Source organism: Stutzerimonas sp. NM35, assembly GCF_054604355.1.
In genome coordinates this window covers 4,099,727-4,155,225 of sequence record NZ_CM137728.1, presented here as the reverse complement: position 1 = coordinate 4,155,225, position 55,499 = coordinate 4,099,727, and the positions used below count along the sequence as shown (strand labels likewise).

General features: G+C 63.2%; 56 protein-coding genes (2 of these 56 running past the window's edge). 40 read left to right on the top strand and 16 right to left on the bottom strand.

Going from position 1 to position 55,499, the window contains the following annotated elements; translation table 11 throughout:
• From ACYCFC_RS19200 to ACYCFC_RS19180, 5 genes are all read left to right on the top strand, one after another.
• Window positions 1-2,234 carry the 3' portion of a toprim domain-containing protein gene (locus ACYCFC_RS19200; protein WP_459652615.1) on the top strand. The gene continues 421 nt to the left of window position 1, outside the view, so only the last 2,234 of its 2,655 coding nucleotides appear in the window; its start codon lies beyond the left edge, outside the window; it ends in the stop codon at window positions 2,232-2,234.
• Between the two features lie 238 nt (window positions 2,235-2,472).
• Window positions 2,473-2,742 (top strand): hypothetical protein, encoded by a 270-nt coding sequence (locus tag ACYCFC_RS19195; protein ID WP_459652614.1) that lies wholly within the window; start codon window positions 2,473-2,475, stop codon window positions 2,740-2,742.
• 12 nt (window positions 2,743-2,754) lie between these two features.
• Window positions 2,755-3,108: a DUF7673 family protein gene (locus tag ACYCFC_RS19190; protein WP_459652613.1), complete on the top strand. Its 354-nt coding sequence runs from the start codon at window positions 2,755-2,757 to the stop codon at window positions 3,106-3,108.
• Window positions 3,105-3,362 carry a hypothetical protein gene (locus ACYCFC_RS19185; RefSeq protein ID WP_459652612.1) on the top strand — a complete coding sequence of 86 codons (258 nt, stop codon included), beginning with the start codon at window positions 3,105-3,107 and terminating at the stop codon, window positions 3,360-3,362. The genes ACYCFC_RS19190 and ACYCFC_RS19185 overlap by 4 nt, the downstream gene beginning before the upstream one ends.
• A gap of 60 nt (window positions 3,363-3,422) precedes the next feature.
• Window positions 3,423-3,668 carry a hypothetical protein gene (locus ACYCFC_RS19180; protein ID WP_459652611.1) on the top strand — a complete coding sequence of 82 codons (246 nt, stop codon included), beginning with the start codon at window positions 3,423-3,425 and terminating at the stop codon, window positions 3,666-3,668.
• Between the two features lie 45 nt (window positions 3,669-3,713).
• Here ACYCFC_RS19180 and ACYCFC_RS19175 read toward each other — a convergent pair whose 3' ends face one another.
• Window positions 3,714-4,157 (bottom strand): hypothetical protein, encoded by a 444-nt coding sequence (locus ACYCFC_RS19175; protein WP_459652610.1) that lies wholly within the window; start codon window positions 4,155-4,157, stop codon window positions 3,714-3,716.
• Between the two features lie 82 nt (window positions 4,158-4,239).
• Here ACYCFC_RS19175 and ACYCFC_RS19170 point away from each other — a divergent pair, with 82 nt between their 5' ends.
• Entirely contained in the window at window positions 4,240-4,467 is a 228-nt protein-coding gene (locus tag ACYCFC_RS19170) for an Arc family DNA-binding protein (RefSeq protein ID WP_459652609.1), read from the top strand.
• A gap of 39 nt (window positions 4,468-4,506) precedes the next feature.
• On the opposite strand, the gene ACYCFC_RS19165 is transcribed toward ACYCFC_RS19170, so the two are convergent.
• The gene (locus ACYCFC_RS19165; protein ID WP_459652377.1) at window positions 4,507-5,838 is read right to left on the bottom strand and encodes an IS4 family transposase; all 1,332 of its coding nucleotides are present in this window, start codon (window positions 5,836-5,838) and stop codon (window positions 4,507-4,509) included.
• Between the two features lie 690 nt (window positions 5,839-6,528).
• Entirely contained in the window at window positions 6,529-6,792 is a 264-nt protein-coding gene (locus ACYCFC_RS19160; protein WP_459652608.1) for an ogr/Delta-like zinc finger family protein, read from the bottom strand.
• Between the two features lie 291 nt (window positions 6,793-7,083).
• Between ACYCFC_RS19160 and ACYCFC_RS19155 the strand changes: the two genes are divergently transcribed.
• Both ACYCFC_RS19155 and ACYCFC_RS19150 read left to right on the top strand, forming a co-directional pair.
• Entirely contained in the window at window positions 7,084-7,257 is a 174-nt protein-coding gene (locus ACYCFC_RS19155) for a hypothetical protein (RefSeq protein ID WP_459652607.1), read from the top strand.
• 14 nt (window positions 7,258-7,271) lie between these two features.
• Window positions 7,272-7,901: a GNAT family N-acetyltransferase gene (locus ACYCFC_RS19150; protein ID WP_459652606.1), complete on the top strand. Its 630-nt coding sequence runs from the start codon at window positions 7,272-7,274 to the stop codon at window positions 7,899-7,901.
• 5 nt (window positions 7,902-7,906) lie between these two features.
• On the opposite strand, the gene ACYCFC_RS19145 is transcribed toward ACYCFC_RS19150, so the two are convergent.
• Together ACYCFC_RS19145 and ACYCFC_RS19140 are read right to left on the bottom strand one after the other, a co-directional pair.
• Entirely contained in the window at window positions 7,907-8,767 is an 861-nt protein-coding gene (locus ACYCFC_RS19145; RefSeq protein ID WP_459652605.1) for a phage portal protein, read from the bottom strand.
• Complete coding sequence (locus ACYCFC_RS19140; RefSeq protein WP_459654031.1) at window positions 8,679-10,067, bottom strand: phage terminase large subunit family protein; 1,389 nt, start codon at window positions 10,065-10,067, stop codon at window positions 8,679-8,681. The genes ACYCFC_RS19145 and ACYCFC_RS19140 overlap by 89 nt, the downstream gene beginning before the upstream one ends.
• A 57-nt stretch (window positions 10,068-10,124) precedes the next feature.
• On the opposite strand from ACYCFC_RS19140, the gene ACYCFC_RS19135 reads away from it, so the two are divergent.
• The 10 genes from ACYCFC_RS19135 to ACYCFC_RS19090 all read left to right on the top strand — a co-directional run bounded on the left by ACYCFC_RS19135 (window position 10,125) and on the right by ACYCFC_RS19090 (window position 19,253).
• Window positions 10,125-11,792 (top strand): phage tail tape measure protein, encoded by a 1,668-nt coding sequence (locus ACYCFC_RS19135; protein ID WP_459652604.1) that lies wholly within the window; start codon window positions 10,125-10,127, stop codon window positions 11,790-11,792.
• Window positions 11,789-12,106 carry a DUF2590 family protein gene (locus ACYCFC_RS19130; protein WP_459652603.1) on the top strand — a complete coding sequence of 106 codons (318 nt, stop codon included), beginning with the start codon at window positions 11,789-11,791 and terminating at the stop codon, window positions 12,104-12,106. The genes ACYCFC_RS19135 and ACYCFC_RS19130 overlap by 4 nt, the downstream gene beginning before the upstream one ends.
• Window positions 12,103-13,275, top strand: coding sequence for a baseplate J/gp47 family protein (locus ACYCFC_RS19125; RefSeq protein ID WP_459652602.1), 1,173 nt, complete (start codon window positions 12,103-12,105; stop codon window positions 13,273-13,275). Before ACYCFC_RS19130 ends, ACYCFC_RS19125 begins: the two co-directional genes overlap by 4 nt.
• 111 nt (window positions 13,276-13,386) lie before the next feature.
• Window positions 13,387-13,914: a phage tail protein gene (locus tag ACYCFC_RS19120; protein WP_459652601.1), complete on the top strand. Its 528-nt coding sequence runs from the start codon at window positions 13,387-13,389 to the stop codon at window positions 13,912-13,914.
• A 9-nt stretch (window positions 13,915-13,923) separates the two neighbouring features.
• On the top strand, window positions 13,924-15,462 hold the full coding sequence (locus ACYCFC_RS19115) for a phage tail-collar fiber domain-containing protein (protein WP_459652600.1): 1,539 nt from the start codon (window positions 13,924-13,926) through the stop codon (window positions 15,460-15,462).
• Window positions 15,463-15,471: 9 nt separating this feature from the next.
• Window positions 15,472-16,182, top strand: coding sequence for a DUF4376 domain-containing protein (locus ACYCFC_RS19110; RefSeq protein ID WP_459652599.1), 711 nt, complete (start codon window positions 15,472-15,474; stop codon window positions 16,180-16,182).
• The gene (locus tag ACYCFC_RS19105; RefSeq protein ID WP_459652598.1) at window positions 16,179-17,102 is read left to right on the top strand and encodes a hypothetical protein; all 924 of its coding nucleotides are present in this window, start codon (window positions 16,179-16,181) and stop codon (window positions 17,100-17,102) included. The genes ACYCFC_RS19110 and ACYCFC_RS19105 overlap by 4 nt, the downstream gene beginning before the upstream one ends.
• Entirely contained in the window at window positions 17,099-17,617 is a 519-nt protein-coding gene (locus tag ACYCFC_RS19100) for a baseplate complex protein (protein ID WP_459652597.1), read from the top strand. Before ACYCFC_RS19105 ends, ACYCFC_RS19100 begins: the two co-directional genes overlap by 4 nt.
• Window positions 17,617-18,327 (top strand): hypothetical protein, encoded by a 711-nt coding sequence (locus tag ACYCFC_RS19095; RefSeq protein ID WP_459652596.1) that lies wholly within the window; start codon window positions 17,617-17,619, stop codon window positions 18,325-18,327. Before ACYCFC_RS19100 ends, ACYCFC_RS19095 begins: the two co-directional genes overlap by 1 nt.
• Window positions 18,300-19,253: a hypothetical protein gene (locus tag ACYCFC_RS19090; RefSeq protein ID WP_459652595.1), complete on the top strand. Its 954-nt coding sequence runs from the start codon at window positions 18,300-18,302 to the stop codon at window positions 19,251-19,253. The genes ACYCFC_RS19095 and ACYCFC_RS19090 overlap by 28 nt, the downstream gene beginning before the upstream one ends.
• Before the next feature lie 37 nt (window positions 19,254-19,290).
• Here ACYCFC_RS19090 and ACYCFC_RS19085 read toward each other — a convergent pair whose 3' ends face one another.
• Window positions 19,291-19,698 (bottom strand): type II toxin-antitoxin system HicB family antitoxin, encoded by a 408-nt coding sequence (locus ACYCFC_RS19085; protein WP_459652594.1) that lies wholly within the window; start codon window positions 19,696-19,698, stop codon window positions 19,291-19,293.
• 33 nt (window positions 19,699-19,731) lie between these two features.
• Window positions 19,732-19,914: a type II toxin-antitoxin system HicA family toxin gene (locus tag ACYCFC_RS19080; protein WP_459652593.1), complete on the bottom strand. Its 183-nt coding sequence runs from the start codon at window positions 19,912-19,914 to the stop codon at window positions 19,732-19,734.
• Window positions 19,915-20,620: 706 nt separating this feature from the next.
• Between ACYCFC_RS19080 and ACYCFC_RS19075 the strand changes: the two genes are divergently transcribed.
• The 22 genes from ACYCFC_RS19075 to ACYCFC_RS18970 all read left to right on the top strand — a co-directional run bounded on the left by ACYCFC_RS19075 (window position 20,621) and on the right by ACYCFC_RS18970 (window position 41,386).
• Window positions 20,621-22,411, top strand: coding sequence for an SLC13 family permease (locus tag ACYCFC_RS19075; protein WP_181082876.1), 1,791 nt, complete (start codon window positions 20,621-20,623; stop codon window positions 22,409-22,411).
• A gap of 83 nt (window positions 22,412-22,494) precedes the next feature.
• Window positions 22,495-23,772, top strand: a complete 1,278-nt coding sequence (locus tag ACYCFC_RS19070) for a bifunctional O-acetylhomoserine aminocarboxypropyltransferase/cysteine synthase (RefSeq protein WP_459652592.1) — start codon at window positions 22,495-22,497, stop codon at window positions 23,770-23,772.
• 129 nt (window positions 23,773-23,901) lie between these two features.
• Entirely contained in the window at window positions 23,902-24,624 is a 723-nt protein-coding gene (locus tag ACYCFC_RS19065) for a beta-ketoacyl synthase chain length factor (protein ID WP_459654030.1), read from the top strand.
• A complete protein-coding gene (locus ACYCFC_RS19060) occupies window positions 24,600-25,409 on the top strand; it encodes a lysophospholipid acyltransferase family protein (RefSeq protein ID WP_459652591.1) in 810 nt (269 codons plus the stop codon). The genes ACYCFC_RS19065 and ACYCFC_RS19060 overlap by 25 nt, the downstream gene beginning before the upstream one ends.
• Window positions 25,390-25,653 (top strand): phosphopantetheine-binding protein, encoded by a 264-nt coding sequence (locus tag ACYCFC_RS19055; RefSeq protein WP_181082873.1) that lies wholly within the window; start codon window positions 25,390-25,392, stop codon window positions 25,651-25,653. Before ACYCFC_RS19060 ends, ACYCFC_RS19055 begins: the two co-directional genes overlap by 20 nt.
• Before the next feature lie 12 nt (window positions 25,654-25,665).
• Entirely contained in the window at window positions 25,666-25,923 is a 258-nt protein-coding gene (locus ACYCFC_RS19050; protein ID WP_459652590.1) for an acyl carrier protein, read from the top strand.
• A gap of 40 nt (window positions 25,924-25,963) precedes the next feature.
• On the top strand, window positions 25,964-26,530 hold the full coding sequence (locus ACYCFC_RS19045; RefSeq protein ID WP_459652589.1) for a COG4648 family protein: 567 nt from the start codon (window positions 25,964-25,966) through the stop codon (window positions 26,528-26,530).
• The gene (locus ACYCFC_RS19040) at window positions 26,527-28,206 is read left to right on the top strand and encodes an AMP-binding protein (RefSeq protein ID WP_459652588.1); all 1,680 of its coding nucleotides are present in this window, start codon (window positions 26,527-26,529) and stop codon (window positions 28,204-28,206) included. Before ACYCFC_RS19045 ends, ACYCFC_RS19040 begins: the two co-directional genes overlap by 4 nt.
• The gene (locus ACYCFC_RS19035; RefSeq protein ID WP_459652587.1) at window positions 28,203-29,009 is read left to right on the top strand and encodes a glycosyltransferase family 2 protein; all 807 of its coding nucleotides are present in this window, start codon (window positions 28,203-28,205) and stop codon (window positions 29,007-29,009) included. The genes ACYCFC_RS19040 and ACYCFC_RS19035 overlap by 4 nt, the downstream gene beginning before the upstream one ends.
• Entirely contained in the window at window positions 29,006-29,959 is a 954-nt protein-coding gene (locus ACYCFC_RS19030; protein ID WP_459652586.1) for an LpxL/LpxP family acyltransferase, read from the top strand. The genes ACYCFC_RS19035 and ACYCFC_RS19030 overlap by 4 nt, the downstream gene beginning before the upstream one ends.
• Entirely contained in the window at window positions 29,940-31,487 is a 1,548-nt protein-coding gene (locus ACYCFC_RS19025) for an HAL/PAL/TAL family ammonia-lyase (protein WP_459652585.1), read from the top strand. Before ACYCFC_RS19030 ends, ACYCFC_RS19025 begins: the two co-directional genes overlap by 20 nt.
• A 74-nt stretch (window positions 31,488-31,561) precedes the next feature.
• Entirely contained in the window at window positions 31,562-31,987 is a 426-nt protein-coding gene (locus tag ACYCFC_RS19020; protein ID WP_181082866.1) for an acyl-CoA thioesterase, read from the top strand.
• The gene (locus ACYCFC_RS19015) at window positions 31,984-32,577 is read left to right on the top strand and encodes an outer membrane lipoprotein carrier protein LolA (protein ID WP_459652584.1); all 594 of its coding nucleotides are present in this window, start codon (window positions 31,984-31,986) and stop codon (window positions 32,575-32,577) included. The genes ACYCFC_RS19020 and ACYCFC_RS19015 overlap by 4 nt, the downstream gene beginning before the upstream one ends.
• Window positions 32,561-34,921 carry an MMPL family transporter gene (locus tag ACYCFC_RS19010; RefSeq protein WP_459652583.1) on the top strand — a complete coding sequence of 787 codons (2,361 nt, stop codon included), beginning with the start codon at window positions 32,561-32,563 and terminating at the stop codon, window positions 34,919-34,921. The genes ACYCFC_RS19015 and ACYCFC_RS19010 overlap by 17 nt, the downstream gene beginning before the upstream one ends.
• Window positions 34,908-36,152, top strand: coding sequence for an NAD(P)/FAD-dependent oxidoreductase (locus ACYCFC_RS19005; RefSeq protein WP_459652582.1), 1,245 nt, complete (start codon window positions 34,908-34,910; stop codon window positions 36,150-36,152). The genes ACYCFC_RS19010 and ACYCFC_RS19005 overlap by 14 nt, the downstream gene beginning before the upstream one ends.
• The gene (locus ACYCFC_RS19000) at window positions 36,139-36,645 is read left to right on the top strand and encodes a hypothetical protein (protein ID WP_459652581.1); all 507 of its coding nucleotides are present in this window, start codon (window positions 36,139-36,141) and stop codon (window positions 36,643-36,645) included. Before ACYCFC_RS19005 ends, ACYCFC_RS19000 begins: the two co-directional genes overlap by 14 nt.
• Window positions 36,642-37,829: a beta-ketoacyl-[acyl-carrier-protein] synthase family protein gene (locus tag ACYCFC_RS18995; RefSeq protein ID WP_459652580.1), complete on the top strand. Its 1,188-nt coding sequence runs from the start codon at window positions 36,642-36,644 to the stop codon at window positions 37,827-37,829. The genes ACYCFC_RS19000 and ACYCFC_RS18995 overlap by 4 nt, the downstream gene beginning before the upstream one ends.
• Window positions 37,826-38,275, top strand: coding sequence for an ApeP family dehydratase (locus tag ACYCFC_RS18990; RefSeq protein WP_181082861.1), 450 nt, complete (start codon window positions 37,826-37,828; stop codon window positions 38,273-38,275). Before ACYCFC_RS18995 ends, ACYCFC_RS18990 begins: the two co-directional genes overlap by 4 nt.
• Window positions 38,272-39,000, top strand: coding sequence for a 3-oxoacyl-ACP reductase FabG (fabG, locus tag ACYCFC_RS18985; RefSeq protein ID WP_459652579.1), 729 nt, complete (start codon window positions 38,272-38,274; stop codon window positions 38,998-39,000). Before ACYCFC_RS18990 ends, fabG begins: the two co-directional genes overlap by 4 nt.
• Window positions 39,000-40,226 carry a beta-ketoacyl-ACP synthase gene (locus ACYCFC_RS18980; RefSeq protein ID WP_459652578.1) on the top strand — a complete coding sequence of 409 codons (1,227 nt, stop codon included), beginning with the start codon at window positions 39,000-39,002 and terminating at the stop codon, window positions 40,224-40,226. The genes fabG and ACYCFC_RS18980 overlap by 1 nt, the downstream gene beginning before the upstream one ends.
• A 199-nt stretch (window positions 40,227-40,425) precedes the next feature.
• Entirely contained in the window at window positions 40,426-40,863 is a 438-nt protein-coding gene (locus ACYCFC_RS18975; RefSeq protein WP_181082858.1) for an excinuclease, read from the top strand.
• A gap of 226 nt (window positions 40,864-41,089) precedes the next feature.
• Window positions 41,090-41,386: a hypothetical protein gene (locus ACYCFC_RS18970; protein WP_459652577.1), complete on the top strand. Its 297-nt coding sequence runs from the start codon at window positions 41,090-41,092 to the stop codon at window positions 41,384-41,386.
• 186 nt (window positions 41,387-41,572) lie between these two features.
• On the opposite strand, the gene hemE is transcribed toward ACYCFC_RS18970, so the two are convergent.
• From hemE to pilO, 9 genes are all read right to left on the bottom strand, one after another.
• Window positions 41,573-42,640, bottom strand: a complete 1,068-nt coding sequence (hemE, locus tag ACYCFC_RS18965; RefSeq protein WP_459652576.1) for a uroporphyrinogen decarboxylase — start codon at window positions 42,638-42,640, stop codon at window positions 41,573-41,575.
• 204 nt (window positions 42,641-42,844) lie between these two features.
• The gene (locus ACYCFC_RS18960; RefSeq protein ID WP_459652575.1) at window positions 42,845-44,263 is read right to left on the bottom strand and encodes an FAD-dependent oxidoreductase; all 1,419 of its coding nucleotides are present in this window, start codon (window positions 44,261-44,263) and stop codon (window positions 42,845-42,847) included.
• 136 nt (window positions 44,264-44,399) lie between these two features.
• The gene (gene gltB, locus ACYCFC_RS18955) at window positions 44,400-48,848 is read right to left on the bottom strand and encodes a glutamate synthase large subunit (protein WP_459652574.1); all 4,449 of its coding nucleotides are present in this window, start codon (window positions 48,846-48,848) and stop codon (window positions 44,400-44,402) included.
• A gap of 170 nt (window positions 48,849-49,018) precedes the next feature.
• Window positions 49,019-50,542, bottom strand: a complete 1,524-nt coding sequence (locus ACYCFC_RS18950) for an AAA family ATPase (protein WP_459652573.1) — start codon at window positions 50,540-50,542, stop codon at window positions 49,019-49,021.
• 10 nt (window positions 50,543-50,552) lie between these two features.
• The gene (gene aroB / locus ACYCFC_RS18945) at window positions 50,553-51,656 is read right to left on the bottom strand and encodes a 3-dehydroquinate synthase (RefSeq protein ID WP_181082852.1); all 1,104 of its coding nucleotides are present in this window, start codon (window positions 51,654-51,656) and stop codon (window positions 50,553-50,555) included.
• A 25-nt stretch (window positions 51,657-51,681) separates the two neighbouring features.
• Window positions 51,682-52,227 carry a shikimate kinase AroK gene (gene aroK / locus ACYCFC_RS18940; RefSeq protein WP_181082851.1) on the bottom strand — a complete coding sequence of 182 codons (546 nt, stop codon included), beginning with the start codon at window positions 52,225-52,227 and terminating at the stop codon, window positions 51,682-51,684.
• A gap of 7 nt (window positions 52,228-52,234) precedes the next feature.
• The gene (gene pilQ / locus ACYCFC_RS18935; protein WP_181082850.1) at window positions 52,235-54,385 is read right to left on the bottom strand and encodes a type IV pilus secretin PilQ; all 2,151 of its coding nucleotides are present in this window, start codon (window positions 54,383-54,385) and stop codon (window positions 52,235-52,237) included.
• A 53-nt stretch (window positions 54,386-54,438) separates the two neighbouring features.
• A complete protein-coding gene (gene pilP / locus ACYCFC_RS18930) occupies window positions 54,439-54,966 on the bottom strand; it encodes a type 4a pilus biogenesis lipoprotein PilP (protein ID WP_181082849.1) in 528 nt (175 codons plus the stop codon).
• On the bottom strand, window positions 54,963-55,499 hold the 3' portion of the coding sequence (gene pilO, locus ACYCFC_RS18925; protein ID WP_181082848.1) for a type 4a pilus biogenesis protein PilO. Its footprint extends 87 nt past the window's final position; only the last 537 of its 624 coding nucleotides appear in the window; its start codon lies beyond the right edge, outside the window; it ends in the stop codon at window positions 54,963-54,965. Before pilO ends, pilP begins: the two co-directional genes overlap by 4 nt.

Sequence of the window (55,499 nt, the reverse complement as noted above, 5' to 3'; positions counted from 1 at the left end):
TCATCGACGCCACGGCCGTGGCCGCCAACGAGGGCGACAAGGCTGGCATCAAGTACGGCATGAACTACAAGGGCCAGGGTTGGGTACCGCCGGGCCAGGTCATCAACAAGGGCGACCGGGTATACATCACCGAGGGGATCTTCCACGCCATCGCGCTGCACCTGGCCGGCTACAAGGCGATCGCATCCATCAGCTGCGTCAACTTCCCGTGGGACATCGTCGAGGAGAACCGCAGCAAGCTGATCACCTGGTGCATAGGCCTGGACGATGACCCGGCCGGGCGCAAGTACATCCCCAAGTACCTCAAGCAGTTGAAGGAGCTGAACGAGATCGGCTGGGTGGCGCTCGCCGGTGAGCGTGACTGGGACGACATATACCGAGACGGCGACCTGAACGAGGCCTTTCTTGAGGAGGCCTGCTACCGAGGCAGGCTGTTCACCGCCAAATCACCGATGAAAGTGGCCTACCTGCTCTACATGAAGGGCAAGCGCGGCTTCTTCATGCTGGAGTACAGCAATCGCCTGTACTCGGCCCGCGTGAACGTCGGCGAACTGCAGAAAGATTTGGATGGCGACGAGGTGGACGGGCACTACCCGGACTTCACCAAGCACACCTCTGTAACCCAGGTGGCCAACTGCGTACCGGAGTTCGAGTACATCCAGCGCGACGCCATTACCGGTGATCAGCAGTACTTCTTCCAGTTCCGTTTCCCCAACGCCCAGCAGGATTGCAAGGTCCCGCTGGCCCCAAGCGCCGTGGGCGAGCCACGCTCGTTCGCCAAGGCCATGCTCGAGCGCACGCCAGGTGGCGACTTCCAAGGCGGCGAGCGCGTGCTGGCCATGCTGCGCAGCCGCTGGCTGGAGAACGCCATGACCGTGCGCACCCTGCCCTTCGTCGGCTATGACGAGGAAACCGGCACCTACGTGTTCCAGCAGTTCGGCTATCAGAAGGGGCGCGAGTACCCGGCCAACAAGCATGGCTTCCTGGACGTCGGCCGCGGCGGTCTGAAGACCTCGCTGAACAGCTTCCGCGTGGTACATGGGCAGAACTTCAAGCCGGATTGGTTTGCCGATTTTCTGGCGGTCAACCACCTGAACGGATTGGGTGCGCTGAGCTGGTGGACCGGCTGCCTGTACGTGCAGCAGATCCGGCAGCGCCAGGGCAGCTGGCCATTTTTCGAGTTCACCGGCGAGGCCGGGGCGGGCAAGTCGTTCCTGCTGCGTTTTCTCTGGTGCCTGGTAGGCCGGCCCAACCAAGAAGGCGTGAAGCCCAACAGTGAGGGCTCCACCAGTGTGGGCCTGATCCGAGCGTTCTCCCAGGTGAGCAACCTGCCGGTGGTGTTGATCGAGTCAGACACCCAGACCATCGACGCTCAGGGCCGGGTGGTGGTGAACCAGTACAACTGGGAAAAGGTGAAGCCGTTGTATGACCACAACGCCACGCTGCGCACAGTGGGCGTGAAGTCCTCAAGCAACGACACCGACAGCCTGATTTTCCGCGGTGGCCTGTGCATATCGCAGAACGCCAGCGTCGAGGGGCATGAGGCGATCATGACGCGGATCGTGCACATGCACGCCACCAAGGACCACCACACGCCAGCGCTGAAGGCGGTATCCATCCGACTGAAAGATCGGCCAGTGGAGGAGTTGGCCGGCTACCTGCGCCACTGTCTGGAGAACGAAGCGGCTTGGCTGCAGCGTTATTTCGAGGCATTCCCCATCTACGAGAAGCGCTTGCAGGAGAACAGCGCCATCCGGCACCCACGCATTGCGCATTGCCATGCCCAGATGATGGCTGCCGCCAAGGCTACCCAGTTATTTTTCCCGGACTGGAGCGATCGCACCCTGGACCAGCTACACAAGCACATCGAGGCCAGGGCGGTAGACCGCCAACAGCGCGTGAGCAAAGAAGACACCATCGCCTCACGCTTCTGGCAGATCTTCCACTACCTGAACGAGCGGGTGGTGGTGGAGCAAAAATCCGGCGAGGAGCCGCGCGAGATCATCCAGGAGACGCTGAACCACAGCGGCGACAAAGGGCTGATCGCAGTCAACATCGAGCACTTCCACAACGCCTGCCGCCTCGCCGGGCAAGAGGTGATTCCCGCCGTACAGCTGATGCGCGCCCTGCCGCTCAGTACCACCTACCGCTTCCTGGAGAACCGCAAGGTCCGCTCGGTCATTGAAAGGCGTTCCCTCAACTGCTGGGTGTTTGCTCGGGGGAACTGGTCGTGATCAGTCGTATGCGTCAGGTGGGCGTGTGTGTGCGTATAGGACGGATTGGCTGCCGGTGTGTGTGGCCCTGCTTGGTCCGGAACATCCGGAACAATGAAATTATAGAAAAAGAAACTCTTATAAATCATATAGATAGGACTAAAAACCTGTTCCGCCACAACCGGAACACGGTGGAACACGCCGGAACAACCTGTTCCACCATGTTCCGGAAATGTTCCGGTAACGCGCCGCCGAACTGGTGGAGCTGCCGACCGAAGACACCCCCGGTGAGATGTGCTTGGCCGGCGTTGGCCTGGCCCTGCTGCTCAAGCGCCTGCAGGCGCTGGACCGCCCGTGCCGTGCCCTGCTGCTGGCCATGGCCTGCCTGGCCAACCCGACCCAAGCCCAGTGGCTGCAAGCCGAGATCGGCCTGCACGTTGGCCAACTGACCGCCGCCGACCTTGGGCCTGAAGTGTTCCAGGTACTGGTCGGCCTGCTGGCCACCTTTCACACCAACCCGAGCAACTGAAGGAGCAACACGATGGCGACATCAATCCCCGAAGCGATGACCCAAGCACTGGCCTACCAGCAGCGCCGGCCCGCGATCGAAACCGCTGGCGTGCAGGCGCTGCATCGACTGACCCCAATCGCGCTGGGCTACACCGGCCAGAGCCGGGTAGTCGGGCGCTTCCTGCTGGGCCTGTACAACGGTTACGACTTCCCTTTTGAGCTGCACGACCTGCGCAGCCTGGACCTGCCGGTATTCGAGGACTGCCTGAAGGTGCTGATGATGGATTTCAGCCCCGAGCTGGAAGTGCATGAACGCATCGAGAACGGCGACAGGATCTTCGACCAGTTGATGGCCAAGTGGGCGCCGGAGGTAGCCGTGCAATGAGGCTGACCTACTGCGCCAACGGTGTGAACGGCCACATTGATCTGCCGAGCGTATGCGTCGAGGTGATGACCGCTGAATCGCTGGCCGAGCTGGCCGCAAGCTGCCACTGGCGCGACCTCCACCCGCACGCGCTGCCAGGCGAGCTGACGCGGATTCACCTGCAGGACCTGGACGGAAAGGAGTTGGGGATGTTCGAAGTGCGGCGCGAGATGCGCCCGGTATTCACGGCCAGCGCCCTACCCGGGCGGGGCTGAAAAGAGGGTGTCGAGGAGCTGCAACTCCCCGACACCAACCACCAGCAAAGGAGCAACACGATGCAAGCGACACACCCAAGCGGTAGCGCAACAAAGGCTACCACAGCACCCCGTCACCTGCTGGCGACGGCCATCGTCGGCGAAGCCCTGATCGGCTACCAGGTGCAGAAAACACCCGCCGCCCGTGCGCGGCTGGAAAGCGTCACCGACATGGCCAAGCGCCTCGGTGACCTGACCGAAGCTGACGCCGCCGTGGTGGCCCAGCTGCTCGCCAAACCCTGCGCCGCTGCGCCTACTTTGAACTGAGGTGAATCCATGCACGACATAGCCGCATCGCTCACGCCAGCTGACTCAGTTGTAACCCTTCACAGGCTTCTCAGCCTTGGTCTTGAGCGCTCTGATGGCGGTGAATTCAGCTTTGAAGTGCTCAAGCCTGAGCAGTACTTCGCTGATATCGACATTCACATATCGCTCCCTGAACACGTCATCAGAAACGCGATAAACGATTGCGCCACTCCCGCCAGGGACCTTGCCCTGCAGCGCCTCGCGGAGCGCAAGGTAGTGCTCCTCCAGTTCTGCCAACCGCTTTTCGATCAACAGCTTTTTGTAAATCGCCATCCATACCCCCGAGGTGTTCCTATGTCCGTAAGCACTCAATCTGCCACAAACCAAGCGACCTTCCATGACCAGCTGGAACATCTGTTTGAAGTGGCTGTGGCACTTGATCACCAGCTGATTGATCTGCGCTTCGCCCTGGAAAAAGCATCCGAGAGCGAAAGCCTCGCGATTGTTCATGGCCAGTTGCTAGCAGCGCAAGCAATCCTCAAACAAGCGTGCGCCTCGTTCTCAGACTGTCCCGACCAAGGAGAACGGAACCATGGCTAACTCCCGCACCGCTGACAAATTCGTCGTCCGCCTACCCGATGGCTTGCGTGGTCGCATCTTCGACGTATCTGCCCGCAACAACCGCAGCATGAACAGCGAGATCGTCCACCGCTTGGAGCGCTCGATCGCCGTCGAGGTAGAGCTGGATCACCAGAAGGACCTGGTGCGGATCCTCGCTGCCCGGCTCGACGAGATGGAGGCTGTTCACAAATCGGAGTGAGATTTAGCGGCTAAAGAAAGGGGCTTCGGCTAATGCCAGTCAGTTAAGCTGACTGGCATTTTTATTTCTGGTCGGATACTTGGACGGCTTGGGTTTGACCGCTCGCGGATAACTGCGATCCTCACGACGATGAGGTAGGACGTAGTGCATGGCTGAGGCCTGTAGTTCAGCCAGGTAGCGAGGGATGTTGCCTGGATGATTCAAAGAGACCCCGTTCAAGAAGCCCAGAATCGCCCAGGTGCAAGCGGTGAAACTCATTTCGCAGGGGTAGATGCCAGGGCAGTGGCGACTCATTTCCAGCATTTGATAACGCAGCAGGTTGTACCCCAGTAGTACGCCCCACAGTTCTTGTTCAATCATCTCCGGCGTTTTACTACGCAGTGTGTAGTGACCCGCGAGCATGCCTTGCTTCATTTCTCGATAGCCCAGTTCGATTTCCCAACGCTGGCTGTACAGATCCACGATTTCGTCTGGAGGGAAGCGCAGAGGATCGATCATTGAGGTCAGTACCTGCCGCACTTTGCCCTTGATGGTCTTGCTTAATAACCGAGCCTGTAGCGTGTCTGGCAGGTCGGGCCATTGTTTACGCGCCTGCGGCGAGGTCTTTAGTGAGACGATGGCATCGTGGCGCCCTAACTTACGCAGCACCTCGTATTGAGCATCCTTTCGCAGCGGCAGTAACCAATGGCGCTGAGTGCCTGTCTGTTGCCAGCGATGAAGTAACCCCAGTGAATAGAAGCCACGGTCGAACAAGGTCAGCGAGTGATCGGGTGTGCTGTCGATCAGTTGTTCGGCCAGTTTCATCTCGTTGCTGTGGTAGCCGGCAAAAGCACTATTCACCAGCATGTGGCTGGTCAGCTCCATCTGGCAGACCATGCGAACTTGGGGATAGCCGGTATCGCCATGCTGATTACTGGCGCTGCCATAGTGCTTGCGGTTGTCGGCCGTATCCGGTGTGCGCCAGACCACGCCATCGACACTGAGCAGGCGCAAACCGGCCCAAGTGGGGTGATTGGCGCTGGCATGCCAGCGTTGTTGAGTCAGGGAAAAGACCTCTCGCACCGCAGCGCTGCCCAAACGCTGGCGACCTTGCACGATTGCACTGGGTGCTACCAATGGCTTCTGCCCAGGCAGCATGATGCCCATACGGCTCGCGGCATCCCAGGCCGACATCCGGCGAAACAACGCCATGGCGATCACGCACCAGATCATGGCTTCAAGAGGGAGACGTCGCTTACGCAGGGTCGCCACTCCCGCCGTTTCCAGTGCGGTGCTAACTAGGTCTGGATCAAGCAGCGCCCCTAGTTCGTCAAGGGAGTAAGTAGCAGATGCCACTTCGTGAGTCAGTGCCAAAGCGCGGGAAAGTCGCATAAAAAATCCGATGCTCAAAACAAGCATCGGATTTTCGTTTCAGCGCGCAGAAGGTCAAGCTGTAGCGCTTAACTGACTGGCATTAGGGCTTCGGCCCCTTTTTTATTGCCGGAGAAAAGTTTCTCAAGTCCAACTATCCGAATTCGCATCACTATATCGAAGTTGTGTTATTGCAATTCCGAATGAATAACACCCGCCACAACCACATATATACAAAATCCCAAATGCACTTTTATACATTTGTGCTTTTGTACTCTATCCGCCTGCAGCCCTTGCCATAGCAGGCACTTACAGACTCACTAGCCGAATACCTCTTACAAATCTTGAAAATCAAGCAAGGCCAGTCGTGGCGCTCGTTTCCGAGCTTGGGAAATGAATCACACCGGATTTTCGATATAGTGTTTTTATACCGTTTCAATTCCCAACTGAGGGAATTACAAAGTGCTTGACGCCATGAATTTGATATCAGTAAAGTCCGCCCCGACACCAACAACAGGACGGAGTTTTTTATATGTGCAGCACAACTGATACAGCATGCCCTCTGCGCCAAAGTTTTGAGGACAGCCGTAACTCAAATGCGCTATACGTCGAAATTATTGCGTCCGGAGTGCATTTCTCCGAACGGGCCAGGGCGGGCCTGTTTGAGATGGGAATGGGGCAATTACGGCAGTTTGATACCGCCGCGAAGGTTCAGCTGATCGAGGGCAACGCGCCGAGTTGATCAAACAGCTCCCGCTGCTGGGTACGGGAGAGGTCTCGCAAGCGGTCGAAAAGCAGCCGATCGACCGCTTGAGCCGAGGGGCTGAGAGTGTGGGAAAAGGTGAGATTGGTTACCCAGGTGTGGCCGCAGCGCGGGTCCAGGCAGAGGCAGTAGAGACGGGTGAACTCCTGAGACAGCCGGTCGCTCGAAGCGATACGCCCTTTGCCACTACATTCCTTGCAGATAACCAGCATTCTCCCCTCCCAAGGAACCTGATCAGGAACCAATTCTGCCACAACATGTAGCACCTTGCTCCCCACTCACATACAAGATGTGCTTTCTAGTGGGTAAAATTAAAGCTGCACTGACAGATGCTCTACTCCCCTAAAGTCAAGGAAATATTTGTCCTATATGTACTCAAGGTGATGGTTGCTTGATATCATTCTCCCGAGACGCAATTCTTAGCCTGTGGTGTTCGTTTCGTTTCCCTTGCTCCTCGCGATGAGGTCGTGACACAGGCTCCACCATGGAAAGGGTGTTTTGAAATGGCGATTAAGAGTGAAACCTTCAGCCGCGTACAGCTGACTGAAAAGGACGCTGCGCGTTTCGTCCAGCACATCAAAGAAGATGCGCCCAACCCAAAGGCCAAGGCTTCCTATCGCCGTGGTCGCGATCTTCTTGCCCAAGTGTTCGGCAACCAGCCTGCACGCGCGCACTGAGCCCGCCGTCAGCCATGCAGCACGGCACCGACTATCTCATCGAAAAACTGGATCGCGGCCACCAGCTCAGCCGTTTCTCCCTTGGAGACGAGCCTGAGCTACGCCCGTTGAAGTCTTTTCTTCAGAGGCAGGCTCTGAATTACCAGAACGCAAACGTTGCGGTGACCTATGTGGCTGTCCTGAAGCCTACGGACGAAGCTCCGCAAAGAAAGGTAATCGGGTACGTCACGTTGACGTGCAGCGAGGTTGAACTGGGGGAAACCTACTACCTGGACGACTGTGAGCACGCCAACCGATTCTCTAGCATGCCGGCAATGAAGGTCGCTCGCCTGGCTCGACATGTTAGTTACAAAGGGCACCGCATCGGCGAAACGCTGATGGATTTCGCCATAGCCTTGGCGGCAGATCAGATCGGCCAGAGTGTGGGCTGTCGCTTTCTTGTAACAGATGCTAAGCGCCGCTCGGTCAATTTCTATGAAGGCCTGGGCTTCACGACACTGGCTACTGACGACAACCAAGAGCGCTCGGAGCCAGTGATGTTCTTGGACTTGAATAAGATCCACGGAGACGTGGCTTGTGATGATCTTGACGCAGCACTGAAGAGTACTGCCTTGGACTTCGGTCCGGCACAAGCCGTCTCCTAGCCTGATCACGCCGCTCCGGCCGGCACCTCCCGCCAGGCAATGCGCCGATCCGCTCGCAGCACCTCGTTGATCTGGTCAAACAGCTGGCAGATCGGGCGGATCTCGTTGGCGGTGTAAACGCGATCGATCTTCTCAATGTCGCCGAAGCCCGCGCTGTTTTCGGGGATGATGCCGGCCAGTGCCGGGTTCATGCGCCAGGCGGCGATGACGTCGTTGCGGGTGATGTTCTTCACCTTTTCCAGCTCGTCCTTGGCTTGGAAGTCGCCCACCGGAATGATCTGGATGGCCTTCTCTGCGCCGCCGGGGATGTTGACGAACATCGAGCGGAAGTTGCCCACGCCCTTGCTTGCGCTGATCTGCGCCTGCAGCTCCTCCTCGTCTTCATCGCTCAGGTTCGGGTCGTTGGTGTAGAAAATGTACCCAGCGTGCGCGCCGTTGCTGTAGTAGCGCCGGCGGAACAGGGTCGCGGCCTCGTTGAGCAACAGCGCCTGCAGCCCGCCCAGGTAGTCGGGCACGCCGTAGATGTCCTGTTCGACGTCGTAATCCATCACGTGCTCGATCTCGTCCTGGTCGAACTCGATTTCCTGCCCGTTGGGCTGGAGCATCACGTAGCCGCCGTCGACCTTGATTCGCATGTTGATGGCGGGCAGGTGATCGAGCTGCAGCACCTGCCCCATCAGGTTGAACTGGCGAAGGAAGTACGCCTCGCCAAATACCATGAAGTCGAGCCCGGCCCGGCCCATGGTGCGCGTGCTGCAGCCCTCGGACGGGATGAACTCACGCAGCAGCATGTTGCGTTTGAACTTGGGGATGGCCCCGTGGTGCGCGTTGGCGCGCAACAGCTTGGCCAGGCCAACGCGGGACACGGGCGGCTTGTACAGGCGACCGTCGTCGCTGGCGAACACGCCCAGGTACTGCCCGATGTTGTCGCTGAGCACCGCTTCGGGTGCTCCGAACGTGAAGGCCCGCGTGGGCTGTCGTTCCTGTTGGTGCTGCTTTGCTGGTCGTCGCTTGGCCATGGGTACCCTGCATTGCATAGCGGCTGCGCCGCCGCTTGTTGGTGTTGAGAGGTTCGTGGGCCAGGGCATGCATGATTGCCCAGGCGATGTCGGCGTGGCCGGTGGCATCGGTGCGCGAGGCGCTGTAGGTGATCTGCCCGCTGTTGGTGGTGCCACGCTTGATGGTCAGGAAGGCCGCGGCGATGTCGTTCCAGCCGGCGTCCCACTCGATCCGGCTGCCGGTGATGGTGTCCTGGGCTTTGAGCACCAGGGCGTTCTTCGCCTCGAGGCTGTAGTGAATGGGCGTGGCGCGCGGGTAGAAGTCGCGCACCAGATCGAACACGCCATAGCCGACGCCAGTGATGTCGATGCCGATGTGCTGGACGTTGAAACGTTCGGTGAGCTTTTTGACCTGCGCCGCCTGGTGGGTGAACGAGGTGCCCCGCCAGCTGTGCTTCTCCAGGATGCGGAACTTTCCGCCCTGCTCCAGGGGTGGCGCCACGACAACGCAGGTAGCGTCGTCGCGGGTACGGCTGGGGTCGTAGCCGAGCCAGACGGGGCTGTTGCCGAAGGGGCGATCATCGTCGGGGTCGTAGTCCGTCCACAGGGCGATATCGGAGTAGCAGCGTTCAAGATCGCCCAGGGCGAAGGCACTCATCGTGCTGTCGATGAATTTGCACATGTAGAGCTGTGCGAAGCGCTCTTCGTCGTTTTCCAGCTTGAGGCGATCGATGTCGAACAGGTCGCAGCCGCCGGCCACGGCATCTTCGATGGTGATGACCTTGCGCCACTGACCATCCGGACAGAGCGCGCCGGCGTGGATGGCCGCGTCGCTGGGCCACTGCTGGCCGAGCTTCTTGCCGCGCTTGCTGTTGCGGAACTCCTCGCCAGTCCAGAACGGGTAGGCCTGATGGGTGACGGCGCTGGGCGTGGAAAAGTAGGTTTTGCGCCACTTTTTGTGGGTGGCCATCGCGCCGGCGAGACTGTTCAGCTTCTCGAAGTCGCGGATCCAGAAGTACTCATCGATGTAGACGTGCCCATGGTGGCCTTGGGCGGTACTGCTGTTGGTGCTGAGGAAGCGCAATTCGGCCCATGGCTTGCCGTCGCGGCTGAGCACGATGGGGTTGCCGGTGAGCTGGATGCCGAACCACTCGGCAGCGAAGGCAATGATGTAGCTACGGAAGATCTCCGACTGCGCCCGGCTGGCCGAGAGGAACAGGCCTTCGTGGCGTCTGCGTACAGCATCGAGGGCGCCATCAAGGGCCTGACCGGCTCGCAGCTGGCGACCTTCACCAACACCAGCAACCTGCTGGCCAAGGCCACCAAGGGCGATGCGGCGACGATGAGTGCCTACCTGGGCACCATGTACAACACGTTCAAAGGCCAGGCCGATGCCATGGGCAAAAGCGCATGGGTCGAGCAGCTGGGCGGCCAGACAGCGCTGGCAGTGAAGCTATTCCGCACCAGTGGTGCGCAGATCGGCGAGGCCTTCAAGGGCGCCGGCGGGCTGGCGACCACGGCTGGCGTGGATCTGGCTGAACAGATGGCCATCCTCGGCACGCTGAGCAGCACGATGGATGGCGGCGCTGCCGGCGGGGCCTACAAGGCCTTCTTCGAGAACGTCAGCGGTGCGTCGGAAAAGCTCGGCATGAGCTTCGTGGACCAGCAGGGCAAGCTGCTGCCGATGATGGACATCCTGGACAAGCTCCAGGGCAAGTTCGGTGACCTGTCGATCGAGGCCAACGGCAAGGCGCTGCGCGATGCCTTTGGCGGCGAAGCGGCGCGGCTGATCACCACCCTGATGGGCGATACCGGGCGGTTGGCCAATGGCATGGAGCAGCTGGGCAAGGTGCGCGGCCTGGAGACCGCCGAGCAGATGGCCAAGGCCATGGTGGACCCGTGGCAGCAGTTCGGGGCTGCGGTGCAGGCACTGCGGATTGCCTTCGGGCAGGCACTGATTCCGCTGCTGACGCCTCTGATGGAGCGGATGACGGGCATTGCCAGCACGTTGACGCGCTGGACTACCCTCTTTCCAAACATCACCAGGATAGTAGGCGTTCTGACACTCGTGGTTTTCGGCCTTATTGCGGGCCTGGCCACGCTGACCGCCCTGGTAGCCATGGCCAAGATGGTCTGGTTGCCGCTGATAACCGTCTGGAAGTTGGCGACGCTGATCGGATGGAAGAGCGTCGGCATGTTCCTGATGCACGTGGCCAGCATCGGTGCGTTCGTCATCGGCCTGGCCTCAATGCTGCTGTGGATGGGCCTGGTTAAAGGCGCCATGCTGCTGTGGCAGGCCGCGATCTGGCTTACCAACGGTGCATTGTGGGCCAACCCGGTGACGTGGATCGTGGTCGGCATCATCGCGCTGGTGGCCGCTGTGGCTGCGGCCATCTACTGGTGGGACGACTGGACGGCAGCGCTGATGAACACTGCGGCGTTCCAGTGGATCAGCGAGCAGTTCGCAGCCCTGACCGGCTGGTTCGACTCAATGGGCGGCTGGGCCGGCATGGCCAAGGCGGCATGGGATGGCATCGTCACGATCTTCCACAACGCGATCAACGGCCTGATCGCCATGCTGAACAAGATCCCCGGCATCAACATCGATGCGCAGTTCGGCGCCATGCCGGAGATGCCCGGCACCAGTGCGGCCATGTCCGCCGTGGAGCAAGCGGAACGCGCCCAGAAGGCCCAAGCCACCATCAACAACGCCATCCCCAGCCTTTCGCCGCAGCGAGCCACCGCAGTGCCGCCGGGCGGGCTGCTGACCAGCATTCAGAACACCAATAACCAGAACCGTGGCAACCGCGTGGAAAAGGTCGAGATCCACACGGGCAAGGCCATGAGCCCGCTTGAGCTGGAAAACATGCTGAGCATGGCGGTGGGCGGATGAGCGAGTACATCGACCTGCTGATCGCCGACAACGACCTGGTGCTGGACCTGTCCCGCCAACCGCTGCTGGTGGACGACCGCGCAAGCATCGCCCAGGACATCGCCCACATGATTCGCGACAGCGGCCTGCTGGTGACGCTGGTAGCCGAGCGCGACCGGCTGCGCCAACGCGATTGCATCCAGCAGATGGAGCTGCTGGTGGAGGCCGACGAACGCCTGGTACCCGGTACCGCACTGATCACCCAGGTGGAGCCAGGCCAGTACCTGGTCACCGCCAAGACCCTGAAATTCGGCAGTATCGAGGTGACCCTTTGAGTGACGTGGATTTCAAGCAAGCGCTGATGGATGCGGGCATCCCTACCACCGAGGCGGGCCTGCGCCAAGCGTGGGAAAGTGAGGTAACCGCCCAGGGCAGCAAGCTGAGCAACACCAGCGCCTATTCGCCGTTCTGGCGTGTCATCACCGCTCTGGTGACCAAGCCCGTGCTGTGGCTGATCACCTTTATCAGCGGAACGGTGCTGCCGAACTTCTTTGTAAAAACCGCCGTCGGCGCCTGGCTGGACATGCTGGCCTGGGCCGTGAACGTCGAGCGCAAGGGCGCGACAAAAGCACAGGGCGTGCTGTTGTTCAGTCGCCTGGAAGCAGGCGGCGCGCTGGAGTTGCCCGCCGGCACGGTGGTGCAGTCAGCATCGATCAACGGCCACATCTACCAGTTGGTGACGACCGCAGCCGGCACCTTCACCGATGGGCTGATGCAGCTGGAAATCCCCGTGGAAGCGGTGGACGTGGGCAGCGGCTATAACCTTGCACCGGGCTACTACGCCATCCTGCCGCAGCCAGTACCGGGCATCGCTTCTGTGGTGAACAACGACGGCTGGCTGGCTTCGCCGGGCGCCGATCCGGAACCTGACGACGAGCTGCGCCTGCGGGTGCGTAACCAATTCTCAGCGGTAAACCAGTGGCACACCGATGCGGTGTACCGCGCCATGATCGCCGCCTTCCCGGGCGTGCGGCCCGATGGCGTGTACTTCGAGCACGGCGCCCCGCGCGGCCCAGGCAGCGCCAATGCCTTCGTGCTGTTCGAGGCTGACGTACCGGGCGAGACGTACCTGGAGCAGATCAACGCGCACATTCGCGACAGCGGCAACCATGGCCATGGTGATGACCTGCTGGTGATGGTGATGCCGGAAACCCTGCACGCCATCAGCCTGACGCTCTGGCCCCGTCCAACCCTGACCGCTGAACAGCGCGAGACGCTGCGCGATGAAGTGGAGCTGTTTGTGCGATCGGCGTTTCGCGAGAGCACGCCACGTGATTTCCAGCCGACTTTGACGTACCCACAGTCGCGCTTTTCATTCAGCAGGCTGGGCGAGGAGCTGCATCAGCAGTTCCCTGGCGTCGAGTCGTTGAAGTTTGCCAATGCGGACATTGTGTCCGAGCTGAGCATCCCGCGTATCCAGAGCCTGGAGGTGGTGAATGCTTGAGGTAGGAAAGACGGCGACCGGCGAAAACCAATGGGGAGGGGCGTCCGTCCGGCCGACCGCCACTGGCAATGACCGGCCTGTAGCAGCGAAGTTCCCATGCGAGGCGCGCCCATGATCAAGCTCGACCTGCCCTTCTGGCTCGCCGGTACCGAGCTGACCAAGCTGAAGGCTGCCGCCACATCCTGGTGGGCAAAGGTGGAAGGCTGGCTGCGCTGGCCGCTGCTGCAGATGGACCCGGACACCTGCCATCTGACCATCCTGGATCTGCTGGCGTGGCAGCGGGACATCACCCGCTTCAAGGACGAACCCGAAACGCTGTACCGGCTGCGCGTGAAGCACGCCTTCGTCAATGCGGTGGACGCCGGCACCGTGGCGGGGATGAAGCGGATCCTGCAGCGCCTGGGCGTCGGTTACGTGGAGATCGAGGAGCGTCTGCCTGACCGGGACTGGGACGTGGTGCTGCTGCGCCTGACCGACTCCCAGATGGACAACAACAACAGCGAGCTGATGCGCGTGCTAATCCAGCAGTACGGTCGCACCTGTCGCCGATATGACATCGTAACGATCACAGCCCTGCCCGTGGGCGTGATGACCGTGCATTTCAACGACGACCAGCAAACGCTGGTCGCCAGACTGTAGGAGAACCCCATGGGGGCAACGATCACCATTGCCGGTGAAGACCTGATCGCGCAAAAACAGGCTGCTCAACAACCGCTGAACATCACCCGCTTCATCTTCGCCAATGTGGCCGGCCAAAATCCAAACACGCCGATCGATCGCGCTGCAAAAATGCCGATGTATGCGAATATCGTCCATGAATACACGATTCCGACCGAGAACCGTGGCTATGTTAACCCTAGCCAGGTGGTCTACAGCGCTCAGATCGGCAGCGACGTCGGCGACTGGAATTTCAACTGGATCGGCCTGGTAACCGCCGAGGGCGTGCTGTTCGCCGTGGCCACCATCCCACTACAGCAGAAGCTCCGAAACATCCCACCGCTCCAGGTCGGCAACAACATAACCCGCAACTTTCTAGTGGCATTCGACGGTGCCCAGGCGCTGACTGGGATCACCATCGACGCTAGCACCTGGCAGCACGACTTCACCGTGCGCCTGGCCGGCATCGACGAACGCGAGCGTCTGAGTAATCGCGACATCTACGGTCGCGCCTGCTTCTTCGGCAACTCGCTGCAGTTGGAGAAAGTGGGCTCGGGGTATCAACTCAAGCCGGGCACGGCCTATGTGGAAGGCATGCGCCTGCAGCTGGATGCCGCGCATCCCGTGATGCAGCCGCCATTCCCTTGCCGCGCCATGCTGGATGTGGCCCTAAACCGCGAACTGAACGACGTGGTGGCGTCGTGGCGTCTGGCCTACGTGGCCGAAGAAGCCGGAAATCAGGAATACACCGACGGCGCCGGTTTCCGTCATCACCACATTGCCATCGCGGATCTGCCCAACAGCAGTACTATCATCGACAGGCGCACGGTGGAGCCAGTCAGCAGCCCGCTGGTGGGCATGATCGCCTTCCGCAACGGCGACTATATGGGCCTGCGCGCACGCGCCACAACGAAAGATGATGTCGGCCTGGGCAACCTGCCAAACGCCAAGAGCGATGACCCCGCCAGCAACAGCAGCAATATCCTGGCGACCACCGCCGCGCTCAATTTCGTCATGGGTCAGTCGGTGCGCTCGCTGGAGGGCATGGTAGCGACCTTTGCCCGAAACACTCCGCCGACCGGATGGCTTAAAGCCAACGGCGCGGCAGTCAGCCGCACAACCTACGCTGCGTTGTTCGCAGCGATCGGCACCACCTTCGGCGATGGCGATGGCAGCACGACGTTCACCCTGCCGGACCTGCGCGGCGAGTTCGTCCGCGGCTGGGATGATGCCCGAGGAATCGACGCAGGGCGCGCCTTCGGTACGTTCCAAGAGGGGCAGAACGCCTCCCACAGCCACACGGGACGCGCCAGCACGGGTGGCAGCCACAGCCACTCATACACCGATTACCGGACCGCTCCCTCTACAAGTGGGGCGGGCGCGGGAACAGGCAGCGGCTTCACAACGCAAGCACTGGCTAGCACAACTCAATCAGCCGGCTCGCACTCGCACTCGGTGACTATCGACGAAAGCGGCGGTACTGAAGCGCGTCCGCGCAACATCGCCTTGCTGGCCTGTATCAAATTCTGAGGTTCTATCATGGCAACCAAAACCGTCTACCAGACCGATGCCCTGGGCATCTTCACCGGTACAACAACAGCCGACCCGTGCCCGATCGAACCTGACGTTTGGCTGATCCCGGGCGGCTGCATCGAGGTAGCCCCGCCGGCCCCTGGCGAGCATCAAGTTCCGCGATGGGATGGCCAGCGCTGGCAGTTGATCAGCTGTTACCGGGGACTGACCGCCTACAACACCAGCACCGGCCAGCCGCTGGTGATAGAGCGCACCGGCGCGCTCCCGGCCGGCCACACTCTGAGCGTTCCCGAGCTTGGGCAGGAATGGCGCAACGGCGAATGGGTCGACGAGATCCCTGCCACCCTGGTGCGCAGGCATGCCGAGAAATACCAGGTAATCAACACCGCGTGCGAGGCGGCAATTACCGGCCGCTTCTGGTCGCAGGCCCTGGGCGAGCCCCATCGCTACAGCAGCCAGCTGGACGACCAGCTGAACCTGACCGGCGCGGTGCTTCGCGGCCTCGACATGCCCTACGCCTGCCGCGACGAGCAGGGTGTGAAGGAATTCCGCCCGCACACCGCCGAACAGCTACGCCAGGTGGGCGACGACTTCACGCTTTACAAGCTGCAGCTGCTGCAGCGCGCCGACGCACTGAAAAAGCAGCTGGATGCCGCCCTTGAAGCCGGCGACCTGGCCGCCCTCGAGGCGATCAGCTGGGAGGCGCCGCAGCCGTGACCTGGGCACCCGTGACCATGCGCTGGCCCGAGCAAGCCACCCAGTGGATGGCGGAGCTCGACGCGGCGAAGGATCTGGCCGGCGGCGAGCTGGCCGGCACGGCGCTGCGGCTCGCCGGGCTCGACGGGCTCGCCACCACCAATCCGGGACCAGTCGGAGACGCTGCCGCCGGCGTGATCGCCACTGGTCGCGCCGCGCTGGGCAGCCAACTGGGCGAAGCTCCGGCCTGCCTGACGGTAACGCCGTTCCAGAGCGGCATCGGCCAAGGCCGGGGCCACCAGCGCTTTCTGTCGGCACCGAACCTGCTGCAGCATCTCGCCGCGAAGTTGCTCGACCAATCCGACCAGGGCAAACCCAGCGGCCCCCAGTTCGCCCTGGTGGTGCTGTTCCTGGCCACCCGCTACGACCAACTGGCCGAAACCCTGGCGCGCTTCAATGCGCTGCTGCCGGTACCGGACCTGGTGCGCGCCGAACGGCGTGCGCGGCACCTGTCGCGCCTGGAAAGCGAAAAGTGGGAAATCCCCGCTGCCGGCCCGCTACCCCGCTGGGGCGCCCTGCCCTTGGAGCGCTGCACAATCACCAAGGCCGCCAAACAGTCCATGGCTGGCCAGTTGGCCGTACTGGAGAGCTATGCCGCCGACAGCTCGCCGATGGCCGACCTCGCCGCGCTGGCCGGGCGCAAGGCCAGCCAGCAGCAAGGCCGCGACCAGCAGCTGGCGGACCTGAAGGCGCTGCTGGCCAACAGCGCCGCCGACACAACCATGCGCGCCCGGCTGATCGGCCCTGGTGATGCCAGCGAACTGCGCCGGCAGCTGCTCGAGGGCGATGCCCCAGGCCATGAATGGGTATTGAGCGCGGGCCTGCTGCTGGTGGGCTCGCTGGATGGTTTGAGCTTTGTACGGGAGCTGGTAGGGCTATGACGCTGCTGCTCGACGGTGAAAAGGTGCAGGGCAAGGGCATGAAGGTCACGGCCAACCTGCGCATCGAAAGTGACGATCTGTCCGGACAGACGAGCAACAGCACGGCAGCGCACAAGGGCTTCAAGCCGAAGACGTTGACCGTCTCGTTGCTGATCCCCTTCGTTAACCAGGTGCAGCTGCGCAACCTGATGCGCCTGGCCGAAGCCACCGCTGGCGGTGGACAGCTAAAAACCTACCGCATCGTCAACGACACCGCCGCAGCATTCGGCGTGCGCCAAGTGCAATTCACCGACGGAGTCAGCGCGCGTGAAGACGATACGCTGGCCGCGTGGCGCGTGCAGTTCACCCTGGCGGAGAAACTGTCCAACCCCGAACGTGTAGAACAGCGGCGAACAGCCAATGCCGTCACCAGCCAGTCCGCACCAGGGCAAGCCGTTGCCGCTGGCGAAGAGAGCAGCGAGGAACTCACCGGCTTCGAGGCCACCCTGAAAAAACTGGATAACTGGCTGGCCTGATGAGCATGAAACTGCACAAGGTGCTGACCATCGGCGGCATCCCCTACCCGCTGGTGAAGGATGAAGTGCGACTGGAGCTGAAAAGCCCAGGCCGCGCCTCTTTCACCATCCAGGCCGACGCCCCGGTGAAGGGGCTGGTGACGCTCGACATCGGCTACAACGAAGGCACGCTGCAGCGCCACTTCATCGGCTACGTGGAGCGCTGCACCGCAGCCAACAGCGTGCAGCAGGTGCTGCTGTGCCGTGAGCTGGCGGCGATCCTGGCAAACCCGATGCCGATGAACCTGCGCCACGTCGACCTGACGGCGGTGCTCGCCGCCACCAGCGAGAAAACCGGGCTGCGGTTCCGCGTGCCCGATCGGCCCTATGCAAAGGTGAAGACGCCCTTCTTCTACAGCCTGGCCGCCGGGTACCAGGCCATGGACAGCCTGGCCCGCGTGTTCAGCATCCCCGACTTCATCTGGCAGCAGCAGGGCGACGGCGAGCTGTTCGCCGGCAGCTGGGCGGACAGCTTCTTCGGTGCTCGAGCACCACTGCAGTTGCCGGTCGAATTGTTCGACGGCTACCAGGGCAACCAGAGCGCCATGATCGCAGCCCTGCCCGGTCTGCGCCCTGGCGCATCGATCAACCAGGGCGAGCGAATCACCAGCGTCATGCTTGCCGACAACAAGATGGCCATCAAATGGACGACGCAATCCGCCGCAGCGTAGAGCGGCAATATCCCGAGCTGACCGGCGGCTACCACCTGCCCCGCTTCGGTCGCGTGGTGGCGGTACCGGATGCGCCGGCGGCGCCCGGCCTGTGCGATGACTTCCGCCCGCGCTTCGCCGTGGATATTGAGGTGCTGCTCCCCGACGGCGAGCCCGATCCGGATCTGCCGATTCTTTCCAGCGTGCCGCTGCCGGTACCGAACGGCGGGCAGGAAGCCGGCTTCTTCGGCTTCCCCGAGGAAGGCACCACCGTGGTCGTGTGCTTCGCCTACGGCCTGCCCCACAAGCCATTCATCCAGACCGTGCTGCCCCATGGGCTGAGCCTGCCGCGCGTGCCCAAGGGCGACCAGGTATGGCAGCACAGCGAGGCCTGCCAGCAGCGCGTGGACGCCGACGGCAACTGGCTGCGCCAGACGGATGGCAAGATCGAGGACAAGGCGATTCAACGCCAGATCGCAGCTCTGGAGAACGCCGAGCACTACCAGGGCAGCGTGATCGAGGTCGACGACCACAGCACCGAAACGGTGGGCGGCATCAAGAAAGTGGAAGCCCTGGGCGCGCTCAAGCTGCTGTCAGGCGGATCCGCCAGCCTGGCCGCCGTAGACGATCTGCACCAGGCCACCGGGCGGGATCTCAACCTGGTGGTCGGCCAGAAGCTCAACGCCACAATCGGCGGCGACATGCAGGAGCACATCCAGGGCATCCGCCGCAGCGTGGCGCCACAGACGTGGCTGGGTTCTCAGTCGATCAACGTCCTGCAGGTTGTGTGCGATCTGCTCGACCTGGTGGAGGCGATGAACATGCAGCTGGCCAGCCACACCCATCAACCAGGGCCAACGCCAAGCCCTGGTGACGCGGCTGGATTTACCACCAAGGCCGGCACAGCGGCGGCCCTGGCCGGACAACTCAAGCCCATTACCGCATAGCAAAAACCCGCCGATTGGCGGGTTTTTTGGTGATGGATCACGCGTGCTCGAGCACTCGTAACGCCGCCTTGGCCAGAAAGCCAGAGCGGCTTTTTTGTTCCGGATGCGCTTTCACGAATTCATCGATACGGTTGATCAGGTGTCCAGGAAGAGTGATGTTCAGCTTTTCAGCCTTGCCCATATATTTGGTCACGTCGATATCGACGACAGCCCAGGTGCAGCCGGCGTAAGCCGGATTCACCGCATGCACGGTCACCTTGCTGGCCACCGGTACCGGCGCGCCATCTTCGGCAAGAATCTCCAGATGCCCTTCGATCGCTTCGCGCGCCATGGCCATCGCATCGTCCAGGTCATCGCCTGCAGAGAAGCAGCCAGGAATATCCGGTACTTCAACGCCCCAGGCGTGCTGGTCATCACCGGGCAGAATCGCAATTGGATAAAGCATATCTCGACTCCTTCGAGGGGTAGAGCACCCAGCTCAATTGAGCTGGGCTTGTTTCAGGATGCTGTTCGCTGTTTTGGCCAGTAGATCCTTTTTGGGGTGGGGGATGGTCACCAGTCCGGGCTTCGTTGGGTGCTTGAAGTGGTGGTGACTGCCCTTAGTCCTTACCAGATACCAGCCGTCAGCTTCGATCTTCTCTATCAGCTGTCGGCTATTCACAACTCCCTTCCCTACTCGGCTCACTGTGGTGGTTATTATACCCACCAAGCCACACTAATCAACACTATAACCACCAATCAATACGATCCGCCCATTCGCGCCGAAAATCCCCGGCAGAAAAAAATTCGAGCCAAAAACGCACTGTTCCCCCTCCCGCCGACGGGCTTTGCGTGTGTTTTTAATGCAAACCGAGTGGGTGGTGAAAGGACAGGCGCAGCCCAGTAGCCACGCGGGCCTTAGCGGGTGAGCGCCAATTGCACGCTGTGAAAGGAAATGAAGAGCCGTGCAAGGCGGTACAGTTTTTGGCGTCCACATCACGTCCACACCGAGAACTGATATGCCGCACCAATAAGCCTATAACATCAGTAAAATCAGCCATATGCCATTCTTCAGCAGAAGGAAACAGTCCTTTGCTCGGGCTCATAATCCTTTGGTCCACGGTTCGAGTCCGTGTGGGCCCACCAACTCCAAAGCCGCGCATTGCGCGGCTTTTGTCTTTTTGCCGGTTGCTCAGTACCGCACCGTTACCCAGATAGCGGTTACCGGCACCGTCCAATCCTCGGCAGTAAAATTCCTTTCTGTCTCGCTAATAACCAAAACGCATATAAACATCGTTAAAGGTTTCTGGACACTCTAAGTCGAGCCCCCTATCGTGCGCACGGGCCGCCCGGCGGCCTGCTCCGTTGTCGGCACGCTAAGGAAACCCATGCTCCCTGAATCGCTGCAGCTTTATTTCGTCTGCGCCGTGCTGGTGTGGGTGCTGGTGTCTTTCGTGCGCGAGAGCTGGAGCCCGGACATCGTCGTGGCGATCGCGGTGGCGGTGCTGCTCGCGGCGCAATTGCTGGCGCCAGCGGAGGTGCTGGGGGTGCTGTCGAACTCGGCGCCGGTGACCATCGCCTGCATGTTCGTGATTTCCGCAGCACTGGAGCGCACCGGCTGCATCGATGCGCTGGGCAACTGGCTGGGCGATCTGGTGGGCACCAGCCCGACTCGCGTACTGGCTGGCCTGACCATCACTGCGCTGGTGATTTCCGCCTTTCTCAACAATACCCCGGTGGTGGCGATCCTCACGCCGGTGGCGATTTCCCTGGCCCGACGCGCTGGCACCACACCTTCCAAGCTGCTGATTCCGCTGTCCTACGCGACCATTCTTGGCGGCACGCTGACGATGATCGGCACCTCGACCAACATCCTGGTGGATGGCGTCGCGCGCAAGGCTGGATTGGCGCCCTTCGGCATGTTCGAGATCACCGCCGCCGGGGCAGTGCTTTGCGCGGTCGGCATGCTCTATATGCTGACCCTGGGCAAGCGCTTGCTACCCGAACGCGACACCCTTTCCAAGCTGCTGGGCCCGCGCCTGGATCGCACCTTCATGACCGAACTGCGGGTGCCGTCCAGCTCGCCGGTGATCGGCAAGAGCATCGCCGAGGCCAACCTCAACGGCGGCAGCGGCCTGCAGGTACTGCAGATCAATCGCGGGGCCAGCCTGTTCAGCCGCCCGGAGCATGATTTCGCGCTGCAGGCCGGCGATCTGCTGATCATTCACGGTCAGGTCAAGGATGTGGTCGAGCTGCGCGGCAGCGGCCATCTGGCCTTCAATCGCGGTGACGCCTTCGAGACCATCAGCAGCGATGACGTGACGCTGGTCGAGGCCATCGTTGGCCGCGATTCGCGCTTCAGCCACCGCCCCATGCGCGACCTCGACCTGTCGGCGCGCTATGGCATCAACGTGCTCGCCGTGCATCGTCAGGATGAGAACATCCAGGGCAATTTCGACGACTTCGAACTGCAGTTCGGCGACGTCATGCTGGTCGAAGGCTCGGCCACGCAGATCAAGCGCTTCGCCGACAACGGCGGGTTGATCAGCCTCAACACCGTGCAGGAGCGCGCCTACCGCCGCGACAAGGCACCCATCGCGATCATCATTACCATGGCGGTGATGCTGCTCGCCGCGCTGGGCGTGATGCCCATCGAGGGCTTGGCGATCATCGGCGCGGCGGTGGTGCTGGCGACGCGCTGCCTGGATGTCGAAGATGCCTACAAGGCGGTGGACTGGAAGATCCTCAGCCTGATCTTCGGCATGCTGGCGATCAGCGTGGCCATGGACAAGGTGGGACTGGTGGAGCTGATCGTCTCCAGCGTGGTCACCCTCACGCCCTGGGCCGGCCCGCTGTTCATGCTCTCGTTTCTCTATCTGTTCACTTCGGCCCTTACCGAAATGCTGTCGAACAATGCAGTGGCGGTGCTGGTCACCCCCATCGCCATCGGCCTGGCGCAGCAGATGGGCGTCGATCCGCGCGCGTTCGTGGTGGCGGTGATGTTCGCCGCCAGCGCCAGCTTTGCCACCCCCATCGGTTATCAGACCAACACCTTCGTCTATACCGCCGGCGGCTATCGCTTCACCGATTTCCTCAAGGTTGGAATTCCGCTGAATGTGCTGCTCTGGGGCGCGGCAACGCTGGTGATTCCGTGGTTCTGGCCGCTGGTCCCGGTGTAAGCAGCCGCCTTGCCGCAGATCATTGACCCTTCCGGCGATTGCTTACATGCTCGCGGCTTTTCAGACAAGAACAAGGAACGCGCATGAAACTGGAAACCCTGACCATCCATGCCGGCTACAGCCCCGATCCGACCACCAAGGCCGTGGCCGTACCCATCTATCAGACCACCTCCTACGCCTTCGACAGCACCCAGCATGGCGCCGACCTGTTCGACCTGAAGGTGCCGGGCAACATCTATACACGGATCATGAACCCGACCAACGATGTGCTGGAGCAGCGCGTCGCGGCGCTGGAAGGTGGCGTCGCGGCACTGGCGGTGGCCTCGGGCATGGCGGCGATCACCTATGCAATCCAGACCATCGCCGAAGCCGGTGACAATATCGTCTCGGTGGCCAAGCTCTACGGCGGCACCTACAACCTCTTTGCCCATACCCTGCCACGCCAGGGCATCGAGGTGCGTTTTGCCCCCCATGACGACATCGCCGCACTGGAAGCGCTGATCGACGGCAACACCAAGGCGGTGTTCTGCGAGTCCATCGGCAATCCGGCGGGCAATATCATCGACATCCAGGCCTTGGCCGATGCCGCGCACCGGCATGGCGTGCCGCTGATCGTCGACAACACCGTGGCCACGCCAATCCTCTGCCGCCCTTTCGAGCATGGCGCCGATATCGTCGTGCATTCGCTGACCAAGTACATGGGCGGCCACGGCACCAGCATCGGCGGCATCGTGGTGGATTCCGGCAAGTTCCCCTGGGCCGAGAACAGTGAACGCTTCGCGTTGCTCAACACGCCGGATGTCTCCTACCACGGCGTCAACTACAGCGAAACCTTCGGCGCAGCGGCCTTTATCGCCCGCTGCCGCGTGGTGCCGCTACGCAACATGGGTGCGGCGCTGTCACCGTTCAACGCCTTCATGATCCTCCAGGGCCTGGAAACCCTTGCATTGCGCATGGAGCGTCATTGCGAGAACGCACTGAAAGTTGCCGACTACCTGCAACAACATCCGCAGGTGGAATGGGTCCGGTACGCCGGCCTGGCGGATCATCCCGAACATGCCCTGGCGCAACGCTATACCGGCGGTCGCCCGGCGGCGATCCTGTCCTTCGGCATCAAGGGCGGCTTCGATGCCGGCGCGCGGTTCATCGACGCGCTCAATCTGGTGGTGCGCCTTGTGAACATCGGCGATGCCAAATCGCTGGCCTGTCATCCAGCCTCGACTACCCACCGCCAGCTCAACGATGAAGAGCTGCAAAAGGCTGGCGTGCCCCGTGACATGGTGCGGCTGTCCATCGGTATCGAGCATATCGACGACATTCTCGCCGACCTGTCCCAGGCGCTGGAAGCGTCCAGAGGCTGAGACCCGCGGGGCGGCGTCTCGGTCCGCCCCGCTTTTATTTGCCTCGTGCCAAGCCCGCTTGGATAATGCCCGCACTTCATGGCGGTAATCGATCCGCCAACCAAAAGGCTGGCGAACAAGCCGGTGGGCATTCGCGTGATTCAATTCGATATCGATCAATGGCAGGCCTGGGCTCCGGGTCTGGCGAATATTGACGATTGGGCGACCTGGGCTCGCAACCCATGCTGCCTCGAAAATGATGACGAGCCGGACGTCAGCTTTCTGCCGGCCATGCAACGACGGCGCCTGAGCCGCCTGGCGCGCATGGCCTTCGCGGTGGCCACGCCGCTGGCGCAAGGTCAGCCACCGATGCCGCTGGTGTATGCCTCGCGCCACGGTGAAACACCGCGCACCTTCGCCATCCTCAGCGATCTAGCCCGCGAAGAAGCCCTTTCCCCTACGCAATTCAGCCTTTCGGTACACAACGCCATCATCGGCCTGTGGTCGATCCAGCAGGGCGACGGCAGCGAAATGACCGCGCTGGCAGCCGAAGGCGACGGGCTGGAACACGCCATGCTCGAAGCCGGCCTGCTGCTGGCCGAAGGTGCGCCCTCGGTGCTGGTGGTGGTCGCCGAAGACCGGCCACCCGCCGCCTACGGGCCCTGGATCGATGACGTGCCCTTTCCCTATGCCGTGGCGCTGCGCCTCACATCCGGTCAGCGCTGGCGGCTGAGCCTTGAAGCGAGCAACGATGAGCAGCAGCCAACCCCCTGGCCCCATGCGCTGGAACTGATCCGCATGCTGATCGACCAGCAACCCCTCCGTCAGCAACAATGGAAGAAACGTCGATGGACCTGGCAGAAGACGCTCTGAACCGGCGCCCCAGCCCGCCGTGGCTGTGGCGCCTGATCGCCACCGGCCTGTCCTTTCTGCTGTTCGGCGTGGGCGGGCTGATCTTGCGGCTGGTGGTGTTCCCGCTGCAGTCCCTACTGCCCGGAGACGCCCTGCGCCAGCGTCTGCGTGCGCGCAAGACCGTCAACCGGATGTTCTGGCTGTTCGTCCAGTTCATGTATCGCAGCGGCGTGCTCACCTACCAGATCGAGGGGGTCGAGCGCCTGGGCAGGCCCGGCCAGTTGATCATCGCCAACCACCCTTCGCTGATCGACGTGGTGGTATTGATCGCGCAGATTCGTGATGCCAACTGCGTGGTCAAGCAGAGCCTCTGGGACAACCCCTTCACCCGGGGGCCGATCCGCGCCGCGCAGTACATCAGCAACAACGGCAGCGCAGAAATGCTCGACGAAGCCGCCGAGGCGCTGCAGCAGGGCCAGACATTGATCATCTTCCCCGAAGGCACCCGCACCACGCCGGGTCAGGCGCCGCAGTTTCACCGAGGTGCCGCCGCCATAGCCCTGCGCGGTGCGCGGCTGGTCACGCCCGTGGTGATCAGCGTGACACCGACGACACTGACCAAGGCCGAGCCCTGGTACCGCATTCCGTCACGGCGATTTCATTTTCACTTGCAGGTCGGCGATGATATCGACCCACAGACGTTCGCTTCACGGGGCGCGGCGCCGATCGCTTCGCGGCAACTCAACGACCATCTGCACCGACACTTCATAAAGGAGCTCGCACTCGATGAGCCAACTACAGCTTGAAATCAAGCGCCTGATCATTGATGCCCTGGGTCTGGAAGACCTCACACCGGATGATATCGCAGCCGACCAACCGCTGTTCGGCGAGGGGCTGGGCCTGGACTCCGTGGATGCGCTGGAGCTGGGTCTGGCCATCCAGAAGCGCTTCGGCATCAAGATCGACGCCGACGCGAAGGACACCCGCAAGCACTTCGCCAGCATCGACAGCCTGGCCGAGTATGTCAGCGCCAACCGCGCCGTCGCCTGAGGAGGTCATCACGTGAACAGCCGCAACGAGATTTTCCTGACCCTGCGCGACGCGCTGGTCGAACTGTTCGAACTGGAGCCCGAGCGCATCAGCCTGGAAGCCAACCTGTATCAGGATCTGGAAATCGACAGCATCGACGCCGTCGACCTGATCGACCATATCAAGCGCCAGACCGGCAAGAAGATCGCCGCCGAGGAGTTCAAATCGGTGCGTACCGTGGGTGATGTGGTCGAGGCGGTGTTCCGCCTGGTCAACGTCGAAACGGTCTGAGCCAGGTACTGGCTCGCCGATCAGCTTTCGGAAGCGACTCATGCGAACAGGCAAAGCGGGCAGTGGCCGGCTGATCGGCCTCGGCCTGCTGCTGGCCGGGCTGCTTTACCCATTCGCCGTCTACCTGGGCATGGAGCACCTGACGCCGCGAATGTTCGCCGCACTGCTCGGCGCACTCTGGCTGGCTCGCGCACTCGGCGCCCGGCAAAGCCCGCTGAGCCGCACGCTGAACATCGCTGCGCTGTCGTTCTGCCTGGTGCTGGCGCTGGCCGACAGCAGCGCCCTGCTGCTGGGCTATCCGGTGCTGATCAACCTGGCCCTGCTCGGCCTGTTCGCCGGCAGCCTCTGCTCCGGCATGCCGATCATCGAGCGCCTGGCACGCCTGCAGGAGCCCGACCTGCCGCCCGCCGCGGTGCGATACACGCGCAAAGTGACCTGGGTGTGGGTGGGTTTCTTCTCACTCAACGCGGCCATCGCCACGGGTCTTGCGCTCTGGGCGCCGCTGGCCTGGTGGACCCTGTATACCGGGCTGATCGCCTATCTGCTGATGGGGCTGCTGTTCGCCGGAGAATGGCTGGTACGCCAGCGCGTAAGGAAAGCGACATGAACTGGATTGCCCTGCAACACCTGCTCGAACACAGCCTGCAAGAGCGCCCGGTCACGCTGAACCCGGCCCTCGACCACGCCGAACTGCGCCTGCAGGCCCTGCGCCTGGCCGGTGGCCTGCAGGCGCGCAGTATCCGGCGCATCGCGGTGCATCTGGAAGACGCCGCCGAGCTGGCCGTGGCCCTGCTCGGCGCTTGGCGTGTCGGCGTGACGGTGCTGCTGCCCGCCGATCTGCAACCGGCCAGCCGTGCCCGCTTGCAGGACCAGGCCGACCTCTGGCTGACCGACCGCGACGGCGACACCCGTCTGGACGAGCTTTTCACCGAACCGCTCGCAGGCGCCGAGCTGGATCTGGACCAGTGCCGGCTGGTGCTCTGCACCTCCGGCTCCAGCGGCGAGCCCAAGCTGATCGACAAGCACCTGCGCCAGCTCGCCAACGAAACACAGATTCTCGAAGCACAGTGGGGCAGCGAGCTGGGCGAGGCCTGCATCATCGGCAGCGTGGTCGCGCAACATATCTACGGCCTGCTGTTTCGCGTGCTCTGGCCGCTGTGCGCCGGGCGCATTTTTCTGCGCTGCGCCCTGCCGTTCCCCGAGGACATCCAGCTGGCCAGCCGCGACCACCAGCACTTCTGCTGGGTGGCCAGCCCGGCACTGCTCAAACGCATGGGCGACAACCTCGACTGGCCGGCGCTGCGCAGCGTACGCCGGGTGTTTTCCTCCGGCGGCCCACTGCCCGTCGAGGCCGCGACACGCCTGCAACGGCACCTCGGCCAAGCCCCGACGGAAATCTACGGCAGCTCGGAAACCGGCGGTATCGCCTGGCGTCAGGGCGGCGTGCTCTGGCAGCCCTTCGAAGGCGTCGAGTTGGGCCAGGACGAACAGGGAGCACTGCACATCGCCTCACCCTGCCTGCCGTCCGGCCATATCGAGCAGACCGCCGACGCCGCGCGCATCGAAGCCGACGGTCGCTTCGAGCTGCTGGGCCGGCTGGACCGCATCGTCAAGCTGGAAGAAAAACGCATCTCCCTGCCCATGCTGGAGAAGGCGCTGGCCGAGCACCCCTTCGTCAGTGAAGCGCGTCTGGGCGTGATCGAAGAAGGCCGCGCCTACCTCGCCGCTCTGGTGGCCCTCAGCGACGACGGTCTGCATGCCCTGCGCAACGGCGGTCGCCGCGCGCTGACCGCTACGCTGCGCAAGCACCTGGCCGCGCATTGCGAGGCGCTGGCATTGCCACGTCGCTGGCGGCTGGTGCGGCAACTGCCGTGCAATGCCCAGGGCAAGCTGCCCCAGGCACAACTCGACGCCCTGCTGCTAGCGCCGCGCACCCTGCAACCGGAACGCCTGAATATCAGCCAGACGGATGACCAGTGGCTGCTGGAGCTGGAAGTCCCGGTCGATCTGGCCCATTTCAGCGGGCATTTCCCACAGACGCCGGTACTGCCCGGCGTGGTGCAGATCGACTGGGCGATAAGCCTGGCCCGCGAACTCATCTCCGGGCTGCCGCCCTGCTTCCGGGGCATGGAAGTGCTCAAGTTTCAGCAACTCGCCCGCCCCGGCGACCGCCTGCAACTGACGCTGCGCTTCGACCCGGAGCGCAGCAAGCTGCATTTCGCCTACCGCAACGGCGACGCCGCCTGTTCCTCGGGACGCATCCTGCTGGGGCAACCAGCATGAGTAGCCTCACTCCACCGGCGCGGCAGCCCGATACCCACCAACAACAGTTGCCGCTGCCCATCGAGGACAATTTCAGGCCCTGCGCCGTGGTACCGGTCTACAACCACGAACGCAGCCTGCCCGAGGTCGTCGCCGCGCTGCTTGCCGAAGAGCTGCCGTGCATCCTGGTCGATGACGCCTCCCGCCCCGAGGCCGCACGGGTGATCGACGAACTGGCCGAGCATCCGCAGGTGCATCGGGTACGCCACGCGCACAACCAGGGCAAGGGCGCGGCGGTCACCAGCGGCCTGCGTGAAGCCGCGCGGCTGGGCTTTACCCACGCGCTGCAGGTGGACGCCGACGGCCAGCATGATCTGGCGGGCCTGGGGCTGTTCCTCGACCGCGCCTGCCAGGCGCCCGACTCGCTGATCTGCGGCTACCCGCAATACGATGCCAGCGTGCCCAAAGGCCGCCTCTACGGGCGCTACCTGACCCACGTCTGGGTCTGGATCAACACCCTGTCGCTGTCGATCCGCGATTCCATGTGCGGTTTCCGCGTGTATCCGCTGGCGCCGACGCTGGCCCTGCTCGACTCGGTCGAACTGGGCCGGCGGATGGATTTCGACACCGAGATCCTGGTGCGCCTGCACTGGCGCGAACAACCCATGGTCTGGCTGCCGACGCGCGTGCATTACCCGGACGACGGCATCTCGCACTTTCGCCTGTGGCACGACAACCTACTGATCTCGCGCATGCACGCCCGGCTGTTCGGCGGCATGCTGCTGCGCGCACCGGCGCTGCTGTGGCGGCGGTGGCGCGGATGAGCCAGGCGCCCCAACGCAGCGCGCACTGGGCCGCGCAACGCGAACGTGGCAGTTTCGCTCTGATGAAACTCACCGTGCGGATAGTGCGCCTGCTGGGGCGGCGTGCCATGACGCCGCTGCTGTACCTGATCGTGCTGTACTTCTATCTGTTTGGCCGCAACGCCCGCCAGAGCGCCTGGACTTATCAGCGCAACCTGGCGAGCTGGAGTGGCCGCAGCCACCTCGCACCCAGCGCCGGCTCGGTCTATGGGCAATTCATGGCCTTCGCCGATAGCCTGCTGGACAAGGTCGACGTCTGGGGCGGTCGCATCGGCTTCGACCAGCTCGATGTGGACGATCCCCACGGCATTCGCCCGCTGATCTGGAACGGCGGGCAGCGCGGGCAGATGCTGGTCGGCGCGCACCTGGGCAATCTGGAAGTCTGCCGCGCGCTGGCCGAGATCGGCGGCAAGGTGAAGATGAACATCCTCGTCCACACCCGCCACGCCGAGCGCTTCAATCGCCTGCTGGAAGATTCGGGGGCGAACAACCTGCGTCTGATTCAGGTCAGCGAGCTGGACCCGGCGGTCATGCTGGAGTTGTCGCGCCGGCTGGATGCGGGAGAATGGCTGGCGATTGCCGGCGACCGCGTGCCGCTGCACGGCGCGCGCACCGCCACCGTGGACTTCCTCGGCCAGCCGGCGGCCTTTCCGCAGGGGCCGTGGCTGCTGGCCGGCTTGCTCGAATGCCCGGTCAACCTGCTGTTCTGCCTGAAGCATGGCCAGCGCTACCGGATTCAGCTCGCGCCCTTCGCCGAGCGTATCGAATGGCGCCGCCGCGAGCGCGACGCCATCGTGGCGCAATGGGTGCAACGCTATGCCGATGAGCTGGCGGCACGCTGCCTGCAGGCGCCGCTGCAATGGTTCAATTTCTACCCTTTCTGGACTATCCATGACCCACGCGACACCTGAGCCCGTTATCTTTGGCGAAAACCACCTGAGCATCGAGGATGTGCTGGCCGTGGCCGAGCGCCGCGCGCCCGCACAGCTGCAGGCCGACGCCGCGTTTCGCCGGCACATCGCCCGTGGCGCGCAGTTTCTCGACACCCTGCTCGACCGCGAAGGGGTGATCTATGGCGTGACCACCGGCTACGGCGACTCCTGCGTGGTGGCGGTGCCGCTGCATCAGGTCGAGGCACTGCCGCAGCACCTGTTCACCTTCCACGGCTGCGGCCTGGGCAAGCTGCTGGATGCCGAAGCGACCCGCGCCGTGCTCGCCGCGCGGCTGCGCTCACTGACCCACGGCATGTCCGGCGTGCGCATCGAACTGCTCGACCGCCTGCAGGCCTTTCTCGAACACGACATCCTGCCGCTGATTCCCGAAGAGGGCTCGGTGGGCGCCAGCGGCGACCTGACGCCGCTGTCCTATGTGGCCGCGACGCTGACCGGCGAACGCGAGGTGATGTACCAGGGCGAGCGCCGCAGCGCCGCCGAAGTGCACCGCCAGCTGGGCTGGACGCCGCTGACCCTGCGGCCCAAGGAAGCCCTGGCGCTGATGAACGGCACCGCGGTGATGACCGGTTTGGCCTGCCTGGCCTATGCCCGCGCCGATTACCTGCTCAAGCTGGCCACGCGCATCACCGCACTCAACGTGGTGGCGCTGGAAGGCAACCCCGAGCATTTCGACGAGCGCCTGTTCGCCGCCAAGCCGCATCCCGGCCAGAACCAGGTCGCCGCCTGGATTCGCCAGGACTTGGCGATCGATGCGCCAACCGCACCACTCCATCGTTTACAGGACCGCTACTCCATCCGCTGCGCACCGCATGTGCTTGGCGTCCTGGCCGACAGCCTGGGCCTGCTGCGCCAGTTCATCGAGACCGAACTGAACAGCGCCAACGACAATCCCATCATCGATGCGGAAAACGAGCGCGTGCTGCACGGCGGGCATTTCTATGGCGGCCACATCGCCTTCGCCATGGACAGCCTGAAGAACCTGGTGGGCAACGTCGCCGACCTGCTCGACCGCCAGCTCGCGCTGCTGGTCGATACCCGCTACAACCATGGCCTGCCGAGCAACCTTTCCGGCGCGCCGACGGCCACCGCGATGATCAACCACGGCTTCAAGGCGGTGCAGATCGGCGCCAGCGCCTGGACCGCCGAGGCCCTGAAGAACACCCTGCCGGCCAGCGTCTTCTCGCGCTCCACCGAATGCCACAACCAGGACAAGGTCAGCATGGGCACCATCGCCGCCCGCGATGCGCTGCGCAGCCTGGAGCTGACCGAGCAGGTGGCCGCAGCCACGCTGATCGCAGCGAACCAGGGTGTCTGGCTGCGCCAGCGTGACGAACAGGCGCGTCCGTTGCCCGCGCCGCTGCGCGAGATGCATGCCGAGCTGGGCGAGGACTTCCCGCCGCTGATCGAGGACCGCGCGCTGGAGGGCGAGCTGCGCCTGTGTCTGCAACGTATCCGTGACCGGCATTGGGGGTTGTATGACTTGTAGGAGCGGGCCATGTCCGCGATGCTTTTGCGTTGTGCCGTTCGCGGGTGTGGCCCGCGCCTACCAGGAGCCTCGTCATGCGTAAGACTGGCGTATTGCAGGCCGAGGTGGAAATCCTCGTGCCCTTCTTCGACGTCGACTCGATGGACGTGGTCTGGCACGGCCATTACATCAAGTACTTCGAAGTGGCGCGCTGCGCCCTGCTCGAGCGCATCGGCCACAACTACCTGCAGATGCGCGAGGCCGGCTACGCCTGGCCGGTGATCGACGTGCAGCTGCGCTACATGCGCGGCGCACGTTTCAACCAGCGCATCATCGTGCGCGCCGACCTCGTCGAGTGGGAGAACCGCCTGAAGATCAACTACCTGATCAACGATGCCGAGACCGGCGAGCGCATGACCCGTGGCAGCACGGTGCAGGTCGCGGTGGAAATCGCCAGCCGCGAGATGCAGCTGGCCTCGCCGAAGGTCTTCGTCGAAGCCGTCGAGCAGGCGCTGGCATGATCCGTCGGCTGCTTCTTGTGCTGTGCCTGCTGCAGGCAGCGCACGTCCATGCTTTCGATCTGGCGCAGCTCAGCCAGCAACTGCGCGAGCCAGTAGTGATCCGTGGCCAGTTCGTTCAGGAAAAACACCTGCGCGCCCTGCCCCTGCCGCTGGTCAGCCGTGGCCAGTTCGTGCTGGCCCGCGACCACGGCCTGCTCTGGCTGCTCCAGGCGCCCCTGCAGCAGGATTACCGCATCACTGACGCGGGCATCGCCCAGCGAACGGATAGCGGCTGGCAGGCAGCCACCCAGCAGGGCGCGACGGAGCGTCAGAACGAACTGTTCCTGGCCGTGCTCGGCGGCGATGCCGAGGCGCTGCAACGTGACTTCAACCTCGATCTGCAGGGCAGCAGCGATGCCTGGACACTGACCCTGACACCACACGCCAAGCTGTTGCAGCAGATATTCACCGCCATCCACATCCAGGGCAGCGCCACCGCCGAGCGTATCGAACTGCTGGAAACCCAGGGCGACAGCACCCTGTTGCTGTTGGAAAGCCTACAGGTCGATGACCAGCTGAGCCCGATCGAGCAGCATGACTTCACCTACTGACGAGGCGCTCAGGCTGCCACGTCTGATCCCTATCCTGTTCGCCGTCGCCCTGCTCGGGCTGGTAAGCCTGACCGCCTGGCAATGGCGCGACGGCCCGCCGGTCACCGCCAACCTGCTGCAGCTGCTGCCCAGCGGCGCGCCGGGCGAGCTGGAACAGCGGGCCGAAGCACGCATGCAGGAGCCGCTGAACCGCGACCTGATGCTGCTGGTGCGCCATGCCGACACAGCAACCGCCGCCACGCTGGTCGACGAGATCAGCGACACGCTGGAGGCCAGCGGCCTGTTTGCCCAGGTGCGGCACTCCGTAGACGCCGATCTCTCGGCAATCCGCCAACAGTTGCTCGACCAGCGTCTGGCGCTACTCGACACGGCAAGCCGTGAAGCACTGATCGCAGGGCCCGATGCCTTCATCCAGCAACGCCTGCAACGCCTGTACAACCCCTTCGAGGGCAGCGGACTGGTGCCCGTCGAGCAGGACTGGTTCGGCATCGCCGACCTGGCGCAACGGCAGCTGCCGCAACCGGGCAATGTCCGGGCCGGGCCGGATGCGCAACTGCTGGCCGAATACCAGGGCCAGCGCTGGGCCGTGATCCATGCGCAGACTCACGGCGACGCCTTTGACGAACGCCTGCCGCTGCAGGTCGAGAAACTGGTGAGCGATATCCGCCTGCAGGTCGAAACCGCCCAGGGCGAACTGCTTGCCGCCGGCGGGCTGCTTCATGCCGCTCACGGACAGCGCCAGGCGCGGGAGGAAGCCAGCCTGATCGGCAGCCTTTCCCTGCTCGCCACCCTCGCTCTGCTGCTGGTGCTGTTTCGCACTCCGCGTGTGCTGCTGATCGTGCTGCCGGTGGCGGTAGGCGCGCTCAGCGGCGCGGCGGCCTGCATCGCGCTGTTCGGCCAGATCCATGTACTGACGCTGGTGCTGGGCGCGAGCCTGGTGGGTGTGAGCATCGACTTTCCGCTGCACTACCTGTCCAAGAGCTGGACCCTGCAACCCTGGAACGGTCATCTGGCGCTGCGCCTGACGCTGCCGGGGCTGGTGCTGGCGTTGCTCACCAACGTCATCGGCTACCTGGCGATGGCCTTCACGCCATTCCCGGCACTGGGCCAGGTGGCGGTGTTTTCCGCCGCCGGGCTGTCCGGCGCCTTTGCCTGCGCCACCTGCCTGCTGCCCTGGCTATTGCGCGCGCCGTTGCGGCCCTGGCCGGCACCGCTGGGCTGGGCCGAACGCGCGTTGCGTCTGCGCCAGACGTTACTGGGGCGCATCGCCACGCCTTGGCTGCTGGTCGCCTTCGCCCTGTACTGCGCCTTCGGCGTGCCGCACGTCTCCTTCACCGACGACCTGCGCCAGTGGGTCAGCCGCGCCCCGGTCTTGCAGCAGCAGGCCCAGCGCATCGGCGAGATCAGTGGTTTCCAGCCCACCAGCCAGTATTTTCTGGTGCGGGCGGCAACGTCCGACGAGCTGCTGGCAAGCCAGCAAGCCCTGAGCAGCCGCCTCGATGAGCAGGTGGCCGAAGGCAAACTCTCGGGCTACCTGGCGCTCAGCCAGATCGCCGCGCCCGCCACCGCGCAGAAGAGTCTGCAACTGGCCCTGCCGCATCTGCTCGCAGCCGGCACGCCGCTACTGGCACTGGGCGTGGGTCCCGAGCGGCTGGAGGCGGAACTGGTTGCGTTGCAGACACAGCCGATTGCCGGTCTGGAACAGGTCCTGGCCGGCCCGCTGGGCGAACCCTGGCGTCCACTCTGGCTGGGCCGTCAGACCAATGGTTCCGTGGCCGGCCTGGTCAGTCTGCAAGGCTTGCAGGACAGTGCCGCACTGGTGGGGCTGGCCGAGGGTCTCGACGGCATCAGCCTGATCGACCGTCCCGCCGAGCTGAACCGCCTGTTCGCCGAAACCAAGACCCAGGCCGCCGCGCTCAAGCTGGTCGCCGCCGGGCTGATCCTCATCCTGCTCTGCCTGCCCTTCGGCTGGCGTGGCGCCGCGCGCTGCCTGGCCGTGCCGTTGCTGGCCGCCCTCGGCAGCCTGGCCAGCCTCGGCTGGCTGGGCCAGTCGCTGACCCTGTTCGGCCTGTTCGGTTTGCTGCTGGTCACCGCCATCGGCGTCGACTACGCCATCCTGATGCGTGAGCAGGTCGGTGGCGCCGCCGTAAGCCTGGTCGGTACGCTACTGGCCGCCGTCACCACCTGGCTGTCGTTCGGCCTGCTGGCGCTGTCGAGCACACCGGCGGTGAGCAATTTCGGCCTGGCCGTGAGCCTCGGCCTGCTATTCAGTTTCCTGCTGGCGCCCTGGGCCAGCCCATCGCAACCCCAACCAAAGGCAAGGAGCCAGTATGGCGCCGCTTGATTCGCAACAACATGAAGTCGTGATTATCGGTGCTGGTCCTTCCGGCTCCATCGCCGGCGCGCTGCTCAAGCGCAAGGGCCATAAGGTGCTGATTCTGGAACGCCAGCGCTTCCCGCGCTTTTCCATCGGCGAGAGCCTGCTGTCGCACTGCCTGGACTTCATCGAGGAAGCGGGCATGCTCGAAGCGGTGCAGGCCACCGGCTTCCAGACCAAGCACGGTGCAGCCTTCGGCTGGGGCGAGCGCTACACCGAATTCGATTTTCGCGACAAGTTCACCGAGGGCCACGGCAGCACCTATCAGGTGCAGCGTGCCGATTTCGACAAGCTGCTGGCCGACCAGGCCGAACTGCAGGGTGTGGAAATCCGTTACGAGGAAGAGATCATCGCGGCGGATTTCGCCGGCGCTCGACCGCGCCTGCAGGTGCGCCGCAATGACGGCAGCGACTATCACATCGAAGCGGCCTTCGTCCTCGACGCCAGCGGTTATGGCCGTGTACTGCCACGCCTGCTGGACCTGGAAGCGCCTTCGAGTTTCCCGGTGCGCCGCGCGGTATTCACCCACATCGAGGATCGCATCGACGACCCGCAGTTCGACCGCGAGAAGATCCTCATCACCACCCATCCTGAGCTGCGTGACGTCTGGTACTGGACCATCCCCTTCAGCAACGGGCGCTGCTCCCTCGGCGTGGTCGCCAGCGCCGAGCGCTACGAGGATCGCCCGCTGGATCTGGATGCCTGCCTCAAGGAGTTCGTCCATGAAGCGCCGAACCTCAGACGCATCCTCAAGAACGCCGAGTGGGATACCCCGGCACGGCTGATCGGCGGCTACTCGGCCAACGTCAAGGCGCTGCACGGCCCCGGCTTCGCCCTGCTGGGCAACGCGGCGGAATTTCTCGACCCGGTGTTTTCCTCCGGCGTGACCATCGCCATGCGCTCGTCGAGCATGGCCGCCGCCACGCTGCATCGCCAGCTCTCGGGCGAGACGGTGGATTGGGAGAGCGAGTTCGCCATCCCGCTCAAGCGCGGCGTGGATACCTTCCGGACCTATGTCGAGGGTTGGTACGATTGCAGCTTCCAGGACGTCATCTACTACGAACACGCCCAGCCGGAGATCCGCCGGATGATCAGCTCGATCCTCGCCGGCTATGCCTGGGACGAAAAAAATCCTTATGTCGCCGAATCCAAGCGCCGCCTGCGGGTACTGGCCGAACTCTGCCGTGGCGAGCGATAAGCCCTTTGGCCTCGCCTGGCTGGCGCTGCTGCTCCTGCTGAGCGGCTGCGCCAGCCCGTTGCCGCTGCCCAGCGAACAGCCGCGCCTGCAATTGCCGATGCAACTGCATATCCAGCAACGCAGCGCCGACGGCAGTCATGACCAGTTGCTGGTGATCCAGCAAGAACGTCAGGCTCTGCGCTGGACGCTGCTGACCCCGCTGGGCACGCCGCTGGCGCGGCAGTTGCTGGTCGATGACCAGTGGCAGGCGGACGGCCTGCTGCCACCCAATCCCCAGGCCCGCGCGCTGTTCGCCGCGCTGCTGTTCGCGCTCACCCCCGATGACCAGCTGGAACGCCTGTATGCCGAGCAGGACTGGAGCCGGCAGGCTGATACGCGTCGGCTGACTCACTGGCAGGTTCGCTACGCACGGGAGGGCCGCTTTCAGCTCGACGCGGGCGGCGGGCTGTCCTATGGTGTCGCCCCCCTCGACGACGGAGCCCGACCACGATGAGCGCCTACCTCAACGCCCTCGGCGTGATCTGCGCGCTGGGCCGCGGCAAGGCCGAGGTGGCCCGGCGACTGCTGCAGGGCGATGGCTCGGGCATGCGCCCCTGGCCGGTTCTGGTCGCTGGGCGCAGCTTGCCGGTCGGTGCAATCAGTGCCGAGCTGCCATCACTAAGCGATGCCACCCTGCGCGATGCGACACGCAACAATCGCCTGCTGCTGGCTGCCGTCGAGGAAATCCTGGAGGAAATCACCGAGGCTATCGAGCGCTTCGGCCCGGCGCGGATCGGCGTGGTGCTGGGCACCAGCACTACCGGCATCCAGGAAGCCTCTCAAGGCATTGCCGGCCTGATTCGCGACGGGCAGCTGCCGCCCAGCTATCACTACGGCCACCAGGAACTTTCGGCGCCGGCGAGCTTTCTCAGCGAGCGCCTGGGGCTTGCCGGCCCCAGCTATTGCATCTCCACCGCCTGCACCTCCGGGGCGCGCGCCTTGCAGAGCGCGAAACGGCTGCTGGACGCGGGCATTTGCGATGCGGTGCTGTGCGGTGGTGTCGATAGCCTCTGCGATCTGACTCTGCAAGGTTTCAGCGCCCTGGAGGCGACCAGCACACGCATCTGCAATCCGTTTTCAGCCAACCGCGACGGCATCAATATCGGCGAGGCGGCAGCGCTGTTCCTGATGACCCGCGAGTCTGCACCCATCGCCCTGCTCGGCGCTGGTGCCAGTTCCGACGCCCATCATATTTCCGCCCCCGACCCCGCAGGCCGGGGCGCCATCGAAGCGATGCACAAAGCGCTGGCCAACGCTGAAACCCCAGCGCAAAGCATCGGTTACCTCAACCTGCACGGCACCGCCACGGCGCACAACGACGCCATGGAAAGCCGCGCCGTCGAGGCGGTGTTTCCCAAAGGCGTGCCCTGCTCATCGAGCAAGCCGCTCACCGGCCACACGCTGGGCGCGGCTGGAGCGCTGGAAGCGGCGTTCTGCTGGCTGACGCTGTCCGGATTCAATGTCGCGCAACAGTTGCCGCCCCACCTCTGGGACGGCCAGCAGGACCCCGACCTTCCCGCGCTGGAGCTGGTCGCCGCTGGCACACCGTTGCGTGTCGAGCGCCCACGGCTGATGATGAGCAACTCCTTCGCTTTCGGCGGCAACAACATCAGCCTGATCCTGGGAGAGACACCATGATCGCCTGGCCGATTGCCGAGCTGTTGCCCCATGCGGGCGACATGATCCTGCTGGATGGCGTCGAGTCGTTCGATGAGGACAGCGTGACGACCCGCCTGACAGTACGCCCCGGCCTGCTGAGCCAACCCGACGGCGGCCTGCCGGCCTGGGTCGGCATCGAGATCATGGCGCAGAGCGTCGCCGCCTTCGCCGGTTGCCAGGGGCGCCGGGCCGGCCTGCCGGTGGAACTGGGCTTTCTGCTCGGCACCCGCAACTATCAGTGCAACGTCGAAGCCTTCCCGCCCGGCAGCGAACTGCGCATTCGCGCCAGTCGCTCGCTGCAGGACGACAGCGGCATGGGTGTTTTCGAATGCCATCTCGACGGCCCCGGCATCCATGCCGAGGCCCGTCTCAATGTGTTCCGCCCGCCCGAAGTGGCGCGCTATCTGGAAGAAACCCGTTCATGAGCGAAACCATCCTGGTCACCGGCTCCAGCCGTGGCATTGGCCGCGCCATCGCCCTGCGTCTGGCCCGCAGCGGCCACGATATCGTCCTGCACTGCCGCGCCCGGCGCGATGAAGCCGAAGCCGTTCAGGCAGAGATCCAGGCGCTGGGGCGCCAGGCGCGCATCCTGCAATTCGACATTGCCGACCGCGCCACCTGCCGCGAGCAGCTGGAAGCCGATATCGAGGCCCATGGCGCCTATTACGGCGTGGTCTGTAACGCCGGCCTGACTCGCGACGCGGCCTTTCCGGCGCTGACCGACGAGGACTGGGACCAGGTGCTGCGTACCAATCTCGACGGTTTCTACAACGTCCTGCAGCCACTGACCATGCCGATGATCCGCCGCCGCCAGCCGGGGCGCATCGTCTGCATCACCTCCGTGTCGGGCATGATCGGCAATCGCGGCCAGGTCAACTACAGTGCTTCGAAGGCCGGGGTAATCGGCGCGGCCAAGGCGCTGGCAGTGGAGTTGGGCAAACGCCGGATCACCGTCAACTGTGTTGCGCCGGGGCTGATCGACACCGAAATACTCGACAAAGACCTGCCCATCGAGGAGATGCTCAAGATGATTCCCGCGCAACGCATGGGCACGCCCGATGAAGTCGCCGCTGCGGTCAATTTCCTGATGTCGCCAGAGGCCAGCTACATCACGCGCCAGGTGCTGGCCGTCAACGGCGGGCTGTGCTGATGAAACGTGTGGTCGTCACCGGCATGGCCGGCATCACTTCCCTGGGCAGCGACTGGGCCGGCATCGAAGCCAACTTCAGCGCCAACCGCAGTGGCATCCGGCGTATGGACGAGTGGGATCGCTTCAGCGAACTCAATACGCGCCTGGCCGGGCCTGTGGATGACTTCGCCGTACCCGCGCACTGGACGCGCAAGCAGTTGCGCAGCATGGGACGCGTCTCGCGCCTGTCGGTCAAGGCCGCCGAGCAGGCCTTGCAGCACGCCGGCCTGCTCGACGACAACAGCATCCGCGATGGCCGCATGGGCGTCGCCTGTGGCTCGTCCACCGGCAGCACCGAGGAGATCAAGGCCTTCGGCAACATGCTGCTCAACTCGGTGGCCGACGGGCTGAATGCCAACTCCTACATCCGCATGATGCCGCACACCACTGCGGCCAACATCAGCATCTTCTTCGGCCTGACCGGGCGGGTGATTCCCACGTCCAGCGCCTGCACCAGCGGTAGCCAGGGCATCGGCTACGCCTATGAGGCGATCAAGTTCGGGCGTCTGCCGATGATGCTCGCCGGCGGTGCCGAGGAGCTGTGCGCCACCGAGGCCATGGTCTTCGACGCGCTCTATGCCACCAGCCTGAAGAACGACGCGCCGCACACCTCGCCGCGTCCCTACGACAGCGACCGCGACGGCCTGGTGATCGGCGAAGGCGCCGGCATGCTGGTGCTCGAAGAACTGGAACACGCCCTCGCGCGCGGCGCCACCATTCATGCCGAGCTGATGGGCTTCGGCAGCAATGCCGACGGCTGCCATGCCACCAAGCCCGAACAGGCCACCATGCGCCGCGCCATGGAGCTGGCGCTGGAAGATGCCGGCCTGGCACCGGAGGCCATCGGCTACGTCAACGGCCACGGCACCGCCACAGAACAGGGCGACATCGCCGAAACCCAGGCAACCCAGGCGCTGTTCGGCTCGCGCATGCCAATCAGCTCGCAGAAGAGTTACCTCGGTCACACCTTGGGCGCCTGTGGCGCGCTGGAATCCTGGTTCAGCATCGAGATGATGAACCAGGATCGCTATATTCATACGCTGAACCTCGACAGCATCGACCCGCGCTGTGGCGAGCTGGATTACCTGGTCGGCGCGCCGCGCAACATGCAGCATGAATACGTGATGAACAACAATTTCGCCTTTGGCGGGATCAATACCTCGCTGATCTTCCGCCGTTGGTCCTGATTGAAAACGTTGGCGAGGCAGGCAAGACAAGGCAAAAACGGCTTAAGAAGCGGAGTTTAGTTTCTAAATGAGCATTACTCACTTCGTTCGCCCTCCAGGCCGCGCTAAAGCGCGTTAGCCGCAAGCGGCTTTCTGAGGCCGTTTTTAACGCAGTATTGCCAACGCAGGTAGTTTTCCAAACACCGCAAGGAGATGAACAATGAAAAAAACCACATGGATCAGCGCGGCACTCGTGCTCTGCGCCCTGCCCGGCATCAGCCAGGCGCGCGATACCACCCATTACCTGCCCTTCGATGAAGTCGTGGCCGAAGCCACCGCGGCGGGCCGGCTGGATGGCAGCGTGAAGTTCTACCTCGCCAAGCGTCCAGCGGGTGCGCAGATCGTGCGCAGCGGCGTGACCACCAGCAAGAAAACCAATGCCTTCAACAAGACTGACGAAGCCGCCTGCAGCTGGGCCCTGCAGTCCGCGCTGATCGGCCTGGAAAAATCAGCCAAGGCCGCTGGCGCAAACGCCGTAGTGGATATCGTCAGCAACTACAAACACGTCGAGTACAAGGACAGCAGCAAGTACGAGTGTCACGCCGGTGCAGTCATGGCGGGCGTCGCCCTCAAGGCGAACTTTGCCAAGGTGAAGTAAGCAGCGAAGCAGCTGTGCAGGGAGGATCGCGTTTCAGCGATACACTGGCGCAGTCATGGTGGATGCAGGAGGCGTCATCCCCTATGACTGCTTTGCCAAATTAGAGTAAACGCCCTGCTCCTCGGCTCCCGACCGTCGGGCAGGCCCCTGGCAAGCCGACATCCCTCGAACGAACAAGTGGACCCGCGAGTCAACAGAGCAGAACCCAATCCCTTTGGAGACTGCCATGTTCGGAACCAAACCGTCCCACAAGTTCGAAGTGAACTACATCTTCCAGAACGATCCGCGCTCGCAGATCATCGAATCGGACGGGGACAGCCTTTCCCAAGGCGAGGCGGCCCGGCGCCTGATCGAACACCACAACGCCGATGCCGAGAACAGCCTGGTCATGCCCGATGCACAAGCCGACGAGGCCGAGCTGCTGCGGCAGGCCGAGATCGTGGGTATCACCGACATCCGCGTCACCCGGCTGGTCCACGAGCATGAGTCGGGTACCACGCCAGGGCATTATCAGCAGCCTTAACGAGGCTGGAGGCTGGAGGCTGGAGGCTGGAGGCTGGAGGCTGGAGGCTGGAGGCTGGAGGCTGGAGGCTGGAGGCTGGAGGCTGGAGGCTGGAGAGTGTACGGATTTGCACCCGACCCCTGACAAGCTTTTTCGTCCAGCCTTACAGCCTTCCAGCCTCCAGCGCTTTTTTCGGCTTATCTGCCCTTACCGATGGTATTGCGCCGACAGTTCGTGCACCGCCTCGAAGAAGGCCTTGGCGTTTTCGGGGTCGACTTCCGGCGTGATGCCGTGGCCCAGATTGAACACATGGCCGGCGCCATGGCCGTAGGCCGCCAGGATGCGCGCAACTTCAGCGCGGATCGCTGCGGGGCTGGAGTAAAGCACCGCCGGGTCCATGTTGCCTTGCAGCGCCACCTTGCTACCCACCCGCGACCGGGCACTGCCGATGTTGCAGGTCCAGTCGAGGCCCAGCGCTTCGGCGCCGACATCGGCCATGGATTCGAGCCACAGGCCGCCACCCTTGGTGAAGAGAATCACCGGCACGCGGCGCCCTTCATGTTCACGGATCAGCCCATCGACAATCCTCTTCATATAGGCCAGCGAGAACTCGCCATAGGCCGCATCAGAGAGGCTACCGCCCCAGGAATCGAAGATCTGCACCGCCTGCGCACCGGCCAGGATCTGGCCGTTGAGGTAACTGGTCACCGACTGCGCCAGCTTATCCAGCAGCGCGTGCATGGCCTCGGGATCGTTGTAGAGCATGGCCTTGCTCTTGCGGAAGTCCTTCGACGAGCCGCCCTCGACCATATAGGTGGCCAGCGTCCAGGGGCTGCCGGAGAAACCGATCAGCGGTACGCGGCCATTGAGCTCGCGGCGGATGGTGCGCACGGCATCCATCACATAGCTCAGGTCCTTCTCCGGGTCCGGGATCGGCAGCGCCTCGATATCGGCCATGCCGCTGACGTTCTTTTTGAAGCGCGGGCCTTCGCCGGCCTCGAAGTACAGCCCCTGACCCATGGCATCGGGGATGGTGAGAATGTCGGAAAAGAGAATCGCCGCGTCGATCTGCGGATAGCGATCCAGCGGTTGCAAGGTAACCTCGCACGCCAACTCCGGATTCTTCATCAGACTCACGAAATCGCCGGCCTTGGCACGGGTGGCGCGGTATTCCGGCAGGTAACGCCCGGCCTGCCGCATCATCCACACCGGGGTGACGTCGACAGGCTGCTTGAGCAGGGCACGAAGGAAACGGTCGTTCTTCAAGGCAGTCATGTCTGGGTTCCAGCAAAAAAGTGCCGAGCATTGTCGCAAAGCCCATGACAAAAGGCACGGCGGGTGCCGTGCCTTTTATGATCACCTTGATTCAGGTCAGATAGGGCGGAGCTGCAAGCTGTCCTCGGCTTTTGTAGGTCGTGTTAGCCGCAGGCCTAACACGACATGCAAGACGTGGATTTTCGCAGTGCCTGGAAGTCTGCTCTACACCTCCAGGAAATCCAGAATTCCTTCCGCCGCCTGACGCCCCTCAAAGATCGCCGTGACCACCAGATCGGAGCCGCGCACCATGTCGCCGCCGGCGAAGATCTTCGGGTTGCTGGTCTGGTGCTTGAACGTGCCCATTTCCGGCGCGATCACTCGCCCCTGAGCGTCGGTCTGGATGTCCTGAGCGCCGAACCAGTCGGCCGGGCTCGGGCGGAAGCCGAAGGCGATCAGCACCGCATCGGCCGGGATCACCTCTTCGGAGCCGGGAATCGGCTCCGGGCTGCGACGACCCTTTGCATCCGGTTCACCCAGGCGGGTCTCCACCACCCTGATGCCTTCCACCCGGCCTTCGCCAACGATGGCGATGGGCTGGCGGTTGAAGAGGAACTTCACCCCCTCTTCCTTGGCATTCTTTACCTCGCGACGCGAGCCGGGCATGTTCGCCGCATCGCGACGATAGGCGCAGGTCACGCTCTTGGCGCCCTGGCGGATGGAGGTGCGGTTGCAGTCCATCGCGGTGTCACCACCGCCGAGCACCACCACCCGCTTGCCTCTCATGTCGATGAAGTCTTCCGCGCTCTTCTCGAAACCGAGGTTGCGGTTGACGCTGGCGATGAGGAAATCCAGCGCGTCGTGCACGCCCGGCAGGTCCTCGCCGGGGAAGCCGCCCTTCATGTAGGTGTAGGTGCCCATACCCATGAACACGGCGTCGTAGTCGGCCAGCAGCTGTTCGATGCTGACGTCCTTGCCCACTTCGGTATTGAGGCGGAACTCGATGCCCATGCCGCTGAAGATTTCTCGACGGCGGCTGAGTACGCTCTTCTCCAGCTTGAACTCGGGAATGCCGAAGGTCAGCAGGCCGCCGATCTCCGGGTTGCGGTCGAACACCACCGGGGCCACGCCGTTGCGCACCAGCACGTCGGCACAACCCAGGCCGGCCGGACCGGCGCCGATGATGGCGACACGCTTGCCGGTCGGCTTGACCTGGGACATGTCCGGCCGCCAGCCCATGGCGAAGGCGGTGTCGGCGATGTATTTCTCCACCGAGCCGATGGTCACCGCGCCGAAGCCGTCGTTCAGCGTGCAGGCGCCTTCGCACAGGCGATCCTGCGGACAGACGCGGCCGCAGACTTCCGGCAGGGTGTTGGTCTGGTGGGCCAGCTCGGCGGCGGCGAGGATGTTGCCCTCGGACACCAGCTTGAGCCAGTTGGGAATGTAGTTGTGGACCGGGCACTTCCACTCGCAGTACGGGTTGCCGCAACCCAGGCAGCGGTGTGCCTGCTCGCATGCCTGCTGCGGCTTGAAGGATTCGTAGATCTCGACGAATTCCTTCTTGCGCTGGCGCAGCAGTTTCTTCTTCGGATCCTTGCGCCCGACCTCGATGAACTGGAAGTCGTTGTTCAGACGGTCAGTCATTTTCTTAAACCTCATAACAGCAGCGGCAAGCTTCAAGCTGTAAGCTGTAAGCTGTAAGCCGCAAGACGATCACGTTGGGTCGGCAAACCCGGAACTGCTTTTGCCTGCAGCTTGGGGCTTGCCGCTTGCAGCTGCCTTATTGCGGATTCGCGCGGGTGCTCGACAGCAGCGACGCCAGGTTGGCCGCCTTCGGCTTGACCAGCCAGAAGCGGCGCAGGTAGTCGTCCAGGTCTTCCAGCAGTTCGGCGCCCCATGCGCTGCCGGTCTCGGCCACGTATTCGCGCAGCACGCCCTGCAGGTGGCTGCGGTAGGCCTCCATCGCCTCGCCGGTGATGCGCTGCAGGTTGACCAGCTCATTGTTCACCCGGTCGATGAAGCTGTTGTCCATGTCCAGCACGTAGGCGAAGCCGCCGGTCATGCCCGAGCCGAAGTTGTGCCCGGTCTTGCCCAGCACGCAGACGAAACCGCCGGTCATGTATTCGCAGCAGTGGTCGCCCGTGCCTTCCACCACGGTATGGGCGCCGGAGTTACGCACCGCGAAACGCTCACCCGCGGTGCCGGCGGCGAACAACTTGCCGCCGGTGGCGCCATACAGGCAGGTATTGCCGATGATCGCCGAGTCCTTCGAGCGGAAGGCGCTGTCCTTCGGCGGCGTGACCACCAACTTGCCGCCGGTCATGCCCTTGCCCACGTAATCGTTGGCATCGCCTTCCAGATAGAGGTGGAGGCCGCCGGCGTTCCAGACGCCGAAGCTCTGCCCGGCGGTGCCCTTGAAGCGGAAGGTGATGGGCGCGTCCTTCATGCCCTGGTTGCCATGCACGCGGGCGATCTCGCCGGACACACGGCCGCCGATGGAGCGGTCGCAGTTGCCGATCTGCAGTTCGAATTCGCCGCCGCCCTTGGCGTCGATAGCTTCGCGCGCCAGGCTGACCATCTGCTCCGCCAGCAGGCCCTCGTCGAACGGCGGGTTCTTCTCCACCTGGCAGTACTGCGGCTTGTCCGCCGGAATCCGGTCGCTGCCCAGCAGGGGCGTGAGATCCAGATGTGCCTGCTTGGCGGATTCGCCGGGCAGGATTTCCAGCAGATCGGTACGCCCGATCAGCTCCTGCAGGCTGCGCACACCGAGTCGGGCCAGCCACTCGCGGGTTTCCTCGGCGACGAAGGTGAAGAAATTCACCACCATGTCCACGGTGCCGATGAAGTGATCCTTGCGCAGCTGGTCGTTCTGGGTGGCGACGCCGGTGGCGCAGTTGTTCAGGTGGCAGATGCGCAGGTACTTGCAGCCCAGGGCGATCATCGGCGCGGTGCCGAAGCCGAAGCTCTCGGCGCCGAGAATCGCCGCCTTGACCACGTCGAGGCCGGTTTTCAGGCCACCGTCGGTCTGCACCCGGACCTTGCCGCGCAGGTCGTTGCCGCGCAGGGTCTGGTGGGTTTCGGCCAGGCCCAGTTCCCAGGGTGAACCGGCGTAGCGGATCGAGCTCAGCGGCGAGGCGCCGGTACCGCCGTCGTAACCGGAGATGGTGATCAGGTCGGCGTAGGCCTTGGCCACACCGGCGGCGATGGTGCCGACACCGGGTTCGGCCACCAGCTTCACCGACACCAGCGCCTTGGGGTTGACCTGCTTGAGGTCGAAGATCAGCTGCGCCAGATCCTCGATGGAGTAGATGTCATGGTGCGGCGGCGGCGAAATCAGCGTCACGCCCGGCACCGCGTAGCGCAGCCTGGCGATCAGGCCGTTGACCTTGCCGCCCGGCAGCTGCCCGCCCTCGCCCGGCTTGGCGCCCTGGGCCACCTTGATCTGCAGCACTTCGGCGTTGACCAGGTATTCCGGCGTGACCCCGAAACGACCCGTGGCCACCTGCTTGATCTTCGAACTGCGTGCGGTGCCGTAGCGGGCCGGGTCCTCGCCGCCCTCGCCGGAGTTCGAACGCCCGCCGATACGGTTCATGGCTTCGGCGATCGCTTCATGAGCCTCGGGTGACAGCGCGCCGAGGGAAATGCCGGCGGCGTCGAAACGCTTGAGAATCGCCTCCAGCGGCTCGACGTCCTCCAGCGCCAGCGGCCGCTCGGCCACCTTCAGCTTGAGCAGATCGCGCAGCATGGACACCGGACGCTGGTCGACCAGCGCCGTGTACTCCTTGAACAGCCCGTAATTGCCGCTCTGCACCGCCTTCTGCAGCGCGCCGACCACGTCCGGGTTGTAGGCATGGTATTCGCCGCCATAGACGAACTTGAGCAGGCCACCCGGCTGGATCGGCTTGCGGTTGTTCCAGGCCTCGGCGGCCAGCGCCTGCTGCTCGGCTTCGAGATCGACGAAACGCGCACCCTTGATGCGGCTGGCGACGCCACGGAAGCTGAGCGCCACCACCTCATCGGCCAGCCCCACTGCCTCGAACAGCTGTGCTCCGCGATAGGAGGTGATGGTGGAGATGCCCATCTTCGAGATGATCTTCAGCAAACCCTTGGTGATGCCCTTGCGGTAGTGCTTGAATACTTCGTAGAGATCGCCGAGCACTTCGCCGGTACGGATCAGGTCGCTCAGCACCTCGTAGGCGAGGAAGGGATAGACCGCCGTCGCGCCGAAGCCGATCAGCACCGCGAAATGGTGCGGGTCGCGCGCCGTGGCGGTCTCCACCAGAATGTTGCAATCGCAGCGCAAGCCGGTCTCGATCAGCCGATGATGCACCGCACCCACGGCCAGCGAGGCATGCACCGGCAGCTTGCCGGGCGCGATGTTGCGGTCGCTCAGCACCAGCAGTACCTTGCCCCCGCGCACGGCTTCCTCGGCCTGATCGGCGATATTGCGCACCGCGGCTTCGAGCCCGAGTGATTCATCGTAGTTGAGGTCGATGACCAACCGCTCGAAACCCGGTCGGTCGAGTTCCATGATGGTCCGCCACTTCGCCGGTGAGATCACCGGCGTGGTGAGGATCGCGCGGTTGGCGTGATCGGCGGTTTCCTCGAAGACGTTGCGCTCGGCGCCCAGGCAGGTTTCCAGGGACATCACGATGGCTTCGCGCAGCGGGTCGATCGGCGGGTTGGTGACCTGCGCGAACTGCTGGCGGAAATAGTCGTAGGGCGACCGCACCCGGCGCGACAGCACCGCCATCGGCGTGTCGTCGCCCATGGAGCCCACCGCCTCCTGGCCCTGTTCGGCCAGCGGGCGCAGCACCTGGTCACGCTCCTCGAAGGTGACCTGGAACATCTTCATGTACTGCCTGAGCTGGTCGGCATCGTAGAAGGCCGAGCCATGATCGTTGTCATCCAGGGTCGACTGGATGCGCAGCGCATGCTGGCGCAACCACTTCTTGTAGGGGTGCTGGGATTTCAGCCGGTTGTCGATGTCGTCGGTGTGCAGCACCTGCCCGGTGTGAGTATCCACGGCCAGGATCTGGCCCGGGCCGACGCGGCCCTTGGCGATGACATCCTCGGGCTGGTAGTCCCAGACGCCGACTTCCGAGGCCAGGGTGATGTAGCCGTTCTTGGTGGTTACCCAGCGCGCCGGGCGCAGGCCGTTGCGATCGAGCAGGCAGATCGCGTGGCGGCCATCGGTGAGCACCACGCCAGCCGGACCGTCCCAGGCCTCCATGTGCATGGAGTTGTATTCGTAGAAGGCGCGCAGGTCCGGGTCCATGGTTTCCATGTTCTGCCAGGCCGGCGGAATGATCATGCGCAGACTGCGGAACAGGTCCATGCCGCCGGTGACCAGCAGCTCCAGCATGTTGTCCATGCTCGACGAGTCGGAACCGCTACGGTTGATCAGCGGATCGAGGCTTTGCAGATCCGGCAGTTGCTCGTTGGCGAACTTCAGGCGGCGCGCCTGGGCCCAGTTGCGGTTGCCGGTGATGGTGTTGATCTCGCCGTTGTGGGCGAGAAAGCGGAACGGCTGCGCCAGCGGCCATTGCGGCATGGTGTTGGTGGAGAAGCGCTGGTGGAAGACGCAGATGGCGGTGGCCAGGCGCTCGTCGCTGAGGTCCGGGAAGAACTGCGCCAGGTCCGCCGGCATCATCAGGCCTTTGTAGATGATGTCCTTGTCGGAGAAGCTGCAGACGTAGAATTGCTTGTCCTCGGCCAGGGCCACTTCGGTCCGGCGACGGGCCATGAACAGTTTGATGCCGAACTCACGCTCGGACAGGCCTTCGGCACTGACGAATACCTGCTCGATACGCGGCAGCCGCTCCAGCGCCAGGCGACCCAGCACACTGGTATCGACCGGCACCTCGCGCCAGCCGACCAGGGTCAGTCCTTGCGCGGCGATCTGCTCGTTGAAGCGCGCGCGGGCGGCATCGGCTTGGGCAATGTCCTGGCTGAGAAAGACCATGCCCACCGCGTAGAGATCCGGCAGCTCGGCATCGAAGTGCTGGCGGGCCATGGCGCGCAGGAAAGCATCCGGCTTCTGCATCAGCAGCCCGCAGCCATCGCCGGTCTTGCCATCGGCGTTGATGCCACCGCGGTGAGTCATGCAGGTCAGTGATCGGATGGCTGTCTGGAGCAGGTGATGGCTCGCTTCGCCCTGCATATGGGCAATCAGCCCGAAGCCACAGTTATCCTTGAACTCTTCAGGACGAAACAGACCTGCTCTCATAGGCGCTCCAGCTAAATACGTTGTAAATCAACCCCTTACCGGCCATACAGAGCGACGCCCCAAGATGGACGCGAGCAACGGGGGAGCAGTTTACAAAGCGAACTAGAACGAGACAAATATTTTTTGCAAGCCCCAAAAAGGTGCATTGCGCACTTTTTTGGGGCATTTATTTAACGTGCGCGGTCAATTTCCTGTTGCACACTGGAAAAGTTTCGTATCCAGGGTTTTCCTGCCTGCAAGGCCGGCGGCAACGTCTTGATCGCCTGGGTCGCCGCGTTGCGGCTGGAGAAGCTGCCATGCGTGACCACGTAGAGCGGCTTGCCTTCATGCAGCTTGGTGAAGTAGCGGTAGCCGTTGCCGTACTGCTGCACCAGTGCCTTGGCATTGCCTTCGTTGCGGGTGCCAAGAATCTGTACCAGGTAGTTGCCGGCAGGCTGGCTGCCATACCAGCCCGATGCCGCAGCGGGCGCGGGCCGCGCAGGCTCGCGCGGAGCTGGAGCTGGAGCTGGAGCTGGAGCTGGAGCTGGAGCTGGAGCGACAGGCTGGGGCGCAGGCGCGGACGGCGCAACAGCAGCTGCATTGCCCGCAGGTTGCCCGGCCTCACGAGGCTGTTCAGCGGCTGGCGCGGGAGCCGTCGGCGGCGCGTCCTGTAGTGACAGGTCTTCGATATCCGCACTGCCGGCTGCGGCCAGGGGCTCCCGAACAAGCGGAGACTGCGGCTCCGAGCGGGGTGATGAAGCTTCAGGTTCGCCAGGCTCCGGCATGCCTTGCCGAGGCGCAGGCTCCACAGCTCCGTTCCCGAGCGGCAGGCTTGTGCTGGCAGGCGCCACCGGCTGCTCGTCAGCCCCATCGCGCATGACGAACAAGGCAATCACGACGATACAGAGAACGGCCAGCAACGCCAGCAGGTGCTTCATCGGCAGCGGGAAACCCCATCCGCCCGACTTTTTTGCCCTGGAATGGTGCATCGCATCGATCAATTCTTCGCGCGCAGCCTCATTTATTCCACCCGGCCAGCCACCGGACTGCTCATGAATGCGCACAATCTGCTCTTCAGTGAGGCATTCCAGCCCACTGCCGGCACCTTCGAGGCGCAACGACAGGTATTCCCTGGTTTCATCTTCTTCATACGGTTGAAGTGCGATCGCGTGGAAGCGCTCTTCACCGTCCACCAGTGCGTCCAGCCGCGCCAGCAAGGACTCCTCACCGAACAGGAACACATGGGGCCGGCCTTCCGGGCTGCCTACCGCGAGGCGCAACAACGTCTCCACGGCGGCACCGGTCAGCCGCTCGGCATCATCGACCAGCAGATAGACCTCCTGTCCGGTCAGTGCCAGCTGGATGATCTGCGCCATGATCGAGTCGAAGTCGGCACGTGGACTGCCGAGCGCCTGGGCGACTTGCTGCAGGACGATATTCGAATCCATGGTGGTCTGCGGGGTGATCACCACGCTCTGGACCGACTGCTTGTTGCTGCTCGCGACCAGCGCCTGTCGCACCAGCGTCTTGCCGCTTCCTTCAGGCCCCGTCACCACCAGCAGCAGCTGGCTGTAACGTGCGAGGTGGTGCAACTGCCCCAGCACCGGCTTGCGCTGGGCAGGAAAGAACTTGAAACCGGGAACACGAGTGGCAAAGGGATCATGACTGAACCCGTAGTGGTTCAGAAGCGAATCGTCAGCAGACAAACTGGTCATGAAAAGCCTCTCAGGTTCTCGACTGTTGCGTCAGGGCGTCGTAATCGACGCGCAATGTGGCGTCCAGCACTTCGCGAGGGAAGTCGCCGGTCACCACGGCCTCGCCCAGCCGTTTCAGCAAGACCAGGCGCAACCGACCGTCGAGGACCTTCTTGTCGACCGCCATATGCTGCAGGAAATCCTCCGGCGTCATATCGCTCGGCGGCACCACGGGCAGGCCGGCACGCGCAAGCAGACGCACGCCGCGGTCCCGCTCATCAACGGAAATCCAGCCAAGCTGGCGTGACACTTCCAGCGCCATCACGGTGCCCGCCGCGACCGCTTCGCCATGCAGCCAGACGCCGTAGCCCTGGTGGGTTTCGATGGCATGACCGAAGGTATGGCCAAGATTGAGCGTGGCACGGATGCCCGACTCACGTTCGTCCGCGCCGACGACCGCCGCCTTGGCGGCACAGGAACGCCGTATGGCCTCGGTCAGCGCCGCCTGGTCGAGCGCCCGCAGCCTGTCGACATTGGCCTCGAGCCAGCCCAGGAAAGGTTCGTCGCAGATCAGCCCGTACTTGATGACCTCGGCCAGGCCCGCCGACAGCTCCCGTGCCGGCAGTGTCGCCAGCGTGGACGTATCGATCAGCACCAGCCGTGGCTGGTAGAAGGCGCCGATCATGTTCTTGCCCAGCGGATGATTGATGCCGGTCTTGCCGCCTACCGAAGAATCGACCTGGGACAGCAGGGTCGTGGGCATCTGGATGAAGTCGACACCACGCTGGTAGCTGGCCGCCGCGAAGCCGGCCATGTCGCCAACCACGCCACCGCCCAGGGCGATGACCGTGGTATTGCGGTCATGCCGGGCCGACAACAGGCCATCGAAGATCGTCTGCAGGGTTTCCCAGTTCTTGTAGGCCTCGCCGTCGGGCAGGACCACCGACGTAACGGCGTAGCCGGCAAGGCTCTGTATCAGGCGCTCAAGGTAAAGCGGGGCAACCGTGTCGTTGGTGACGATGGCCACCTGCTTGCCACGGATGTGGGGGGACAACAGCTCGCCGCGCTCGATGAGCTGCTCGCCTATAAGGATCGGATAGCTGCGCTCGCCAAGATCGACATCCAGAGTCTGCATATAGGCCCCCGTGAATTAAAGGGGCTTAGGATAGCGCAGATTCGTCGGGGCTTTCACGGGGCACAAGCGACCTGAGCTGTTCGAGGATTTCACCGACGACCAGACGCGGAGGACGCTCGTCGGTCTCGACGATGATGTCTGCGATTTCGCGGTACAGCGGGTCCCGCAAAGCCATCAGCTCGACCAGCACCTGCCGTGGATTGGGGGTCTGCAGCAAGGGGCGATTGCGGTCGCGCGCGGTGCGGTCAAGCTGCTGCTCGACCGAGGTACAGAGGTAGATGACCTGCCCGCCGTCACGTAACGCCTGACGGTTGTCCTGCCGCAACACCGCGCCACCACCAGTGGCCAGTACCACGCCCTGCAACTGACACAGATCGGCAATGGCGCTGTGTTCCCGCTCGCGAAAGCCCTGCTCACCCTCGACGTCGAATATCAACGGAATGCTGGCGCCCGTGCGCTTCTCGATTTCCTTGTCGGAATCACGAAACGCCAGACGCAGCTCCTTGGCAAGCAAGCGCCCGATGGTGCTCTTACCAGCACCCATCGGGCCTACGAGGATGATATTGGGCATTATTTACTTAGCGGCTGGCCTGAATCGCCTGATTATTCATGATCCGCGGCGTGATGAATACCAACAGCTCGGATTTTCGATCCTGGACCAGATCACGACGGAATACCCGTCCCACGAAAGGCAGGTCTCCCAGGAACGGCACCTTGTCCACCGATTTGCTCTGCGTATTGGAGAACACGCCGCCGATCACGATGGTTTCGCCGTCAGTAACCAGTACCTTGGCATTCACCTCATTCTTGCGAATCGCCGGGATACCGCCGGTACTCGCCGCCTGCGAGAAGTCAGGCTCATCCTTGGTGACCTTGACCTCCATGATGATGCGGTTGTCAGGCGTGATCTGCGGCGTCACCTCCAGCGACAGTGCCGCCTCCTTGAACGAGGTACTGGTTGCGCCGCTGGAGCTGGCTTCCTGATAAGGCACTTCCGAGCCCTTGAGGATCTTGGCTGTTTCCTTGTCCGCGGTGACGACCTTCGGTTGCGATACCACTTCGCCGTTACCGGTCTTTTCCATGGCGGAAAGCTGCAGATCGAGAATGGCGTTATTGGTTACGAAACCCAGTCCAATCCCTGAAGTTGCACCAATTGCACCCATATCAACGAATGGTGTATTCAACGGAGTTTCACGAATTCCCGGGAAACGACCCACTTGTCGTGAGGGTACATACCCCTCGTCTCCAGGGCTGCCACTTGCATCAGGATCGTCAGCCACACCCAGCTGACCATTCTTGCCCCAGGCATTCCACTTGTCGCCCGCCCACAGGTTTCCGCCCCAACGCACCCCCAGGCTCTTGTCGTAATCCACGTTGGCTTCGACGATGCGTGCCTCGATCATGACCTGGCGTACCGGGATATCCAGCTGTGCCACGATACGGCGCAGCTCGTCGAGTCGTTCCTGGGTCTGGTAGGCGATGATGTTGTTGGTGCGGTCGTCAACGGCGATGGAGCCACGATCCTCACTGGCACCATCCCTGTCGGTGACCGACTGGAACAGGCGGGCAATATCGGCGGCCTTGGCATAGTTGACCTGGACCACTTCGCGGCGCAGCGGCGCCAGCTCGGCAATCTGCCGCTGCGATTCCAGTTCCTGGCGTTCACGCGCGGCGATCTCGTCGGCAGGCGCCACCAGCAGGACGTTGCCGACCTGGCGCTTGTCGAGCCCCTTGGTCTTGAGTACCAGATCCAGCGCCTGATCCCAGGGCACATTCTGCAGGCGCAGGGTGATGTTGCCGCTTACCGTATCACTGGCCACCAGGTTGAGATCGGTGAAGTCGGCGATCAGCTGGAGCACCGAACGCACGTCGATATCCTGAAAATTCAACGACAGCTTTTCACCTGAGTAAGTGAAATGCTCGGCCTTGCGCTGCTCGGCCTCGGTTTCAGTCAGCGGCTTGATGCTGATGGTGAGCTTGTCGTCGGTCTGGTAGGCGAGGTAGTCGTAACGACCGGTTGGCTCGATGGCGATGGTTGCGCCAGCCGCCCCGCTGGTCGAGTCGACGAATTTGACCGGCGTGGCGAAGTCCTGCACATCGAGCCGCACACGCAGCGCTTCGGGCAGTTGCGTCTTGGCAAAGGAGACACGGATCTTGCCACCCTGCTCTTCGATATTCGGACTGATCGAAGGGTCCGACAATGTAATGACGACATTACCGGCGCCATCTTCACCACGGCGGAAGTCGATATTGCTGATGGACTTGCCCGCGACCACGCGTTCGACCGGAGCGGTACCGACCACAGGCTGTGCCGACGCTGGCGCGGGCGCAGCCACAGGAGCGGGCGCACTGCCTTCGCCCAGCAGAACGAACAGGTTATTGCCGTCTACGCGCGTCGAGTAAGGCATCAGGGCGGTGAGGTTGACGATCATCCGGGTGCGCCCCTGCGCCTCGACGACGGTCACGCTGCGCGCGTTGCCGACACCCAGCTCACGGTTCCTGGCACCAAGCTTGTTCGACACACCCGGCAGATCGAGAGCGATGCGTGCCGGCTGATCAAGGGTATAGCCGCGCGGCGCGGCCACGGGCTCGTCAAACCCCAGCTTGAGTTCGACCTTGTCGCCAGGGAGGGAGGCCACATCAATGGTATTGAGATTCGCAGCCAGCAACGCGGGCGAAATGAACGCCGCCAGCAGGGACAAGCCGAGGCGAGAGAGGGAGGTATTCATAAAAGGCTTCCGTTGTGCAGACCGGTATAGGTTTTCCATTTTTTGCCCCGCGCTCAGGAGCGCTCTTTCAAGGTCAGGCTACGCGGGCGCTCAAGCCACCCACCCTCTCCGTCAGGAACGATTTCAAGCACATCCACCTCGGCCTCACTGATCTCGACGATACGGCCATGGTTGCGCCCCAGATAGTCACCGACTTTGACTCGGTGAACCCCGTCACCACCTCTTATCAAGGCGTACATGCCTGCCTCATTGGTCAACGTACCGACCATGATGAAATTTTCGATGTTGAAGCCTTCCAGAAATTGCCTGGTGCGTGTCTCATCCGGCTGGATATCCTTCGAACCTTTCTGCCGCTGCATCAGATCGATTTTCATGGGCGGCTGGAAAGGATGACGCAAGGACGCCGCGCTATAGGTAAAGGCCTCATAAGGGAGGAATGCCGGCAGCGGTTCGATGGTTCCCTTGGGCTTGGCCCGAACCTCGTCCATATAGCGCCGCAGGTCGTCGAAGTCAGTGCTGACCCCACATCCGCCCAGCAATGCCAGGCTCAAGCCCAGCGCGACAAGTCGGGCTCCATTCATTTCTGCAGCCCCTTGTCGTTGTAGCGATAAGTCTTGGCCAGAATGCTCATGCGCAGCCTTGATGACGAATCCTTGCTGTCAGGCTTGATCTCGAAGTCATGCAGCGTGACGATCCGTGGCAGGCTCGATACGCCACTGACGAAAGTCGCAAGATCGTGATAGGCGCCGACGACCTTGATCTGGATCGGCAGCTCGATATAGAACTGCTGGATGACCTCCGGCTGCAATTTGATTTCCTCGAACTCCAGCCCGCTTCCCAGGCCGGTACGCGTGATGTCCTCAAGCAAACCCGGCACCTCGGTATCACTGGGCAACTGGCGCAGCAAGGCACCGAACGAGGCTTCCATCTCGATCATCTGCTCTTTATAGGCTTCCAGGTTCGCCGCCTGGAAAGCCTTCGAGGAAAACTGCTGTTTCAGCGTTTCCTCCTGCGCCCGTTGCTGTTCAAGACTGGCCTGCATATCGCTGAGGTAGAAGTAATAACCTCCGCCCAGCACCAGGGTCATCAGCACAATGCCAGCGATGACCTTGAC

What these genes read in the sequence shown, in the direction of transcription:
- ACYCFC_RS19190 (WP_459652613.1), top strand. Translation starts at nt 2,755, where the DNA reads ATGGCGACATCAATCCCCGAAGCGATGACCCAAGCACTGGCCTACCAG.
- ACYCFC_RS19185 (WP_459652612.1), top strand. Translation starts at nt 3,105, where the DNA reads ATGAGGCTGACCTACTGCGCCAACGGTGTGAACGGCCACATTGATCTG.
- ACYCFC_RS19180 (WP_459652611.1), top strand. Translation starts at nt 3,423, where the DNA reads ATGCAAGCGACACACCCAAGCGGTAGCGCAACAAAGGCTACCACAGCA.
- ACYCFC_RS19175 (WP_459652610.1), bottom strand. Translation starts at nt 4,157, where the DNA reads ATGAACAATCGCGAGGCTTTCGCTCTCGGATGCTTTTTCCAGGGCGAA.
- ACYCFC_RS19170 (WP_459652609.1), top strand. Translation starts at nt 4,240, where the DNA reads ATGGCTAACTCCCGCACCGCTGACAAATTCGTCGTCCGCCTACCCGAT.
- ACYCFC_RS19165 (WP_459652377.1), bottom strand. Translation starts at nt 5,838, where the DNA reads ATGCGACTTTCCCGCGCTTTGGCACTGACTCACGAAGTGGCATCTGCT.
- ACYCFC_RS19160 (WP_459652608.1), bottom strand. Translation starts at nt 6,792, where the DNA reads ATGCTGGTTATCTGCAAGGAATGTAGTGGCAAAGGGCGTATCGCTTCG.
- ACYCFC_RS19155 (WP_459652607.1), top strand. Translation starts at nt 7,084, where the DNA reads ATGGCGATTAAGAGTGAAACCTTCAGCCGCGTACAGCTGACTGAAAAG.
- ACYCFC_RS19150 (WP_459652606.1), top strand. Translation starts at nt 7,272, where the DNA reads ATGCAGCACGGCACCGACTATCTCATCGAAAAACTGGATCGCGGCCAC.
- ACYCFC_RS19130 (WP_459652603.1), top strand. Translation starts at nt 11,789, where the DNA reads ATGAGCGAGTACATCGACCTGCTGATCGCCGACAACGACCTGGTGCTG.
- ACYCFC_RS19120 (WP_459652601.1), top strand. Translation starts at nt 13,387, where the DNA reads ATGATCAAGCTCGACCTGCCCTTCTGGCTCGCCGGTACCGAGCTGACC.
- ACYCFC_RS19115 (WP_459652600.1), top strand. Translation starts at nt 13,924, where the DNA reads ATGGGGGCAACGATCACCATTGCCGGTGAAGACCTGATCGCGCAAAAA.
- ACYCFC_RS19110 (WP_459652599.1), top strand. Translation starts at nt 15,472, where the DNA reads ATGGCAACCAAAACCGTCTACCAGACCGATGCCCTGGGCATCTTCACC.
- ACYCFC_RS19100 (WP_459652597.1), top strand. Translation starts at nt 17,099, where the DNA reads ATGACGCTGCTGCTCGACGGTGAAAAGGTGCAGGGCAAGGGCATGAAG.
- ACYCFC_RS19095 (WP_459652596.1), top strand. Translation starts at nt 17,617, where the DNA reads ATGAGCATGAAACTGCACAAGGTGCTGACCATCGGCGGCATCCCCTAC.
- ACYCFC_RS19090 (WP_459652595.1), top strand. Translation starts at nt 18,300, where the DNA reads ATGGACGACGCAATCCGCCGCAGCGTAGAGCGGCAATATCCCGAGCTG.
- ACYCFC_RS19085 (WP_459652594.1), bottom strand. Translation starts at nt 19,698, where the DNA reads ATGCTTTATCCAATTGCGATTCTGCCCGGTGATGACCAGCACGCCTGG.
- ACYCFC_RS19075 (WP_181082876.1), top strand. Translation starts at nt 20,621, where the DNA reads ATGCTCCCTGAATCGCTGCAGCTTTATTTCGTCTGCGCCGTGCTGGTG.
- ACYCFC_RS19070 (WP_459652592.1), top strand. Translation starts at nt 22,495, where the DNA reads ATGAAACTGGAAACCCTGACCATCCATGCCGGCTACAGCCCCGATCCG.
- ACYCFC_RS19060 (WP_459652591.1), top strand. Translation starts at nt 24,600, where the DNA reads ATGGACCTGGCAGAAGACGCTCTGAACCGGCGCCCCAGCCCGCCGTGG.
- ACYCFC_RS19055 (WP_181082873.1), top strand. Translation starts at nt 25,390, where the DNA reads ATGAGCCAACTACAGCTTGAAATCAAGCGCCTGATCATTGATGCCCTG.
- ACYCFC_RS19045 (WP_459652589.1), top strand. Translation starts at nt 25,964, where the DNA reads ATGCGAACAGGCAAAGCGGGCAGTGGCCGGCTGATCGGCCTCGGCCTG.
- ACYCFC_RS19040 (WP_459652588.1), top strand. Translation starts at nt 26,527, where the DNA reads ATGAACTGGATTGCCCTGCAACACCTGCTCGAACACAGCCTGCAAGAG.
- ACYCFC_RS19035 (WP_459652587.1), top strand. Translation starts at nt 28,203, where the DNA reads ATGAGTAGCCTCACTCCACCGGCGCGGCAGCCCGATACCCACCAACAA.
- ACYCFC_RS19030 (WP_459652586.1), top strand. Translation starts at nt 29,006, where the DNA reads ATGAGCCAGGCGCCCCAACGCAGCGCGCACTGGGCCGCGCAACGCGAA.
- ACYCFC_RS19025 (WP_459652585.1), top strand. Translation starts at nt 29,940, where the DNA reads ATGACCCACGCGACACCTGAGCCCGTTATCTTTGGCGAAAACCACCTG.
- ACYCFC_RS19020 (WP_181082866.1), top strand. Translation starts at nt 31,562, where the DNA reads ATGCGTAAGACTGGCGTATTGCAGGCCGAGGTGGAAATCCTCGTGCCC.
- ACYCFC_RS19015 (WP_459652584.1), top strand. Translation starts at nt 31,984, where the DNA reads ATGATCCGTCGGCTGCTTCTTGTGCTGTGCCTGCTGCAGGCAGCGCAC.
- ACYCFC_RS19010 (WP_459652583.1), top strand. Translation starts at nt 32,561, where the DNA reads ATGACTTCACCTACTGACGAGGCGCTCAGGCTGCCACGTCTGATCCCT.
- ACYCFC_RS19005 (WP_459652582.1), top strand. Translation starts at nt 34,908, where the DNA reads ATGGCGCCGCTTGATTCGCAACAACATGAAGTCGTGATTATCGGTGCT.
- ACYCFC_RS18995 (WP_459652580.1), top strand. Translation starts at nt 36,642, where the DNA reads ATGAGCGCCTACCTCAACGCCCTCGGCGTGATCTGCGCGCTGGGCCGC.
- ACYCFC_RS18990 (WP_181082861.1), top strand. Translation starts at nt 37,826, where the DNA reads ATGATCGCCTGGCCGATTGCCGAGCTGTTGCCCCATGCGGGCGACATG.
- fabG (WP_459652579.1), top strand. Translation starts at nt 38,272, where the DNA reads ATGAGCGAAACCATCCTGGTCACCGGCTCCAGCCGTGGCATTGGCCGC.
- ACYCFC_RS18980 (WP_459652578.1), top strand. Translation starts at nt 39,000, where the DNA reads ATGAAACGTGTGGTCGTCACCGGCATGGCCGGCATCACTTCCCTGGGC.
- ACYCFC_RS18975 (WP_181082858.1), top strand. Translation starts at nt 40,426, where the DNA reads ATGAAAAAAACCACATGGATCAGCGCGGCACTCGTGCTCTGCGCCCTG.
- ACYCFC_RS18970 (WP_459652577.1), top strand. Translation starts at nt 41,090, where the DNA reads ATGTTCGGAACCAAACCGTCCCACAAGTTCGAAGTGAACTACATCTTC.
- hemE (WP_459652576.1), bottom strand. Translation starts at nt 42,640, where the DNA reads ATGACTGCCTTGAAGAACGACCGTTTCCTTCGTGCCCTGCTCAAGCAG.
- ACYCFC_RS18960 (WP_459652575.1), bottom strand. Translation starts at nt 44,263, where the DNA reads ATGACTGACCGTCTGAACAACGACTTCCAGTTCATCGAGGTCGGGCGC.
- gltB (WP_459652574.1), bottom strand. Translation starts at nt 48,848, where the DNA reads ATGAGAGCAGGTCTGTTTCGTCCTGAAGAGTTCAAGGATAACTGTGGC.
- ACYCFC_RS18950 (WP_459652573.1), bottom strand. Translation starts at nt 50,542, where the DNA reads ATGACCAGTTTGTCTGCTGACGATTCGCTTCTGAACCACTACGGGTTC.
- aroB (WP_181082852.1), bottom strand. Translation starts at nt 51,656, where the DNA reads ATGCAGACTCTGGATGTCGATCTTGGCGAGCGCAGCTATCCGATCCTT.
- aroK (WP_181082851.1), bottom strand. Translation starts at nt 52,227, where the DNA reads ATGCCCAATATCATCCTCGTAGGCCCGATGGGTGCTGGTAAGAGCACC.
- pilQ (WP_181082850.1), bottom strand. Translation starts at nt 54,385, where the DNA reads ATGAATACCTCCCTCTCTCGCCTCGGCTTGTCCCTGCTGGCGGCGTTC.
- pilP (WP_181082849.1), bottom strand. Translation starts at nt 54,966, where the DNA reads ATGAATGGAGCCCGACTTGTCGCGCTGGGCTTGAGCCTGGCATTGCTG.